This window comes from Acrocarpospora phusangensis, assembly GCF_016862995.1.
Taxonomy (GTDB): Bacteria; Actinomycetota; Actinomycetes; order Streptosporangiales; family Streptosporangiaceae; genus Acrocarpospora; species Acrocarpospora phusangensis.
Window position 1 is genome coordinate 1 of record NZ_BOOA01000022.1, and the last position, 56,960, is coordinate 56,960.

Annotated in this window: 52 protein-coding genes (1 of these 52 running past the window's edge); 24 read left to right on the plus strand and 28 right to left on the minus strand. The window is 69.6% G+C overall.

The features are described 5' to 3' along the window. The 4 genes from Aph01nite_RS15210 to Aph01nite_RS15225 all read right to left on the minus strand — a co-directional run. Positions 1-1,041: AfsR/SARP family transcriptional regulator (locus Aph01nite_RS15210; RefSeq protein ID WP_204041524.1), on the minus strand; the 1,041-nt coding region annotated here is incomplete at its 3' end. A 67-nt stretch (positions 1,042-1,108) separates the two neighbouring features. After that, complete coding sequence (locus Aph01nite_RS15215; protein ID WP_204041525.1) at positions 1,109-2,227, minus strand: FAD-dependent oxidoreductase; 1,119 nt, start codon at positions 2,225-2,227, stop codon at positions 1,109-1,111. Beyond that, complete coding sequence (locus tag Aph01nite_RS15220) at positions 2,224-3,474, minus strand: flavin-containing monooxygenase (protein ID WP_204041526.1); 1,251 nt, start codon at positions 3,472-3,474, stop codon at positions 2,224-2,226. The genes Aph01nite_RS15215 and Aph01nite_RS15220 overlap by 4 nt, the downstream gene beginning before the upstream one ends. Before the next feature lie 161 nt (positions 3,475-3,635). Further along, positions 3,636-4,532: an SDR family oxidoreductase gene (locus tag Aph01nite_RS15225; protein WP_204041527.1), complete on the minus strand. Its 897-nt coding sequence runs from the start codon at positions 4,530-4,532 to the stop codon at positions 3,636-3,638. Positions 4,533-4,761: 229 nt separating this feature from the next. Here Aph01nite_RS15225 and Aph01nite_RS15230 point away from each other — a divergent pair, with 229 nt between their 5' ends. After that, on the plus strand, positions 4,762-5,811 hold the full coding sequence (locus tag Aph01nite_RS15230) for an NAD(P)H-dependent amine dehydrogenase family protein (protein ID WP_204041528.1): 1,050 nt from the start codon (positions 4,762-4,764) through the stop codon (positions 5,809-5,811). Here Aph01nite_RS15230 and Aph01nite_RS15235 read toward each other — a convergent pair. From Aph01nite_RS15235 to Aph01nite_RS15285, 11 genes are all read right to left on the minus strand, one after another. After that, positions 5,808-6,374, minus strand: coding sequence for a flavin reductase family protein (locus Aph01nite_RS15235; protein ID WP_204041529.1), 567 nt, complete (start codon positions 6,372-6,374; stop codon positions 5,808-5,810). The genes Aph01nite_RS15230 and Aph01nite_RS15235 overlap by 4 nt on opposite strands. Further along, positions 6,371-6,883: an NADPH-dependent FMN reductase gene (locus tag Aph01nite_RS15240; RefSeq protein WP_204041530.1), complete on the minus strand. Its 513-nt coding sequence runs from the start codon at positions 6,881-6,883 to the stop codon at positions 6,371-6,373. The genes Aph01nite_RS15235 and Aph01nite_RS15240 overlap by 4 nt, the downstream gene beginning before the upstream one ends. Continuing rightward, a complete protein-coding gene (locus tag Aph01nite_RS15245; RefSeq protein ID WP_275419233.1) occupies positions 6,880-8,205 on the minus strand; it encodes an LLM class flavin-dependent oxidoreductase in 1,326 nt (441 codons plus the stop codon). The genes Aph01nite_RS15240 and Aph01nite_RS15245 overlap by 4 nt, the downstream gene beginning before the upstream one ends. Continuing rightward, on the minus strand, positions 8,202-9,317 hold the full coding sequence (locus Aph01nite_RS15250; RefSeq protein WP_239161713.1) for an ABC transporter permease: 1,116 nt from the start codon (positions 9,315-9,317) through the stop codon (positions 8,202-8,204). Before Aph01nite_RS15250 ends, Aph01nite_RS15245 begins: the two co-directional genes overlap by 4 nt. Further along, positions 9,310-10,107 (minus strand): ABC transporter ATP-binding protein, encoded by a 798-nt coding sequence (locus tag Aph01nite_RS15255; protein WP_204041531.1) that lies wholly within the window; start codon positions 10,105-10,107, stop codon positions 9,310-9,312. The genes Aph01nite_RS15250 and Aph01nite_RS15255 overlap by 8 nt, the downstream gene beginning before the upstream one ends. Next, positions 10,104-11,102, minus strand: coding sequence for an ABC transporter substrate-binding protein (locus Aph01nite_RS15260; RefSeq protein WP_204041532.1), 999 nt, complete (start codon positions 11,100-11,102; stop codon positions 10,104-10,106). The genes Aph01nite_RS15255 and Aph01nite_RS15260 overlap by 4 nt, the downstream gene beginning before the upstream one ends. A gap of 190 nt (positions 11,103-11,292) precedes the next feature. Continuing rightward, positions 11,293-12,540, minus strand: coding sequence for a PP2C family protein-serine/threonine phosphatase (locus Aph01nite_RS15265; protein WP_239161714.1), 1,248 nt, complete (start codon positions 12,538-12,540; stop codon positions 11,293-11,295). A 114-nt stretch (positions 12,541-12,654) separates the two neighbouring features. Beyond that, a complete protein-coding gene (locus tag Aph01nite_RS15270; protein ID WP_204041533.1) occupies positions 12,655-13,842 on the minus strand; it encodes an McrC family protein in 1,188 nt (395 codons plus the stop codon). Next, on the minus strand, positions 13,839-16,022 hold the full coding sequence (locus Aph01nite_RS15275; protein ID WP_204041534.1) for an McrB family protein: 2,184 nt from the start codon (positions 16,020-16,022) through the stop codon (positions 13,839-13,841). The genes Aph01nite_RS15270 and Aph01nite_RS15275 overlap by 4 nt, the downstream gene beginning before the upstream one ends. Positions 16,023-16,216: 194 nt before the next feature. Then, a complete protein-coding gene (locus Aph01nite_RS15280; protein ID WP_204041535.1) occupies positions 16,217-20,161 on the minus strand; it encodes a ThuA domain-containing protein in 3,945 nt (1,314 codons plus the stop codon). A gap of 170 nt (positions 20,162-20,331) precedes the next feature. After that, positions 20,332-21,498 (minus strand): ROK family protein, encoded by a 1,167-nt coding sequence (locus tag Aph01nite_RS15285; RefSeq protein ID WP_204041603.1) that lies wholly within the window; start codon positions 21,496-21,498, stop codon positions 20,332-20,334. 164 nt (positions 21,499-21,662) lie between these two features. Here Aph01nite_RS15285 and Aph01nite_RS15290 point away from each other — a divergent pair, with 164 nt between their 5' ends. The 5 genes from Aph01nite_RS15290 (at position 21,663) to Aph01nite_RS15310 (ending at position 27,725) form a co-directional block, all read left to right on the plus strand. Beyond that, complete coding sequence (locus Aph01nite_RS15290; RefSeq protein ID WP_239161715.1) at positions 21,663-23,147, plus strand: sugar ABC transporter ATP-binding protein; 1,485 nt, start codon at positions 21,663-21,665, stop codon at positions 23,145-23,147. Positions 23,148-23,180: 33 nt separating this feature from the next. After that, positions 23,181-24,233: an ABC transporter permease gene (locus tag Aph01nite_RS15295; protein WP_204041537.1), complete on the plus strand. Its 1,053-nt coding sequence runs from the start codon at positions 23,181-23,183 to the stop codon at positions 24,231-24,233. 114 nt (positions 24,234-24,347) lie between these two features. After that, a complete protein-coding gene (locus Aph01nite_RS15300; RefSeq protein WP_204041538.1) occupies positions 24,348-25,412 on the plus strand; it encodes a substrate-binding domain-containing protein in 1,065 nt (354 codons plus the stop codon). After that, a complete protein-coding gene (locus Aph01nite_RS15305; RefSeq protein ID WP_239161716.1) occupies positions 25,409-26,575 on the plus strand; it encodes a Gfo/Idh/MocA family protein in 1,167 nt (388 codons plus the stop codon). The genes Aph01nite_RS15300 and Aph01nite_RS15305 overlap by 4 nt, the downstream gene beginning before the upstream one ends. 145 nt (positions 26,576-26,720) lie before the next feature. Continuing rightward, complete coding sequence (locus Aph01nite_RS15310) at positions 26,721-27,725, plus strand: sugar phosphate isomerase/epimerase family protein (RefSeq protein WP_204041539.1); 1,005 nt, start codon at positions 26,721-26,723, stop codon at positions 27,723-27,725. A gap of 73 nt (positions 27,726-27,798) precedes the next feature. On the opposite strand, the gene Aph01nite_RS15315 is transcribed toward Aph01nite_RS15310, so the two are convergent. From Aph01nite_RS15315 to Aph01nite_RS15325, 3 genes are read right to left on the minus strand one after another with little or no spacing between them, the layout of a single operon-like run. Continuing rightward, complete coding sequence (locus tag Aph01nite_RS15315; RefSeq protein ID WP_204041540.1) at positions 27,799-28,884, minus strand: Zn-dependent alcohol dehydrogenase; 1,086 nt, start codon at positions 28,882-28,884, stop codon at positions 27,799-27,801. Positions 28,885-28,900: 16 nt separating this feature from the next. After that, entirely contained in the window at positions 28,901-29,095 is a 195-nt protein-coding gene (locus Aph01nite_RS15320) for a ferredoxin (protein ID WP_204041541.1), read from the minus strand. Positions 29,096-29,122: 27 nt separating this feature from the next. Beyond that, positions 29,123-29,575, minus strand: a complete 453-nt coding sequence (locus tag Aph01nite_RS15325; RefSeq protein ID WP_204041542.1) for a pyridoxamine 5'-phosphate oxidase family protein — start codon at positions 29,573-29,575, stop codon at positions 29,123-29,125. 66 nt (positions 29,576-29,641) lie between these two features. On the opposite strand from Aph01nite_RS15325, the gene Aph01nite_RS15330 reads away from it, so the two are divergent. Then, positions 29,642-30,262 carry a class I SAM-dependent methyltransferase gene (locus Aph01nite_RS15330; protein WP_204041605.1) on the plus strand — a complete coding sequence of 207 codons (621 nt, stop codon included), beginning with the start codon at positions 29,642-29,644 and terminating at the stop codon, positions 30,260-30,262. A 7-nt stretch (positions 30,263-30,269) separates the two neighbouring features. On the opposite strand, the gene Aph01nite_RS15335 is transcribed toward Aph01nite_RS15330, so the two are convergent. From Aph01nite_RS15335 to Aph01nite_RS15345, 3 genes are read right to left on the minus strand one after another with little or no spacing between them, the layout of a single operon-like run. Continuing rightward, the gene (locus Aph01nite_RS15335) at positions 30,270-31,331 is read right to left on the minus strand and encodes a prenyltransferase/squalene oxidase repeat-containing protein (protein ID WP_204041543.1); all 1,062 of its coding nucleotides are present in this window, start codon (positions 31,329-31,331) and stop codon (positions 30,270-30,272) included. Then, on the minus strand, positions 31,328-32,041 hold the full coding sequence (locus Aph01nite_RS15340) for a class I SAM-dependent methyltransferase (protein WP_204041544.1): 714 nt from the start codon (positions 32,039-32,041) through the stop codon (positions 31,328-31,330). Before Aph01nite_RS15340 ends, Aph01nite_RS15335 begins: the two co-directional genes overlap by 4 nt. A 36-nt stretch (positions 32,042-32,077) precedes the next feature. Beyond that, entirely contained in the window at positions 32,078-33,307 is a 1,230-nt protein-coding gene (locus Aph01nite_RS15345) for a glycosyltransferase family 4 protein (RefSeq protein ID WP_204041545.1), read from the minus strand. A gap of 271 nt (positions 33,308-33,578) precedes the next feature. Here Aph01nite_RS15345 and gmd point away from each other — a divergent pair, with 271 nt between their 5' ends. After that, on the plus strand, positions 33,579-34,580 hold the full coding sequence (gene gmd, locus Aph01nite_RS15350) for a GDP-mannose 4,6-dehydratase (RefSeq protein WP_204041606.1): 1,002 nt from the start codon (positions 33,579-33,581) through the stop codon (positions 34,578-34,580). Positions 34,581-34,593: 13 nt separating this feature from the next. Here gmd and Aph01nite_RS15355 read toward each other — a convergent pair whose 3' ends face one another. Beyond that, complete coding sequence (locus Aph01nite_RS15355; protein WP_204041546.1) at positions 34,594-35,796, minus strand: cytochrome P450; 1,203 nt, start codon at positions 35,794-35,796, stop codon at positions 34,594-34,596. Positions 35,797-36,012: 216 nt separating this feature from the next. Between Aph01nite_RS15355 and Aph01nite_RS15360 the strand changes: the two genes are divergently transcribed. From Aph01nite_RS15360 to Aph01nite_RS15390, 7 genes are all read left to right on the plus strand, one after another. After that, a complete protein-coding gene (locus tag Aph01nite_RS15360; protein ID WP_204041547.1) occupies positions 36,013-36,864 on the plus strand; it encodes a fumarylacetoacetate hydrolase family protein in 852 nt (283 codons plus the stop codon). Next, a complete protein-coding gene (locus Aph01nite_RS15365; protein ID WP_239161717.1) occupies positions 36,861-38,171 on the plus strand; it encodes an L-fuconate dehydratase in 1,311 nt (436 codons plus the stop codon). Before Aph01nite_RS15360 ends, Aph01nite_RS15365 begins: the two co-directional genes overlap by 4 nt. After that, positions 38,168-38,914, plus strand: a complete 747-nt coding sequence (locus Aph01nite_RS15370; RefSeq protein WP_204041548.1) for an SDR family NAD(P)-dependent oxidoreductase — start codon at positions 38,168-38,170, stop codon at positions 38,912-38,914. The genes Aph01nite_RS15365 and Aph01nite_RS15370 overlap by 4 nt, the downstream gene beginning before the upstream one ends. Before the next feature lie 378 nt (positions 38,915-39,292). Beyond that, positions 39,293-39,598, plus strand: coding sequence for an L-rhamnose mutarotase (locus Aph01nite_RS15375; protein WP_204041549.1), 306 nt, complete (start codon positions 39,293-39,295; stop codon positions 39,596-39,598). A gap of 47 nt (positions 39,599-39,645) precedes the next feature. Then, complete coding sequence (locus tag Aph01nite_RS15380) at positions 39,646-40,563, plus strand: aldo/keto reductase (RefSeq protein WP_239161718.1); 918 nt, start codon at positions 39,646-39,648, stop codon at positions 40,561-40,563. Beyond that, positions 40,556-41,392, plus strand: coding sequence for an amidohydrolase family protein (locus tag Aph01nite_RS15385; protein WP_204041551.1), 837 nt, complete (start codon positions 40,556-40,558; stop codon positions 41,390-41,392). The genes Aph01nite_RS15380 and Aph01nite_RS15385 overlap by 8 nt, the downstream gene beginning before the upstream one ends. Before the next feature lie 1,075 nt (positions 41,393-42,467). Beyond that, positions 42,468-42,950, plus strand: a complete 483-nt coding sequence (locus Aph01nite_RS15390) for a C40 family peptidase (RefSeq protein ID WP_204041552.1) — start codon at positions 42,468-42,470, stop codon at positions 42,948-42,950. 431 nt (positions 42,951-43,381) lie between these two features. Here the strand turns inward: Aph01nite_RS15390 and Aph01nite_RS15395 are convergent, their stop codons facing one another. Beyond that, complete coding sequence (locus Aph01nite_RS15395) at positions 43,382-44,068, minus strand: 4a-hydroxytetrahydrobiopterin dehydratase (protein WP_204041553.1); 687 nt, start codon at positions 44,066-44,068, stop codon at positions 43,382-43,384. A 202-nt stretch (positions 44,069-44,270) separates the two neighbouring features. Here Aph01nite_RS15395 and Aph01nite_RS15400 point away from each other — a divergent pair, with 202 nt between their 5' ends. After that, positions 44,271-45,035, plus strand: a complete 765-nt coding sequence (locus tag Aph01nite_RS15400; RefSeq protein WP_204041554.1) for an SDR family NAD(P)-dependent oxidoreductase — start codon at positions 44,271-44,273, stop codon at positions 45,033-45,035. 418 nt (positions 45,036-45,453) lie between these two features. On the opposite strand, the gene Aph01nite_RS15405 is transcribed toward Aph01nite_RS15400, so the two are convergent. After that, on the minus strand, positions 45,454-45,930 hold the full coding sequence (locus Aph01nite_RS15405) for a MarR family winged helix-turn-helix transcriptional regulator (protein WP_204041555.1): 477 nt from the start codon (positions 45,928-45,930) through the stop codon (positions 45,454-45,456). A 114-nt stretch (positions 45,931-46,044) separates the two neighbouring features. Between Aph01nite_RS15405 and Aph01nite_RS15410 the strand changes: the two genes are divergently transcribed. The 3 genes from Aph01nite_RS15410 to Aph01nite_RS15420 all read left to right on the plus strand — a co-directional run bounded on the left by Aph01nite_RS15410 (position 46,045) and on the right by Aph01nite_RS15420 (position 49,003). Beyond that, entirely contained in the window at positions 46,045-47,109 is a 1,065-nt protein-coding gene (locus Aph01nite_RS15410; RefSeq protein WP_204041556.1) for an LLM class flavin-dependent oxidoreductase, read from the plus strand. Between the two features lie 146 nt (positions 47,110-47,255). Then, on the plus strand, positions 47,256-48,305 hold the full coding sequence (locus tag Aph01nite_RS15415; RefSeq protein WP_204041557.1) for an LLM class flavin-dependent oxidoreductase: 1,050 nt from the start codon (positions 47,256-47,258) through the stop codon (positions 48,303-48,305). 5 nt (positions 48,306-48,310) lie between these two features. After that, positions 48,311-49,003, plus strand: coding sequence for an NADPH-dependent F420 reductase (locus Aph01nite_RS15420; RefSeq protein WP_204041558.1), 693 nt, complete (start codon positions 48,311-48,313; stop codon positions 49,001-49,003). 82 nt (positions 49,004-49,085) lie between these two features. Here the strand turns inward: Aph01nite_RS15420 and Aph01nite_RS15425 are convergent, their stop codons facing one another. From Aph01nite_RS15425 to Aph01nite_RS15440, 4 genes are all read right to left on the minus strand, one after another. After that, positions 49,086-49,757, minus strand: a complete 672-nt coding sequence (locus tag Aph01nite_RS15425) for a FadR/GntR family transcriptional regulator (protein WP_204041559.1) — start codon at positions 49,755-49,757, stop codon at positions 49,086-49,088. 31 nt (positions 49,758-49,788) lie between these two features. Next, positions 49,789-50,823: an MBL fold metallo-hydrolase gene (locus Aph01nite_RS15430; RefSeq protein WP_204041560.1), complete on the minus strand. Its 1,035-nt coding sequence runs from the start codon at positions 50,821-50,823 to the stop codon at positions 49,789-49,791. A 68-nt stretch (positions 50,824-50,891) separates the two neighbouring features. After that, positions 50,892-52,019, minus strand: coding sequence for a steroid 3-ketoacyl-CoA thiolase (locus Aph01nite_RS15435; RefSeq protein WP_204041561.1), 1,128 nt, complete (start codon positions 52,017-52,019; stop codon positions 50,892-50,894). A 60-nt stretch (positions 52,020-52,079) separates the two neighbouring features. Then, positions 52,080-52,715: a TetR family transcriptional regulator gene (locus tag Aph01nite_RS15440; protein ID WP_204041562.1), complete on the minus strand. Its 636-nt coding sequence runs from the start codon at positions 52,713-52,715 to the stop codon at positions 52,080-52,082. A gap of 209 nt (positions 52,716-52,924) precedes the next feature. On the opposite strand from Aph01nite_RS15440, the gene Aph01nite_RS15445 reads away from it, so the two are divergent. The 5 genes in view from Aph01nite_RS15445 to Aph01nite_RS15465 are tightly spaced (at most 25 nt apart) and all read left to right on the plus strand, a layout consistent with a single transcriptional unit that may run on beyond the window. Then, positions 52,925-53,986, plus strand: a complete 1,062-nt coding sequence (locus tag Aph01nite_RS15445) for an acyl-CoA dehydrogenase family protein (RefSeq protein ID WP_204041563.1) — start codon at positions 52,925-52,927, stop codon at positions 53,984-53,986. Next, positions 53,986-55,140, plus strand: coding sequence for an acyl-CoA dehydrogenase family protein (locus tag Aph01nite_RS15450; RefSeq protein WP_204041564.1), 1,155 nt, complete (start codon positions 53,986-53,988; stop codon positions 55,138-55,140). The genes Aph01nite_RS15445 and Aph01nite_RS15450 overlap by 1 nt, the downstream gene beginning before the upstream one ends. Continuing rightward, positions 55,137-56,081, plus strand: a complete 945-nt coding sequence (locus Aph01nite_RS15455; protein ID WP_204041565.1) for a bifunctional MaoC family dehydratase N-terminal/OB-fold nucleic acid binding domain-containing protein — start codon at positions 55,137-55,139, stop codon at positions 56,079-56,081. Before Aph01nite_RS15450 ends, Aph01nite_RS15455 begins: the two co-directional genes overlap by 4 nt. Beyond that, positions 56,068-56,460, plus strand: a complete 393-nt coding sequence (locus Aph01nite_RS15460) for a MaoC/PaaZ C-terminal domain-containing protein (RefSeq protein ID WP_239161719.1) — start codon at positions 56,068-56,070, stop codon at positions 56,458-56,460. Before Aph01nite_RS15455 ends, Aph01nite_RS15460 begins: the two co-directional genes overlap by 14 nt. A gap of 25 nt (positions 56,461-56,485) precedes the next feature. Next, on the plus strand, positions 56,486-56,960 hold the start of the coding sequence (locus Aph01nite_RS15465; protein ID WP_204041566.1) for a lipid-transfer protein. It continues 689 nt past the right edge of the window; the window shows 475 of its 1,164 coding nt (coding positions 1-475); it begins with the start codon at positions 56,486-56,488; its stop codon lies beyond the right edge, outside the window.

Here is a 56,960-nt window from a genome sequence, read left to right on the forward strand (position 1 = left end):
GTCGACGGCCCCACGCAACGACAGCGCCCGGTCCAGCTCCTGCGAGTACCGGTCGTCCAAGCCGTCCAGCAGAGCCGGATGGGCCCGGCACAGATCGGCCAGCGCCTCCAGCACCGGCGCGTACGGCCAGGCCCCCTCGATCGTGGCGGCCGTCCCCGCCCCCGTACGCCATCCGCGTCCCGAAACCTCGCCCCGCGCCCAGCCGATCAGCGCCGTCTTGCCCACCCCGGGCGGCCCGGACAGCAGCACCGTACGCCCCGAGCCCGCCGCGACGTCGTCCAGCGCCAGCAGGACAGCCCGCTGCACGTCCTCCCGGCCGACCAAAGCGGGGCGGCGCGGCCGGACCACCGCAGGCAGTTCGGCCAGCGCCTGATCCCGCAGCGTCACCGCCTCGGGCCCCGGGCCGATGCCCAGCTCGCCGCGGAGGGCGCGGTCCATGCGCTCGAACTGGCGCAGCACCGAGGTCCGGTCCCCGGCGCGCAGGTAGCCGCGCATCAGCGCCAGGTGGGCCTCCTCGTCGGCCGGGTCGGCCTCCAGCAGCTGCTCCCACCGGCCGTCCAGGCGGAGCAGCTGCTGGTGCAGGCCGGTGATCCGGTCGCGGGCGGTCGCCGCCCAGGGCTCGTACAGGTCCTCGGGCAGCAGGGTGCCGCCGTACCGGGCCAGGGCGGTCGCGGCGGTCCCGTCGGCGGCGGGACCGAGGGCCGCGAGGGCGGCGGTCTCGAACTCCTCGACGTCCACGGTCACCGGCACGCCGGGCAGCAACGCGACGGTGTCGCCGCGCAGCACGACCGCGGCCTCCGTGCCGGGCAGGCCGTGGCGGGCGTAGTGGGCCGCCTTGTGCAGCCGGGGCGCGGCCTCCTCCAGGCTGAGGTCCGGCCAGAGCAGGTCCATCAGCCGCTCGCGGTGCATCGTCCGGCGGTGGGTCAGGGCCAGCACCTTGACCAGGGCGGCGGCGTGCCTGCGACGCCACGGCTCGCGCGGGCCCGGCGTGCCGTCCACCAGCACCTCGAAGCGTCCCAGCATCCGGATCTCGACCGTCACGCGCCGACCTCCCGATCGCCGGGCCGGGTACGCCCTGCGAAAGGTATTCGTTCTCCCCGGCCGCGCGTTACTCGGAGGCGAGGAACTCCAGCTCGCGGCTCATCGCGGAGATCAGCCGCCGGACCAGACCCTGGACCCTGTCCGGGTCCCAGTCGTAGGCCGCGATGGCGTCGGTGGCGGAGAAGAGCCCGGCCGAGAGCTCGTCCCTGAGCCGTTCGTAGCGCGGCAGCGCGCCGTCCACCACCGCGTCGGCGAGGAGCTGCGCGTCCCGCAGGGCCTGGGTGATCCCGTGGACGCCGATCGGGTCCTTGTAGTAGCCGGCGTCGCCGACGAGCGCCCAGCCCGGACCGTACGCGGCTCTGCGCCGGCCCGGCACGCCCGGCCAGCCGCGCACCGGGCCGACCCGGGTGGCCGAGCGCAGTTCCCCGGCGACGCAGGCCAGGCCGGCCCGGTCGAACCGGCCGAGCAGCGACTCCCAGCGGTCGCGCCGCGCGGGCACGGTGAACCTGTCCCTGGCCATGCCGCCGAAGACGCACGTGGCGCCGTCGTTGGTCGGGACGAGACCGAACGCCGCTCCGGGCCGGTAGAACCAGCGGTAGCCCTGGTTCGCCAGGCCGGTCACGTAGGTCATCCACAACGCGCCCGCGTGCTCGCCCTCCTCCCGCACGGGCGCCCCCACGGCGTCGGCCACGGTCGAGCGGACGCCGTCCGCGCCGACGACCAGCGGCGCGTACGCCTGCCGGACCCGCCGCCCGTCCACGACGGCCACGCCGTTCACCCGGCCGTGGCCGTCCCGGAGCACCCCGGTGACGGTGACGCCGAAGGCGACCTCGGCCCCGGCCGCCACGGCGGCGTCCACCAGCAGGGCGTCCAGCACGGTACGCCGCGGCGCGTACAGGGCGGACACGCCGGCGGCGGGCCTGATCGTCACGGTCGTGGACTGGCAGCCGTAGTCGAAACTCGTCGTCGTGACGGCAGGCGTCCCGGCGGCCACGACGGCGTCGAGCAACCCCCACTTGGTCAGCTGGAGCACGCCGCCACGCAGCAGCGCGTGGGTGGACAGCGTGTCGCCCCCCGGCTTCGCGCGGTCGGCCAGCAGGACGCGCAGGCCCGCGCGGGCGAGCAGCGTCGCCGTGGCCGCCCCGGCGCACCGCGCGCCGACGACGATGACGTCGTACCTGGTCATGGCACGGTGGCGTACCGGCCGGTCCGTACGCCGGGGGCAGGCGAGGGCGACCTGGCGGTGATCGCGTCCACGATGTCGGCGGCGTCCAGGCGCGCCCCGTCGATCAACCCCGACCGCCGCCGATTCCCGAAGGGCTGCCCGATGACGTAGAGCCCCGGCACGGCGGTGGCCCCCCGGTACTGCGGCAGCCACCCGTGCTGCTCCACCCCGGGCACGTGCAAGTACGAGTAGTCGCCACGGAACCCGGTCGCCCAGATGACCGCGCCGTACCGTTCCCCGCGCAGATCCAGCCGGTCGGGCCGTACGGCGGGCACCGGCACAGGTTCGGGCCGAGGCCCCGGCTCCGGGGGCCACAGGCGGGAGTCGAGACGATCAAGCAGCTGGTGCATGCGGCGGTCCGCGTCGGCGACGGTTCCCGGCAGGTCGTCGGCCAGCCGCACGCCGTCGCCGTCGATGTCCAGGACCCGGCCGGTCAGCCGGACCCCCCGGGCGGCCAGCGCGGCCAGATCGACGGAGCGCCCATGGCCGCTCAGCTGCACGGAGGGCTCCCGCCGGTACGCGTCCCGGTCCCGCACCTGGTCGATCCTGCGATCGAACTGCCCGGCCCGGTCCAGCCACCACGTGATGTCCTGGCCCCGGTAGTGGCGCGGCAGCCGGGTGTGCCGCCCGGCCGCGAGGGTGACCTCACGCCCGGCGGCGGCCAGTTCGTCGGCGATCTGCACGCCCGACGCGGAGGCGCCGACCACCAGCACGCGGCCCGGCGCGACATCCTCGGGCCGTCGGTACCCCAGCGGGCTCAACGCCTGGACCCGGCGGGGCAGTCTCCAGGCGAAGGCCGGCAACGCGGGGCGGGTGGCGTGGCCGCTGGCGATCACGACATGCCGGGCGTACCAGGCGCCGCCGTCGCAGCCGACCAGCCAGCCGTCCCCGTGGCGGCGTACCGACAGCACGGTCAGGTTCTCCGCCACGGGGGCGGCGGTCCAGGCGGCGTACCTGGTCAGATAGGCCGCGACCTCGCCGGCCGGGAGGAAGGTGTCCTGGTCGGCCCCGTCGTACGAGTAGCCGGGAAGGCGGCTCAACCAGGCGGGCGTGAGCAGCCGCAGCGAATCCCACCGCTGCGTACGCCACGACTGCGCGACTCTGCCCCGCTCGATGACGACGTGGTCACGCCCGGCCTCGGTCAGCAGCGCGCTGACGGCGAGACCCGCGTGCCCCGCGCCGACCACCACGGTGTCGGTCCATCTCATCGGGGTGCGGGGGTGGTGGCGGGGCTCATGACGGCGTCTCCTCAGGAGGGTGGGGGGACCGCCGGCCGGATCTCCGTCGGCGGTGCCCACACGTTAGGAAGCCGCCCTTCCCCGAACCTTCCCGCCGGCGGCCCCCCGTCCTTCCCCGGGAGACCCGGAGGTCAGAGCATCGCCGTCATCGAGGCGGTGGCCTGCTTGCCGAGCGTCGTCGGCTGCAGGTACGGCTGCTCGGTCATGATGGCGTCCCAGTTGTCGCGGATGGACTCCATCGTGAGGTCGTCGGTACGCCAGCCGGGCCCCTCGGCGACGAAGACGCGGGCGACGCGGCCGCCGCCGACGGTGAAGACCTCACCGGAGGCCTCGCAGGACTCGTGGGCGAGGAACGCCACGAGCGGGCTGATGGACTCGACGGTGAACTTGGCCTCGAACTCGGCGGGCAGCAGCGCCTCGGTCATCCGGGTCCAGGCGATGGGGGCGATGGCGTTGGCCCTGATGTTGGCGCGGGCGCCCTCGATGCCGAGGGTCTTGGTCAGGCCGACCAGGCCCATCTTGGCCGTCGAGTAGTTGGCCTGGCCGAAGTTGCCGAACAGCCCGGCGGGGGAGGAGGTGTTGACGATCCGGCCGTACGCCTGCTCCTTCATGTGCGGGAACGCGGCCCGGCTCACCAGGAACGACCCCCGCACGTGGACGGCGAGCACGTTGTCGAACTCCTCCACCGACATCTTGCCGAACGACTTGTCGCGCAGGATGCCCGCGTTGTTGATCACCACGTCCACCCGCCCGAACGCGTCGAGCGCGGTCCTGATGATCGCCTCCGCGCCCTCGGGGGTGGCCACGTTGTCGGCGTTGGCGACGGCGGAGCCGCCGTTCTTGGTGATCAACTCGACGACCTCGGCCGCGGGGCCCGCCGACGCGCCGGAGCCGTCCAGCGCGCCGCCCAGGTCGTTGACGACCACCGAGGCGCCGCGCTCGGCCAGCAGCAGCGCGTGCGCCCGCCCGAGCCCGTGCCCGGAACCGGTGACGACCGCGACTTTCCCGTCGAACCTGAGATCGGACATGCGCCCTGCCTCCCTGAAGAGAACAACATTCTAGTCAGGACGCACCCTATCAAGCGGGATGGGACCCACAAATGGGTCGTTGCGGATAGTGATCGGACGAGTAAATTCCTGCTATAGTTTCGGCTTCGCCCGGGCGTGGGGTCACCGGCGACACCCCTCCCTAGCATCATGGCCGCGGCCACGCCGCGTCGCGCCGGCGGCGCGGCCATGAACCAGTTGGAGGGTCCGCATGCCCCGTCTGCGCGTGGTCCAATGGGCCACCGGAGCAGTGGGCGGCTATGCCCTGCGCAGCGTCATCACCCGCCCCGAGTTCGAGCTCGCGGGCGTGCTGGTGTACGACCCGGACAAGGTCGGCCTCGACGCCGGCGCGCTGGTCGGCCTGGACCCGACAGGAGTCGTCTGCACCGACGACGTCGACTACATCCTCTCGCTGGACGCCGACTGCGTCCTGCACATGCCGCTGCCGGCCTCCTACTTCGGCGGCGACCACGCCACCGACGTCGAGACCATCTGCGCCCTGCTCTCCTCCGGCAAGAACGTCATCACCACCACCGGCTTCGTTTACCCGGCGGCGTACGGGCCGGGCGTGGTCGAACGCCTCACCGCCGCCTGCGCGGAGGGCGGCACCACCCTGCACGGCACGGGCATCAACCCCGGCTTCGTCAGCGACCTGCTGCCGCTCGCCCTCACCGGGCTCTCCTCCCGGCTGGACCACATCTACGTGCGCGAGTCCTCCGACTACCGGGGGCATCCGTCCCGCCAGATCGTCACCGACCTGATCGGGTTCACCCGGTCCGCCAAGGACTACGCCGCCGCGGTGCGCCCGTTCCGGGCCTTCCAGCGCGCCCTGTTCGCGGAGAGTGTGCAGCTCGTGACCACCGCCCTGGACGTGCGGCTGGACGAGATCGAGGAGAGCGACGAGTTCGAACTGGCCACCGAGGAGTTCCAGATCGCCGCCGGGACCGTGCTGCCCGACACCGTCTGCGCCTCCCGCTGGACCTTCAGCGGCCTGATCCGCGGCCGTCCCTTCATGACCGTGGAGTGCGTCTACAAGGCCGACGCCGGCAGGGTCCGCCGCTGGGCCGACCCCGGCTTCGCCATCCACATCGAGGGCCGCCCCACCATCGCCCTCACCATCGACGAGGTCAGCCACGGCCTGGCCGGCGCCGCAGCCCACGCGGTCAACTCGATCGCGTCCGTCTGCGACGCCGCCCCCGGCATCCGCACCATGCTCGACCTCCCCCTCGCCATCGGCCGCGGCACAGCCCGCCTCCGCTAGCGCGGGTGGAAGTTGCCGAATTTGCCCTGGTGATAGAGGAGGGGGTGGGTGTCGGGTCTGGCGGTGGTGGCGATGACCAGGCCGACGACGAGGATGTGGTCGCCGATTTCTGCGGTTTTGTGGGCTCGGCAGATGAGGTGGCCGGAGACGTCGGCCAGCAGGGGGACGTCGGCGGGGCCGTGGGTCCACCGGGTGGGCGCGGCGAAGCGGTCCACGCCCTTGCGGGCGAAGCGGGAGGCCACCTCGTGCTGGTCGCCGGCGAGCACGTTGACCGCGAAGTGGTCGGCGCGGCTGAGGGCGGGCCAGGTGGTCGAGGACTGGTCCACGTAGAAGGAGACCAGCGGGGGTTCCAGGCTGACCGAGGTGAAGGAGGTCGCGGTCAGCCCGACGGGCTCGCCGTCCGGCAGCGCGGTGACCACCACGACCCCGGCCGCGTGCGCGCCGAGAGCCCGCCGGAACTCCACCGCCCCGACCGCCCCGACCGGTTCGCGGTCGTCTCGGGGCGGCACCAGCCGGAGCCGGGGCGGCACGGGCGGCGGCTGTTCGTCGGCGGTGGCGGTCATGCGGACACTCGCGTACGTCCGGGGAGTTGCGGGACCACCCGATCGGCCCAGCCGGCGAGAAGCTCGTCCAGCTCGGGGATGCGCGACTCCAGAACCGCCAGCCCGGGGGTGGGGACGTTCGCTCCCAGCTCCACCAGCAGGGGCCGCAGGTGGACCTCGACCGCGAGTGTGTGCTTGGGATCGCCCAGCACCAGCAGCGGCAGCGCGGCCTTCCCGGCGAGCGCCTGGTTGGGAAGCTTGTCGAGGAACGCCTTGAGCAGCCCGGTATAGGTCCCCTTGTACGTGGGACTCGCCACCACCAGGATCGACGCGTCCAGCAGCAACTCCAGGGCGACCTCGACGCCCGGCGACGGCTCCGGCGAGAACAGCGCCGGCGCCAGCCCGGACAGATCCACCACATCCCCGGCCTCGACCCCGAGCCGGTCCGCGACGGCCTCGGCCGCCCGGGTGGCGACGGTGAGCGTACGGGACCCGCTGCGCGGATTGCCCACCACGGTCACGATGCTCATCGGACGACCGCCAGTTCCGCGTAACGGCTGCCCGGCCGGGCCAGCCCGTAGTTCTCCCGCAAGGTCCGGCCCTCGTACTCCAGCCGGAACAGCCCGCGCTCCTGGAGCACGGGGACCACGTGGTCCACGAAGTCGCTCAGGCCGCTGGGCAGCACCGGCGGCATGATGTTGAACCCGTCGGCGGCGCCCTGCTCGAACCACTCCTGGAGGTGGTCGGCGATCACCTCGGGGGTGCCGGCCAGCACGCGGTGGCCCCGCCCGCCCGCCAGCCGGGCGATCAGCTGCCGCAGGGTGAGGTGCTCCCGCGTGGCCAGGTCGAGCACGAGCTTGACGCGGCTCTGCTGGCCCTCGGTCTCGGGTGAAATGTCGGGCAGAGTCTCGTCGAGAGGGTGGCCGGAGAGGTCGACCCCGAGGATGGTGGACAGTTGCGCGACGCCGTACGCGGGGATGATGAGGTCTTCGAGTTCGCGTTCCAGGCGGAGCGCCTCCCGTTCGGTGCTGCCGATGATGGGGGAGATGCCGGGGAGGATCACCACGTCGGCGGGGTCGCGTCCGGCGGCGGCCGCGCGGCGTTTGATGTCGGCGTAGAACTCCTGGCCCTCCGCCAGGGTCTGCTGGGCGGTGAAGACGGCCTCGGCGTGGCGGGCGGCGAAGTCCCGGCCGTCGGGCGAGGAGCCCGCCTGGACGAGGAGCGGATGGCCCTGCGGCGGGCGCTGGGTGTTGAGGGGACCCTTGACGGCGAAGTGCGGACCGGAGTGCTCGACCGCGTGGATCTTGTCGGTGTCGGCGTAGACGCCGGCCTCCCGGTCGCCGAGGACGGCGTCGTCCTCCCAGCTGTCCCAGAGTTTGGTGACCACGTCGAGGAACTCGTCGGCGCGGGCGTACCGGTCGCGGTGGGCGGGGCGTTCGACGCCGAAGTTGTGGGCTTCGGCCTCGCTGGCGGAGGTGACGATGTTCCAGCCGGCCCGGCCGCCGCTGATGTGGTCCAGCGAGGCGAACTTGCGGGCCAGGTGGAAGGGCTCGTTGTAGGTGGTGGAGGCGGTCGCGATCAGCCCGATGTGCTCGGTGACGGCCGCGATGGCCGACAGCAGCGTCAGCGGCTCGAGACCGCCGAGCGCGTTGTGCCGGACATTCCCCCACAGGGCGACGCCGTCGGCCAGGAAGACCGAGTCGAGCTTGCCGCGTTCGGCGATCCGGGCCAGGTTCTGGAAGTGCTTGGCGTCGGTGACCAGGGCGGGTTCGGTGCGGGGGTGCCGCCAGGCCGCCTCGTGGTGACCCACCCCCATCAGGAACGCGTTGAGATGAAGTCGGCGGGGGCTCACGTGGTCCTCCAGGTCGAGAAGCGCCGCTCCAACGTGACGAGCAGCTGGTTGAACAGCAGTCCGAGTAGGGAGATGGTGATGATTCCGGCGTACATGTCGGGGATGCGGAAGTTGAACTGGGCAGCGTTGATCAGGTAGCCGAGGCCCGCCTTCGCGCCGACCATCTCGGCGAAGAGCAGCACCAGAATCGAGTACGCCCCTGCCAGCCGGACCCCCGTGAAGATCGTCGGTACGGCCGCGGGCAGGATGACCTTCTGGAACAGCCGTACCGGCCCCAGGCCCATCGAGCGGGCCGACTTGATCAGCAGCGGGTCCACGGTCTTCACGCCGCTGATGGTGTTGAGCAGGATCGGCCAGGCGCAGGCGTACAGGACGAATGTGATCTTCGCGGTCTCGCCGAGGCCGAGGATCAGGGTGAACACCGGCAGCAGCGCGACGGCGCTGGTGTTGCGGAAGAGTTCGAGCAGCGGGGTGAGGAAGCCGGCCAGCGGCCGGTACCAGCCGATCAGCAGGCCGAGCGGGATCACCATGACGATGGCCAGCAGGAATCCGGCCAGTGAGCGGCCCAGCGAGGCGCCGACGTGCTCGCCGAGTTCGCCGCGCAGGGCGAGGCCGGACCAGGCGCCGACGACCTCGGAGAGCGGCGGCAGGAACACCCGGTCGACGACGCCCAGCCGGGGCAGGGCCTCCCAGGCGGCCAGCAGCAGCGCGACCGCGGCGGACCGCCCGAACAGCGATCCGGCCTTCCTGGTGAGTCGCCGGAGACGGGTGTCGCGGGCGACCGGCCTGCCTTTGGCGCGACCGCCGGCATGGTTGGCGGAGTGGTCGGCGGCATTGTCGATGTCGCGGGCGGCCGGTCCGTCCGCGGTGGGGTTGGTGGCATGGTCGATGTCGCGGGCGACCGGGCCGTCCTCGGCGTGGCCGGTGTCACGGTCGGGCGGGGAACCGGGGGTCGTGCTGCTCCCGACGAAGCCCGGCTGATCCTGCGGCTCCGCCTCCGCTGGATCGGCGTCGTCGTCGGGAAGGTCATACCAGTACACATCCCCGGGGAATTGCTCGGATTTTTCGTGACTCGTAGGTGTTTCGAGGGCGCTGCCCGGAGTGTCAGCCAACGGAGAGCACCTCGTCCCGGCGGGCCGCGGCGACCTCGTCGCGCAGCAGGGTCCAGATGTGGTGGCGGTATTCGCCGAAACGTGGATCGGCGCGCAGATCCCCCGCCCGGGAGTCGAACGCCACGTCGATGATCTGTTTGATCCGGCCGGGCCGCGACGTCATGATCGCCACCCGCTGTCCCAGGTAGACGGCCTCGTCGATGCCGTGCGTGATGAAGACGACGGTCTTGCCCGTCTTCTCCCAGATGCTCAGCAGTTCTTCCTGGAGCGACTCCCGCGTCTGCGCGTCGAGCGCCGCGAACGGCTCGTCCATCAGCAGCACCTCCGGATCGAAGGCCAGGCTGCGCGCGATCGCCACCCGCTGCCGCATGCCGCCGGACAGCTCGTGCGGATACCGGTCCGCGAACCCGCTCAGCCCGACCAGCTCCAGGAACTCCCGCGCCCGCTCCGCCCGCTCCCTCGCCGGTACGGCTTTCGCCTCCAGCCCGAACTCGATGTTGGCCAGCGCGGTACGCCACGGGAACAGCGCGTACTGCTGGAAGACCACGCCGCGGTCGAGGCCGGGACCGTCGATCGGGCGGCCGTCCAGGCGCAGCGTGCCGGTGGTCGGCGTGGTCAGGCCGGCGATCAGGTCCAGCAGGGTGGACTTGCCGCAGCCGCTCGGCCCGACCAGGGTCAGGAACTCCCCGGCCCGGACGTCCAGGTCGATCCCGGCGAGCGCGGTGAACGGCTCGCCCCCGCCGCGCACCTGGAAGGTCTTCCCGACCCCCCGGATCGTGATCTTGTTCACTTGACGCTCCCGGTCGCGTACGGATTGAACTGGTTGGTGTACACGTCGCCGACCTTGACCTGACCGGGCTGGAGTTCGCCTTCCCGTTCCAGCCAGTCGATCCAGGTCTGGAACTCCCGGTCCGCGATCAGGCCGCCCTTGGAGGAGACCCCGAAGCTCTTCCAGTACTGGATGGCCGAGGCGTCCTCGTTCCGCCCCCGCTTAGCCACGATTTCCTGAAATTTCGCGATCACTTCGTCGCGGCTGTGCGCGCGGGTCCACTCGATCGCCTTCGCCACGCCCTCGCCGAACTTCTTGGCGGCGGCCGGGTTCCGCGCGATGAAGTCCTCGCGCAGCACGTACGTGCCCGCGTTGAAGGGCCCCAGCAGTTCGGTGTCGCTGAACAGCAGCCGGATGCCGCCCCGCTCCAGCGCCTTGTCCCGCAGCACCCCGGTGAGCGCGCCGACGTCGATCTGCCCGCCGCGCAGTCCCTGTTCGGTGTTGACCGGCGGCACCACCACCAGCTCGACCTGCCTGACCTCCTCCGGCGTGAGCCCGCCGCGCTTCAGGTACTCCTTGATCACCGCTTCGGCGTGCGCGCCCAGCGTGTTGACGCCGATCTTCTTCCCGATCAGGTCCCGGGGGCCCTTGATCGGGCTCTCCTCGGTCACCCAGAACCCGCTGAAGGTGTCCTGATCGCTGCCGTAGTAACTGACGACCGCCTTGATCGGCGCGCCGCTGGCCCGGAGCTTGACGACGGCCCCGTTGAACGCGCCGCCGAAATCCGTCTGTCCTGTCGCCGCGGACTGGATGTCCTGCGGCCCGCTGATGGTGTTCCCGATCCACTTGAGTCTGACGGGCGCGAGATAGCCGAGCTCCTCGGCCAGCTCGGGCAGGGTCACGGCCCCGGCGTTGCCCTGGTAGCGCAGCTCGGTGACCTCTCCGCCGGATTCGGCCCCGCATCCCGCGAGACCTAAGAGCACTCCGGCGACCAGCACGTTCCTGAAGATGTTCATGGCGTTCCTGTACGCGCGAAAGAGAAAGGGGGGACTCGGCTCAATCGCGGCGGCGACACTGCGCGCTGGACACGTGGCCATGATCCACGTGTGCGCGCCGGGTCAGGTTCAGGTCCTTGCTCATGCCAGGAACGCTAATCACGAGCCGGTCATAAGTCAATATTTCCTACCTGATATACAGGAAATCCATTCATTCGGGCGAGACGAGCGGTCCGGCCCCGGGTCCGTGCCACTCCGCGAGCAGCACCGTGGCGTCATCGCCCAGATGGCCGTCGTGGTAGTCGAGAATGCTCCGGATCAGGCGGCGCAGGGTCTCCGGCACCGGCAGGGCGGCGCTGGTGTGCTTGATGATGAAGTCCACGAAACGGGTCAGCCCGAACTCCCGGCCCTGCGCGGCGCCCGCCTCGACGATGCCGTCGGTGTAGAAGAGCAGCCGGTCGCCCGGTTCCAGCTGCTCCTGGCAGACCGTGACCGGCAGGCCCAGATCAAGGCCCAGCGGATGCGCCGGCGGGCACTCCAGCGTGGTGCTCCACCGCCCGCTGCGGATCAGCACGGGCGGCGGATGACCGCGGTTGATCCAGGTCAGCTGTCCGGTGCGCACGTTCAGCTCAGCCATGACGGCGGTGACGAAACGGGTGGCAGGGCCGAACTCGCCGATCAGGGTACGTTCGATGGCCTGACTGTTGACGATCAGATCCATGCCCTGGTGGCGGTGGTTGCGGCAGGCCGCCATGGCCAGGTTCGCGGTCAGCCCGGCCGAGGCGTCGTGGCCCATCGCGTCGAACAGCGCCAGATGCAGCGTGTCCCCGGCCAGGGCGTAGTCGAAGACGTCCCCGCCCACCTCGTACGCGGGCTCGATCATCCCGCCGACCGTCATCTCCGGCGTGGCGTACGTGAGCGGCGGGATCAGCCGCCACTGCATCTCGGCGGCCACGTTCATCGGCCGGGTGCGCACCACCTGGGAGTAGGCGTCGCTGTGCGTACGCTGGCTGACCAGCATCAACGCCACCAGCGCGGCCAGATGCCCGGCCGCCTCCGGCAGGTCGGGACCCTCGGCGGCCACCCGCAGCACGCCCAGCCGCTCCGTGCCGTCCAGCAACGGCACCCACCAGAGGTGCTCCCCGTCGCCGCCGTTCTGCGACAGGGCCCTGACCTCCTGGAAGGCGCGCCCCGCCAACGTGGTGTCGATCCTCAGCTCGGCGATCTCCCCCTCCTCCCCGGCGGCCCAGCCGGGCGGCAGCGCCCGCAGGACCGTCTGCTGCAGGTCAGCCAGATAGACCAGCACGTCGCCGAGGCCCGCCTCCGCGCCGAACGCGGCCACCCGCTCGGGCAGGCGCTCCAGCGTGAGCAGGTGGCTGGCGTCCAGCAAGCCCGTCAGCATGCGTTCCAGCCCACTCAGCCCAGCTATCGTCCCCACCCCCCGCCACACGTCCGTCATCTTCATCCTTCCCAGTCGGAGGACGTTCGGTCAGGCATGCGGTGCCACACCCGCTGGGTTGGCGATCATGGCGATCATGGTTCTCGGGTCACAGTGACTCGGGTTGCGGGCGAATCAGAACAAGGCGAGCCGCTCAGCCAACGCGGCAACAACGCTCGCAAGTTCGCCGGGGTCTTGGTTGAGGTCCAGAACGTGCGCATACAAGGTGACCTCCGAGTGGTTGATCTGGTACGGCTGCGCTCGCGGCCTTCCAGAGGCATACATGAGGTGACCATGGGTGATGCCGAGCGCGGTGCAGTAAGAAATCAGTTGGAACAGGTGATTCGTGGGAGGAGGACCGTCCAGAGTGCGGTACTTCGCATCGATGACCACGCATGGGCGCCCGCCGTGGTGAACGAGGATGTCGGGCTTGAAGCGCACCAGTCCTCGGCTGTCGAGCTGGTATTCCTGCTGCGCGGTGCATCGCAAGCCGTACGGTAGAAGCGCCGTGGTCAGCTGCCTGGTGAGGAAACGTTCGAAGATCTGGGCCATGTTGAGGATGAACCCATCGATCTGTACGGCCCGCGGACCCTCCTGCTGAAGGGATGATCCGGACAGCAGCAGCTCAGCCAGCCGGAGCGCGGGAAGATAGCGCTCGTTGAGCCGGGTGAGCCGCCACGGCGGGAGCGGCGCGCCCGGACGGACGGGGACCACGCCAACCAGGCGCGCGCTCAAATGGCGCAACAGCGCGATCGTGGTGGTCGCGACATCCGGCAGGGTGGCTGCGACATCGATGGCACCGAGCAGGATCTGGTTTTCGGGGATGTCGGCCAGGTAGTCGTCATAAGCGACCTCGATCGCCGTGGGCAACCCCATCCGGCGGCTCAGTTGGGCGCTGGTGCGGATCCGGCCGCGCATGACGGTGAGCGCGTCCTCGCGGTGAACGAAACCGTGCAGGATCCCGCCGCGGTGCACCCTCTCGGCGGCTCTGGCGAAGACAGTGGCCAGAGCGGGGACGAGCAGGTCGTCGGCCGCGGCGGAGATTTCTCGGTGCCGCCAGACGCTGTCGCCGGAGTCGAGCAGACCGAGCAGACGGCGGACGGGTAGCTTCGGTCGCACGCGGAGTTCGACGGCGCCGTCACCGTGGCCCAGCCGTACAGTTCCGACCCGTTGCCGCCCGGACAATCGCCATCGCCCACCTCCGACCGGGGTGATGGCGATCAGGTCGGGAACGGTGGCCAGCGTGGCGATCTGCGCGGGCGTCAACGCCAGCGTGCATGGCTGGCTCGCGCTTGCCTCGGCAAGAGTGAGGCGGAGCGTCACGACGGGGTTAGGCCGAGTGCGGTGAGCAGGACGGGCAGGCCGTACTCAGCTTCGATGTCGTCGACCTTGCCATAAAGCTGATCTTCCAGCAGCGGCAGGATCTCGGCTGCCCAGATGAGCTCCAGACCGTGCTGGGTGGCGACGCGGGACGTCATCAGATAAGAGGGGCCGACGGCACGGTCGGGGTCGTTCAGCCGGCGGTTGACTTCCTCCAGCAGCAGCGCGGGCACGGCGTGGAGTCGTTCGCGGGTCAGCCAGCGGCGCAGGAGCCCGTCGACCGGAGCTCGGTCCGGTGCCAGGGCGCGGAAGACGAACCGGCGGCGCATCGCCGCGTCGACGAGTGCCACCGAGCGGTCGACGGTGTTCATCGTGCCGATGACGAACACGTTCTTGGGCATCTTGAACGGCTCTTCCGGCGAGTACTGCAGGGTGATCTCATGGTTGCGGTACTCCAACAGGAAGTACAGTTCGCCGAACACCTTGGCCAGGTTGGCGCGGTTGATCTCATCGATGACCAGGACGTACGGCCGGTCAGGTTCCTTCTCGGCGGCCTCGACGGCGTTCTTGAACGGGCCGGGCACCAGGTCGAAGCCGATCGTGCCACCCTCGCCCATGCGCGGGCGGAAGCCTTCGACGAAGTCTTCGTAGCCGTAGGAGGGGTGAAACTGGACCAGGCTGGTGCGATCGAGACCGGCCAGCGCCTCGCCGAGTTTTGTGGCCAGGTAGGTCTTGCCTGTCCCGGGCGGGCCGTAAAGGATCATCTGTCGTTTGGCGGTGAGCAGGTCCGCGGTCTCTTGTAGCCAGTCGAGTGGCATGAGCAGTTCGTCGGCGAACGTCTGCGTGAGCGTCGGGACGATCAGGCTGCGGGTTTCGTCTTGAGCCAGGACTTCGTCGGTTACCTGTTCGCCCAGGCCGGCATCGGTGGCCAGCGCCGCTATCACGCTGGTCAGCTCGCCGATGGTCATTGTGGTCTTGAGCTTGGCCTTGGCTTCTTCCGGGAGAGCTTTGCGGTTGAGCGAATCTGGATGCCACTCGACCGAGCGACGGCGAGCTAGACCAAGTCCGGCGGAGTCGTCATAGAAGGCGTCGCTGGTGATGGTGCCGACATAGACGGAGTCGCCGTCCACCGTGGCGATGAGATCACCGGGCTGGAAGCCGCTGAGGAAGCGCCACAGCTGCCCTGCCGCGACGTCTCTCTTGCCTTGTCTGGCGTCCGGGAAGGCGCTGGAGACGGCGTCTTTGACCTGCTGACGGGAGACACCGGCTGGTAGTTCCTCGACATCCGAGAAGGAGACTGAGCAGAAGCCGTCAGCCAGCCACCGGGGGATCGCATTGAACCCGTCGACGTTGGCCCCGCGCACCAGCCAGCCCTTCTGCGACCGTGGTGCCGGTGGCGGCTCCCAGCGGGAGCGCCAGGGCTCGTCATAGAAGCTGAACTGGCCGCCGTGCTCCGCTTCGATCTGCAGACGGATGGCGTAGATATCGCGGTCGAGATCCCCGGTCGGCTCGGCAAGCCGGTCGGCGAAGGCGTCCCGGATGAGCTGCTTGTTGCGCTCGACGGAGACCGGTGCGAAAACATCGGGGAACAGCAAGAACAGCAGCACGTGGTATTGGGCGCGACCCCGCGCCTTGCCATCATGATCGGCGAGCACCGATTCGGCCAGCTCACGGAAGCGCCACGGGTCCCGCAAGGCTGCTTCGCGCTCGTTGAGGGACAGCTTCACCAGCAGTCGGGCAAGGCGGATAAGGAAGGCGAACTGGGCCCAGCGGTAGTTCAGGAACGCTTGGCCACCTTTCATGTACCCGGGCGAAGCTGCCGCAGCCAGGTCGTCGGGCACCTTGGCTTCGACGGAAGCCCACGACAGGACACTGCTGAGGATCTCGAACTTACGGTCGGCGCCGATGGTCGCGGGGCTGAGCGGCATCACGTTCAGGTAGAGCAGTTCAGCCGCGAGCACGATCGTCTGATCCTCGCCCTCGGCGATCTGTCGCTTGAGCTTGACCAGGAACTCGTCGGAAGACCCGTCGAAGTTCTCCACGAACCGTTGGAACAGCTCATCCGCGGCTTCTGGCGTCCACGTGCGCAACCCCGGGACGAACGACGACTCCCCGGTCAGAACGCCCCGATCCACCATCTGGCGCGCCGCGCGGCACACCACGACACCCTGCTCCCAATCCATCAAGCATCCCTTCCGTATGCCCCACCCCCATTCATCTCCAAGAGTATGGAAACTATTACTGTATGTGGTCGCGAGCTTTGCCCTGTCAACCGGTGCTCGCCGCCGGATAGTCGCGGGAGGCGCGTCGGCCCCATGACCCGGGGGGAGGTCATGGGGCCGACTTCTCGGTGGTGCTTAGGGGTGCCTAGGGGTGTCTAGCTGCCGTACACCTCGAATTCCCAGAGGGAGTAGCCCCAGGCGGTGCCGCGGGTGGTGCCGTTGATTCGGACGTATCTGGTCGAATTGTTAAGGCCGGTATGGTCGTCGACGCCGCCGTTCTCGCCGGTCACCGACTTGATGGTGGTCCAGGTGGTTCCGTTGGGTGAGGTCTGGATCTGGTACGCCGACCCGTACGCGGCCTCCCAGCTCAGCCTGACCCTGCTGATGGTGTAGGTCTGGCCCAGGTCCACCTGGATCCACTGGGGGTCGGCGAAGGCGCTGCCCCAGCGGGTGGTGGCGGAGCCGTCGACCGCGTTGGCGGCCGTGTAGGCGGCTTCCATGCTGGAGGCCACGGCGGGTTTGTTGAGGGCCACGTTGGTCGCGGCGGGCGGGCCGCCGGAGCCGTACACCTCGAACTCCCAGAGGGAGTAGCCCCAGGCGGTGCCGCGGGCGGTGCCGAGGATGCGGACGTAGCGCGCCGTTCCGGTCAGGCCGGTGTGGTCGTCGATGCCGCCGTTCTCGCCGGTCACCGTCTTGATGGTGGTGAAGTCGGTGCCGTTGGCGGAGGTCTGGATCTGGTAGGCCGAGCCGTAGGCGGCCTCCCAGTTCAGGCGCACGCGGTTGATCGAGTACGACTGCCCCAGATCCACGGTGATCGACTGGGGGTCGGAGAACGCGCTCGACCAGCGGGTGGTGGTCGAGCCGTCCACGGCGCCCGCGCCCGTGTACGCGCCTTCGACGCTGGTGACCGTGACTGTCTTGTTCAGCGCCAGGTTGGTGCCCGTCGGGGGAGACGGGGACGGCGACGGGCTGGGCGAGGGCGACGGTGAGGGGGACACGACGGGGCCGCCGTTGAAGGTGAACTCGTCGATGTCGTAGAGCGCGCCGGTGCCCTTGAAGACCAGGAACAGCTCCTGGGTGCCCGCCGGTGGTGTGATCGCCCCGGTGACGTTGGCGAAGGTCGCGTACCCGCCGGTCGCCGGGACCGTCGCCGAGCCGACCAGCTGGCCGGTCGGCGAGCCGACGCGGAACTCCAGCGTGTTGCCGCCCGCCACCGCGCCGACCCGCGCGGTGAACGAGGTCACCCCGGTCAGGTTGTACGGCTTGAACGAGATCCAGTCGTTGTTGTCGATGAACCCGATCGCCCGGCCGCCGTTCGCGCTGCCCGGCGAGACGATCTGGATGCCGCTGCTGTTGCCGAAGTGCTCCGCCTGGCGGACTCTCGGCTGCAGGATGACCTGGGCGTGCGTGGTGAGCGCGCCCTGGCCGCCGCCGCCGTTGTCGGTGTACTCGGCGTCGATCACCCCGAAGATGTTGGCCGCCGAGTCGTGCTCGCCGTCGACCGTGGTCTGCAGGGTGCCGGTGCAGCCGTTGGCGCTGGTCAGCAGGTGCCCGTGCGAGTCGTGGCCGAGCACGTAGCTGACCTTCACCCGGGCGCAGTTGATCGTGCCGTCCTGCGGGTCGGTCACGGTCACCTGGAACGGGATCGCGTCACCGAAGGAGAACGTGCGGCCGTCCAGCGGCGCCTGGATGGTCACCGTGGGCGCGGTGTTGCCGACCGTGATCACCACGCTGGCCGTGCCGGTCTTGCCGGTCGTGTCGCGTACGGTGAGGGTCGCGCTGTAGGTGCCGTTCGTGTTGTACGTGAAGGACGGATTGGCCGCCGTCGAATCGGTGGATCCGTTGCCGTCGAAGTCCCACGCGTACGTGATCGGGTCGCCGTCGGGGTCGATCGTGCCGGCCGAGGAGAACGTCACCGCGAGCGGCGCCAGGCCGGAGGTGCGGTTGGCCGACACGACCGGTGCGGGCGCGTGGCCGTTGCGGGCGTACTCGATGCGGTAGAGGCCGGAGTTCTCGTCGCCGTTGAACCAGCCGGTGCCGTAGTCGAGCACGTAGAGCGCGCCGTTCTTGCCGAACTCCATGTCCATGATCTGCGTGCCGGTCCACGGGAACGGGTTGATCGCGAGCGGCGCGCCGGTGCTGTCCTGCACGACGTTCCTGATCCAGCGGCGGCCGAACTCGCCGGCGAAGAACGTGCCGTCGTAGTAGCGCGGGAACGCGATCGCCGAGGTGGAGGCGGGGTCGAACCGGTAGACGGGGCCGGCCATCGGGGAGAGGCCGCCACCGGGGAACTCCGGCGGGGTGGAGCCGGTGTAGGGGATCCAGCCGCGCTGCGACGGCGGCAGCTGGGTGATTCCGGTGTTGTTGGGCGAGTTGTTCACCGGGCCGCCGGCGCAGTTGTACTTCGGCAGGGACGGGCCGGACGGGAACGTGTACTCGTTGTAGGCGTCGTTGAAGCTGGAGCAGTACGGCCAGCCGTAGAACCCCGGCTGGGTGATCCGCGCGAACTCCACCTGCCCGGCCGGGCCGCGGTTCGGGTCGGCGGTGCCCGCGTCGGGCCCGTAGTCGCCCAGGTAGACGATGCCGGTGGCCTTGTCCACGCTCATCCGGAACGGGTTCCGGAAGCCCATCGCGTACACCTCGGGACGGGTGTTGGCGGTCCCGGGCGCGAACATGTTGCCCGGCGGGATCGTGTACGCGGGCGTCCCGGACGCGGTCGGCTTGATGCGCAGCACCTTGCCGCGCAGGTCGTTGCTGTTGGCCGCGGTGCGCTGCGCGTCGAAGGCCGGGTTGCGGTTGGCCCGCTCGTCGATCGGCGAGAAGCCGGCCGACTCGAACGGGTTGGTGTCGTCACCGGTGGACAGGTAGAGGTTGCCCGCCGAGTCGAAGTCGATGTCGCCGCCCACGTGGCAGCACATGCCGCGGCTGGTGGGCACGTCCAGGACCGTGCGCTCGCTGGCCGGGTCGATGGTGTTGTCGGCGCGTACGGTGAACCGGGACAGGCGGTTGACCCCGTTCCACGGCGCGAAGTCGGCCGCGGTCCCGGTGGCCGGAGCGCCTCCGCCCGGCGTGTTGAGGGGCGGCGCGTAGAACAGGTAGATCCACCGGTTGGTGGCGTAGCCGGGGTCGGCCGCGATGCCCTGCAGGCCCTCCTCGTCGCCGCTGTAGACGGCGAGGTTGCCGGCGACCTTGGTGTTGCCGGCGAAGTCGGTGTAGCGGATCGTGCCGTTGCGGGCGGTGTGGAAGACCGCGCCGTCGGGCAGCACGGTGAGGCTCATCGGCTCGCCGACCTCGCCGACGCCCTTCGCGAGCGCGACCTGCTGGAAGTTGGAGGTGACGGTGCCGCCGCACTCGCCCTGCACGAAGCCGGCCGCGGTACGGATGCCGCCGAGCAGGTGCTGGCGGAAGTTGGCCTCGGCGAAGGACTCGTCGGTGTGGCCGCCGCCGGTGTACCAGGAGCGCCCGCCGTCGTAGTTCTGGCACCAGGCGATGGGGTGGTCGAAGCCGTTGCCGCCGCCGGTGTAGGTGGTCTCGTCCAGGGTGGCCAGCACGTGCACCTTGCCGCGCGGGTTGACCGCGTAGTTGTACCACTCGTCGAAGCGGCTCCACCGGTGCGGCAGGTGCGCGGTGGACGGGTGGACCCGGTCCGCGACCTTCACCGTGGCCTGCTGGGGGGCGGGGTGGCCGGAGAAGTACGCGCCGACGAGCTGGCCGTACCAGGGCCAGTCGTACTCGGTGTCGGCGGCGGCGTGCACGCCCACGTAGCCGCCGCCGGCCTCGATGTAGCGCTCGAAGGCGGCCTGCTGGGTGGCGTTGAGCACGTCACCGGTGGTGGAGAGCCAGATGACGGCCCTGAACCTGGCCAGGTTGGCGTCGGTGAACTGGGCGGCGTCCTCGGTGGTCTCGACCGCGAAGTTGTTGGCGGTGCCGAGCTGCTGGATGGCGGTGATGCCGGGGCCGATGGAGCCGTGCCGGAAGCCGGCGGTCTTGGAGAAGACCAGGACGGTGAAGTCGGGGGCGGCGAAGGCGGGTGCCGAGGTCACGGTCAGGCCGGTGACCACGAGCAGCAGCGACAGGAGTAATCGGGATAACAGGCGCACAAACGATCCTTTCGGAACGAAGGTCGCGTGCGCCGAACGCGGCCGGTGAGGGAGCGCTCTCTTTCCCTCGGCGCGCGTGCCAGGCTGCCGAGTGTGAGGCGATCGCCCACATTGTTGCCAGGATGTTGCGGATCAGTCAAGAGCTTGTGACAAGACCTAAAGAAAGTGCCTCAGCTGCTGACTGTGAGATCCACGGCCTCGGGCGCCAGCACGGCCTCGATCACCATGACCGCCGCGCCGATCACGCCCGCGCGGTCGCCCAGCTCGGTCGCCCGGATGCTCAGATGCTGGGTGGCCAGCGGCAGCGAGCGGCTGTAGATCACCTCACGGACCCCGGCCAGCACGTGCTCGCCCGCCTCCGCGATGTCGCCGCCGATCACTATCACCGACGGGTTGAAGAAGTTCACGATGGAGGCCAGCACGTCGCCGATCTCCCGGCCGGCCTGCCGGATGAACTGCACGGCCTGGGTGTTCCCGGCCCGCACCAGGCCCACCACGTCCCGGCTGTTCTCGGCCTGGATCCCGGCCTTGCGCAGCTGCGAGGCGATCGAGGCCCCGCCCGCGACGGCCTCCAGGCAGCCGATGTTGCCGCAGCGGCAGATCACGTCGGCGGAGGTCACCCGGATGTGGCCGATGTCGCCCGCCGCGCCCTGGGCGCCCCGGTGCAGCCGCCGCTCCGAGATGATCCCGCAGCCGATGCCGGTGCCGATCTTGACGAAGACCAGGTGCTCCACCTCGGGCCTGGCGGCCCAGTGCTCACCGAGCGCCATGATGTTGACATCGTTGTCCACCAGAACCGGGGCGCCCAGTCGCGACCCCAGCCACTCCGGTACGGGGAACCCGTCCCAGCCAGGCATTATCGGTGGATTGACCGGCCTGCCGCTGATGTGCTCGACCGGCCCCGGCAGGCCCACGCCGACCCCGCACAGCAGCCCGCCGGTCTCCGCCAGCAGGTCCCTGAGCGTGTCCACCAGCCACCCGAGCGTGACCTCGGGGCCACGGTCTATCGGCAGGTCGGCGGTCCGCTCGACGAGCACGTTCGAGGCGAGGTCGGTCACCGCGACGCGGGCGTGGGTGGCCCCCAGATCTGCCGCCGCCACCACCCGGGCCCCCTGGTTGAAGGCGAAGGCGGTCGCGGGACGCCCCCCGGAGGAGATCGCGTCCGTCGCGGGCACGATCCACTGGTGCGTCAGCAGCGCGTCGAGGCGCTGCGAGACCGTGGACCGGGCCAGTCCTGTCAGCTGCACGAGCTCGGCCCTGGTCCGGGCCTGGCCGTCCCGAAGGATCGAGAGCAGTGCTCCCGCGCCGGTGACAGAACCGGTCGGCTCGCTCAGCATCCCCTGTGTCAACCTCGCCTCCTTTCGCCTAGTCGATGATTCCAGATCTCATTATGACATCATGCCATCGACTTTTGCTTGACCGTCAGCATAAGTCGTCTCTAGCATCCGGAAATATGGAAGACATAAGCCGGGAACAGTCGGATAACCCCTCGCTGCTACAGATGCGAGGGATCGTCAAGCAGTTCCCCGGAGTGCGCGCGCTGGACGGCGTCGACCTCGACGTCCGGGCCGGCGAAGTGCACTGCCTGCTCGGCCAGAACGGCGCGGGCAAGTCGACCCTCATCAAGGTGCTGGCCGGCGCGCACCAGCCGGACAGCGGTGAGGTCCTCCTCAACGGCGAAGCGGTCCGCCTGGCCAACCCCACCGCCGCCATGCGGCAGGGCATCGCCACCATCTACCAGGAACTCGACCTGGTCGACGGCCTCAGCGTCGCGGAGAACATCTTCCTCGGCCACGAACAGGCGGTGTGGGGCTTCACCAAGCGCGGCGAGATGTTCGCCGCCACCCGTAAGCTGCTCGCCCGGCTCGGCCACGGCGAGATCCGTCCCCAGACCGAGGTGGGCCGCCTGTCGCCCGCCGGCAAGCAGGTCGTCAGCATGGCGCGCGCCCTCTCCCACGAGGCGCGCCTGATCGTCATGGACGAACCGTCGGCGGCGCTGGCCCACGACGAGGTGAGCAACCTGTTCCGGATCATCCGGGAGCTGACCAGCCAGGGTGTCGCGGTGGTCTACATCTCGCACCGGCTGGAGGAGATCCGGGAGATCGGCGACCGGGTCACCGTGCTCAAGGACGGCAGGACCGTGGCGGTCGGCCTGCCCGCCCGTACCACGCCGACCGCCACCGTGGTCTCCCTGATGACCGGCCGCAACGTGGAGTACGTCTTCCCGCCCCGCCCCACCGGCGAGTTCGGCGAGGAGGTGCTCCGGGTCGAGAACCTCACCGTGCCCGGCGTGGTGTCCGGCGTCTCGTTCACCGTACGGGCCGGGGAGATCGTCGGCCTGGCCGGCCTGGTCGGCTCCGGCCGCTCCGAGATCATGGAAGCCGTGTACGGCGCCCGCCGGGCCTCCGGCAAGGTGACCCTCAACGGGAAGCCGGTCAAACTGGGAAACACCGCCAACTCGGTCCGCATCGGCATGGGCCTGGCCCCCGAAGAGCGCAAAGCTCAGGGCCTGCTCCTGGACCAGAGCGTGGCGCGCAACATCACACTGGCCACCCTCGGCCGCTACTCGCGGTTCGGCTGGCTCAACCGGAAGCAGGAGAGCGCCGAGGCCGACCGCCTGGTCAAGGCCCTGGACATCCGGCCGCCCGACCCCACCCGCCCGATCAAGACGCTCTCCGGCGGCAACCAGCAGAAGGCGGTGATCGGCCGCTGGCTGGTCGAGGGCCGCAGGCTGCTGCTGCTGGACGAGCCCACCCGAGGCGTCGACGTGGGCGCCCGCGCCGAGCTGTACGCGCTGGTCAGACGCCAGGCCGACGAAGGTGTCGCGGTCCTGCTCGTCTCCAGCGAAGTGCCCGAGGTGCTCGGCCTGGCCGACCGCGTGCTGGTCGTCCGGGACGGCCGGGTGGTGCACGAGGCACCCGCCACCGAACTCGACGAGCACCACGTGCTCGACCTCGTCATGGACGCCACCCCGTCCCATGGCTGATATCGCGTTGACCCGAACTCAGGAGTTCGTCTGATGACCGAGGTGAATCCGCAGAAAGTCTCCGCGCCGGAGGCCGATGAACAGGCGCGGGTGGAGGCGGCCGCCGTCGCGCCTTCAGGATCAGGGGGCGGAGGGCTGCGGCTGGGCCGGATGGGCGAGGCCCGCCACCTGGGCCTGGTGATCGCGCTCGCCCTGCTGGCCGTCGTCGGCCTGATCACCACCCCGGACACCTTCGCCACCACGTCCAACATGGTCAGCCTGCTGGCCCTGGCCGCCACCATCGGCGTCATCACCGTCGGCATGACCTTCGTCATCATCGGCGGCGGCATCGACCTGTCGGTGGGCGCGATCATGGCGCTGGCCTCGGTCTGGGCGACCACGCTGGCCACCCAGGCGTACGGGCCGGTGGTGATGGCCGTCTGCGCCATCCTGGTCGGCACCGGAGCCGGCCTCCTGAACGGCTTCCTCATCTCGTACGGCCGGATGGTGCCCTTCATCGCCACCCTGGCCATGCTGGTGGCCGCCCGCGGTCTGGCCCAGCGCATGTCCGAGCGCAAGACCCAGCTGGTCAGCCAGGACAACGGCGCCCTGATCGAGCTGTCCACCACCCGGGTGCTCGGCCTGCCGCTGCTGGTCTACATCTTCGCCGTGGTCGTCGCCGTCGGCTGGCTCATCCTCAACCGCACCACCTTCGGCCGCAGGACGTACGCGGTGGGCGGCAACCCGGAGGCGGCCCGCCTGGCCGGCATCGACGTCCGCCGCCACACGATGCTCCTGTACGGCCTGTCCGGCCTGTGCTGCGGCATCGCGGCCGTGATCATCATGGCCCGCACCACCACCGGCTCCTCCACCCACGGCGACCTCTACGAGCTGGACGCCATCGCCGCCGTCATCATCGGCGGCACCCTCCTCACCGGCGGCCGGGGCACGATCATCGGCTCCATCCTCGGCCTGCTCATCTTCACCGTGATCACGAACCTGTTCATCCTGAACGGGCTCAACACCAGCGACCAGCTGATCGCCAAGGGCCTGATCATCGTCGTCGCCGTGCTCCTGCAGCGACGCAGCCTGCAAACAGCCACATAGCTTCCACCCCCAGCCCTCACCTCGCTCTACAGCACCCGCCTTCAACGGGCCTCGGGATTCCCTCCCCGCGGCCCCGGTTCCTTACTGCCTGATAAATCACAAAGGGAGAACACCATGGCCCAGAACCCGGGTCGCCGCGGTTTCCTCGTCGGCGGAGCGGTCCTCGGAGTCGGCGCCCTAGCGGCGGCGTGCACCAGCAACGAGCCGGCCCCGGCCCCCAGCGCGGCGGCCCCCGCCGCGCCGGCCCCGGCCGCCACCGGCGGCAACGACGCCCCCGGCACCAAGGTCGTCATCGGCTTCTCGGCCCCCGCCGCCGACCACGGCTGGATCGCGGCCATCGCCAAGAACGCCGAGGCCGCCGCCAAGCAGTACAGCGATGTCGAGTTCAAGCCGGTCGAGCCGACCAACGACATCAACGTGCAGATCTCCGCGGTCGAGTCGCTGATCGCGCAGAAGGTCAACGTCATCGTCATGCTGCCGAACGACGGCCAGCAGCTCAACCAGGTCGCCCGCCAGGCCACCGACGCCGGCATCCCGGTCGTCAACCTGGACCGCATCTTCCCGGACAAGCTGTCGTACCGGACCTGGATCGGCGGCGACAACTACGGCATGGGCGTCGCGGCCGGCCACTACATCGGCAAGAAGCTCAAGGACAAGGGTGTGAGCAACCCGGTCATCCTGGAGATTCAAGGCATCGCCACGCTGCCCCTCACCCAGGACCGCAGCAAGGGCTTCGAGGACGCGCTCAAGAACTACGGCTTCAGCGTGACCGCCAAGCAGGACGCCCAGTTCACGGTGGAGTCCGGCACCGAGGTCGCCAGCAACCTGCTCCAGGCGCACTCCAAGATCGACGCCATCTGGAACCACGACGACGACCAGGGCATCGGCGTCCTGGCCGCCATCAAGGAAGCCAACCGGAACGAGTTCTTCATGGTCGGTGGCGCCGGTTCGGCCAACGCCATGCGGGACATCCAGGCCGGCTCCAGCGTCCTTGAGGCGACGGTCACCTACAGCCCGACGATGGCCTCCTCGGCCATCAAGCTGGCTCGCCTGATCGCGCAGGGCAAGGGCATGAGCGACCTGCTGGAGCACCAGGTTCCGCAGTCGATCACCCTGGCCTCCGAGACCATCACCAAGGACAACGTCGCCGAGTACCTGCCGTTGGGCTTCGAGTCGTGAAGCAGCCAATCGGGGTCGGCATGGTGGGGTACGCGTTCATGGGACGCGTGCACTCCCAGGCCTGGCGCAGTGTCGGAGCCTTCTTCGACCTGCCCCTCACGCCGTCCATGGCGGTGCTGTCCGGCCGGTCCGCCGGCCGGACGGCCGAGGCTGCCGAGTCACTCGGCTGGTCTGCCATTGAGACGGACTGGAAGGAGCTGGTCAAGCGCGACGACGTGCAGCTGGTCGACATCTGCACGCCGGGCGACTCGCACGCCGAGATCGCCATCGCCGCGCTCCAGGCCGGTAAGCACGTGATCTGCGAGAAACCCCTCGCCAACACCGTCGAGGAAGCCGAGGCCATGGCGGCCGCGGCCCGGGCCGCCGCGGCCCAGGGCGTGCGCAGCATGGTCGCCTTCAACTACCGCCGGGTCCCGGCCGTCGCGCTGGCCCGCCAGCTCGTGGCCGAGGGCCGGCTCGGCCAGATCCGGCACGTCCGGGCCCAGTACCTGCAGGACTGGATCATCGATCCGGAGTTCCCGCTGGTCTGGCGTCTGCAGAAGGACAAGGCCGGATCCGGCGCGCTCGGTGACATCGGCGCGCACATCGTGGACACCGCCCAGTTCATCCTGGGCGACCTGCTGACCGGCGTCTCGGCCATCACGGAGACGTTCATCAAGGAGCGCCCGCTGGCCGACGACTCGGCCGGGCTCTCCGCCGCGGGCAGCGGGGTCGCCACCGGGCTGGTCACGGTCGACGACGCCGCGCTGTTCATCGGCAGGTTCGCGGGTGGGGCGCTGGCCTCGTTCGAGGCCACGCGGTTCGCCACGGGCCGCAAGAACGCGCTGCGGATCGAGATCAACGGCTCGCTCGGCAGCGTCGCGTTCGACTTCGAGGAGATGAACGAGCTGTGGTTCCACGACCACACGCTCGTTCCGGAGGAGGGCGGCTTCCGCCGGATTCTGGTGACCGAGGGCGGGCACCCTTACGCGGGGGCCTACTGGCCGCCCGGCCACGGCCTCGGCTACGAGAACACCTTCACCAACGAGATCAAGGACTTCCTCGAGGCGATCGCGGGCGGTTACGACCCCTCGCCTTCGTTCGAGGACGGCCTCCAGGTGCAGCGCGTGCTCGCGGCGGTCGAGCGCAGCGCCGGGGACGAAAGCAGATGGACCGCCATATGAGCTCGGGGGCCCGCCCGCCTGCCGCCCGGAACGCGTCCTGGTCAGGGCGCCCGGTTCCACGCTGCGCCGAAGCGCGGAACCGGGCGGGTGCCACCCGACCGGACCGGGCGGCAGGCCCAACCCCGTACGGAAGAGGAGAAGTGGGATGACGCGACCGATCACTCTGTTCACCGGCCAATGGGCCGACCTGCCCTTCGAAGAGGTGTGCCGCCTGGCCGCCGAGTGGGGGTACGACGGCCTGGAGATCGCCTGCTGGGGCGACCACTTCGAGGTGGACCGGGCGCTCGCCGAGCCCGACTACGTCACCCGCAAGCTGGAGACCCTGGACAAGCACAACCTCAAGGTCTGGACCATCTCCAACCACCTCGTCGGCCAGGCCGTCTGCGACAGCCCGATCGACGAGCGGCACAAGGGCATCCTGCCCGCGCGCCTGTGGTCGGACGACGCGGAGACGGTCCGCCGCAACGCCGCCGAGGAGATCAAGAACACGGCGCGCGCGGCGGCCAAGCTGGGCGTCGACACCGTGGTCGGTTTCACCGGCTCGTCGATCTGGCACACCGTCGCGATGTTCCCCCCGGCCTCGCCGGCGATGATCGAGGCGGGCTACCAGGACTTCGCGGATCGCTTCAACCCGATCCTGGACGTGTTCGAGGCCGAAGGCGTGCGGTTCGCCCACGAGGTGCACCCGAGTGAGATCGCCTACGACTACTACACGACCGTGAAGACCCTGGAGGCCATCGGCCACCGGCCGTCCTTCGGTCTCAACTGGGACCCCTCGCACATGGTGTGGCAGGGCCTGGACCCGGCGAACTTCATCCTGGACTTCGCCGACCGGATCTACCACGTCGACTGCAAGGACGCCAAGGTCCGCACGCCCGACGGCCGCCGCGGCCGGATGGGGTCCCACCTGCCCTGGGCGGACCTGCGCCGCGGCTGGGACTTCGTCTCTACCGGCCACGGCGACGTGCCGTGGGAGGACTGCTTCCGCGCCCTCAACGCCATCGGCTACGACGGCCCCATCTCCATCGAGTGGGAGGACGCGGGCATGGACCGCCTCGACGGCGGCCCCGAGGCCCTCGGCTTCATCACCCGCCTCAACCGGATCACCCCGCCGACGGCGTCGTTTGACGCGGCGTTCTCTTCGGAATGATCCTGTAGACGGGTACGGCCTGCGCCTCAGGTCAGGGACGCAGGCCGTACCTCTCTTTATCTCTCTGCCAGCTTCAGTTGAGGACGACGATCTGGCGGAGGACCTCGCCGCTCTTGAGGTTGGCCACCGCGTCGTTGAGGTCGGTCAGCCGGATCCTGGAGCTGATCATGCTGTCCAGGTCGAGCTTGCCCGCCTTGTAGAGGTTCGCGAAGAACGGGAAGTCGCGGCGGACGTCGGAGCCGCCGTACAGCGAGCTGAGCAGGTTCTTGCCTTCGAAGAGGAGGCTGAAGGCGGTCAGCGGGACCGTGTCGTCCATCGCGCCCGCGCCGACCACGATCACGTCGCCGCCGCGGCGGGTGGCCTGCCAGGCCGTCATGATGGCCTGCGACTTGCCGACCACCTCGAAGCCGTAGTCGAAGCCCTGGCCTCCGGTGAGAGTGCCGACCGCGTCCATCAGCTGGTCGGGGGTGCAGGCGTGGGTGGCGCCCACCTTCTTGGCCAGCTCGTGCTTGGACTCCAGCGGGTCGATGGCCAGGATCGTGGTCGCGCCGGAGACCCGGGCGCCCTGGATCACCGACAGGCCGACGCCGCCGCAGCCGACCACGGCCACCGTCGAACCGGCCTTCACCTTCGCCGTGTTCAGCACCGCGCCGACGCCGGTGGTGATGCCGCACCCGATCAGCGCCGCCGCCTCGTACGGAACGTCCGAGTCGACCTTGATCGCGCCCTGCCAGGGCACCACGACCTCCTCCGCCCAGGTGCCGCAGCCGGCCATGCCGAACGCCGGCTTGTCCCCGTCGAACCGGAAGCCCGCGTGGCTGTAGCTGCGCAGCACGTACGTCATGCACAGGAACGGCTGGCCGCGTACGCAACTCGGGCAGGTGCCGCAGGCGGGGGTCCAGTTGATGATGACGTGGTCGCCCGGCTGCACGGTCGTGACGTGGTCGCCGACCTCCAGCACCTCGCCCGCGCCCTCGTGGCCGGGGATCAGCGGCACCGGCATCGGGAGCACGCCGGACATCGCCGACAGGTCGGAGTGGCAGACGCCGGTCGCCCGGATCCGCACCCGCACGTCGGTCGGCCCGACGGGGGTGAGCGTGAGATCGTCGCGGATCTCCAGCTTGTCGTCACCGATCGCGTGCACCATCGCACCGCGCATGGAACCTCCTGGTGGATTAATCCTCTTCGAGGGAGAGGGCTGCCTTCGGGCACGAACGCACCGCGTGCCGGACCCGGTCCAGGACCTCCGCCGGCGGGTTGGGCAGCAGGATGTGCAGGTTGTCGTCGTCGTCCACGTCGAAGACCTCGGGGGCCAGACCGGCGCAGACCGCGTTCGCCTCGCACACGTCGTAGTCCGCGATTACCTTCACGTCGTCTCCTTCAAACCGTCGTCTCCTTCAAGCCAGTTTCCGGTGATCCCAGGAGACTACGCGGGTCGGCTCGACGACGAACGCCACCCGTTTGCGGCCGGTGTGCTCGACGTATCCGCGGAGCTGTTCGGCGTCGTCGAGGCCGGTCATGCGTTTGGCGACCTCCATGCCGACGGCCAGGACGCCGGGAGGGTCGGCGATGAGCTGGGCTTTGCCGTACACGAGGGCGCCTCTGAGCTCGAAGTAGTCCTCGCCCGTCTCGATCAGGCAGGTGACCCGCGGGTCGCGTTCGATGTTCCGCGTCTTCTGGGCCTTGTGGTAGGTCCAGAAGGTCAGGCGTCCGTCCGAGAGGCCGTAGAACATCGTGACGAGGTGCGGAGTCCCGTCCGGGTTGATCGTGGCGAGCTGGAGCTTGCGGGAGTCCCGCAGCAGCGCCGCGACCTCGTCCTCGCTCATCGCGATCCGAGCACGCTGGTTCACGCAGCAAAGTAGAACACGTTACAGATCGTCCGACAAGAGGTCCGGTACTGTTCCCCGGTGACCGCTATGCCGCCAGAACTGCGTTATACGGCCGAACGCGCGAAAGGCTTCATGCCGTCCGCCGAAGGCCTGGCCCTCTTCGAAACCGCCTGCCGTTACGGGCCCCTGGGGCCGCTCTGCGAGATCGGCAGCTACTGCGGCAAGTCCGCCATCTACCTGGGCGCGGCGGCCCGGCTGAGCGGCTCCGTGCTCTTCACCGTCGACCACCACCGGGGCTCGGAGGAGATCCAGCCCGGCTGGGCTCACCACGACCCCACCCTGATGGACCCCCGCTTCGGCAAGATGGACTCGCTCCCCTTCTTCCGCGCCGCCATCGCCGCCGCCGGCCTCGAAGAGGAGGTCATCGCCATCGTCGGCCCCTCCGCCACGGTCTCCCGCCACTGGAACACCCCCCTCGCGCTCCTGTTCATCGACGGCGGTCACTCCGAAGTCCCGGTCACGGCCGACTACGAGGGCTGGTCCCCGCACATCATGATCGGCGGCGCCCTCGTCTTCCACGACATCTACCCCGACCCCGCCGACGGCGGCCAAGCCCCGTACCGGATCTACCAGCGCGCCCTCGCCACCGGCTCCTTCGAAGAGGTGGCCGTCGAGGGCTCCCTCCGCACACTCGAGAGAATCCGCTGACAGAAGCTCAGATGCTGGCGACGCGCTGGCAGCCGCAGCCGGTGGGGGCGCGGTCGGCGGCGTGTTTGCCGGCGTCGCGGAAGATGGCGGAGCCGCCGGTGGTGTCGGAGAGGGCGTCGGCGGCCAGGATGACGGCGGCGGCCGTGTAGGCGGAGCGTTCGTGCGGGAAGTGCTTCTCGTTGACGAACTGCCAGCCCGTCCAGTACGAGCCGTCCTCGTGGCGTAAGTGCTGCATGTCGGTGTAGAGCTTCAACGCCTTCTCGCGCTCACCGGTCGCGTCCAGGGCCAGCACGAGTTCGCAGGACTCGGCCCCGGTGACCCACGGCTGGTCGGAGACGCACCGGATGCCCAGGCCGGGCACCACGAAGACGTCCCATTCGTCCTCGATCCGCTGATGAGCCTGAGACCCGCGGACCGCGCCGCCGAGCACCGGGTAGTACCAGTCCATGGAGAACCGGCTCTTGTCGGCGAACGCCTCGGGATGCTCCCGCAGCACGTGCCCGAGATGATCGGCGGCCAGCTCCCACTCGGGCCGCGGATCCTCCAGCCGCTCCGCCAGCGCCACCCCGCAGCGCAGGCCCTGGTACACCGAGGAACACCCGGTCAGCAGCGCGTACGATGCCGGGTCGCCGTGGATGTCGCGTTCCCAGACGATCTCTCCGCGCCGGGTCTGCAGGCCGACCACGAAATCCAGCGCCCCGGCGACCATCGGCCACATCGCCCGCGCGAACGCCTCGTCCCCGGTCACCAGCAGGTCGTGCCACACCCCGACCGCGGCGTACGCGGCGTGGTTGGACTCGCCGCCCGCCTCCACCGCGACGCCGTCCCGGAGCTTCATCGGCCACGAGCCGTCCGTGCGCTGGTGCCGTACCAGCCAGTCGAAGCCTTTCCTGGCGGGTTCCCGCAGACCGGCCGCGGTGAGCGCCATCAGGCACTCGATGTGGTTCCAGGCGTCCACATGGCCCTCCGGCCACGGGATGCCGCCGTCGTCGTCCTGGACGGCCGCGATGCTCTCCGCCGTCCGCCGCACCTCATCGGCGCTGATCACGCCCGGCACGGCCGGGATCATGCGGGCTTCCGGCCGTAGACCACCACACTCTTGCCGATCAGCGGATTGAGCACCGCCTCCGCGATCCGGGTGGCCGCCGGCCGCTTCATGATGTCCCACACCAGCAGTTCGTGGTACGCCTTCGCCAGCGGATTGCCGTCGTTGTGCACCCCCACCGCGCACTTGATCCACCAGTACGGCGTGTGCAACCCGTGCGCGTGATGATGCCCCCCGACCTCGATCCCGGACGACTTCAACTTCGCCCGCAGCTCAGCCAAGGTATAAATCCGGATATGTCCGCCAGGGGCGGTGTGGTAGTCCTCCGACAGCGCCCAGCACACCCGCTCCGGCAGGAAACTCGGCACGGTCACCGCCAGCTGCCCGCCCGGCTTCAGCACCCGGACGATCTCCCGCATCGCCGCCAGGTCATCCGGAATGTGCTCCAGCACCTCGGACGCGATCACCCGGTCGAAGTACGCGTCCGGGAACGGCATGGCCAGCGCGTCCCCCACCACGGTCTCGGCCCGCGCCCCCGCCGGGACCTCGCCCTCCTTGTCCATGGCGGCGAACATCGCGGCCACGTTCTCCATCTCCGCCGCGTCCATGTCGAAGGCCACCACGTCGGCCCCCCGGCGCAGCACCTCGAAGGCGTGCCTGCCGCCGCCCGCGCCCAGGTCCAGGACACGATCTCCCGGACCCACCGGCAGCTTGTCGAAGTCGACGGTCAGCACGTGCTTCCTCCGTTATTGAGCATTTTCAGGGGGATCTCAACGGGCGGCGATGGCCTCGCGGTAGGCCTCCACGGTGCGCTGCGCCACGACGGGCCAGGCGTACCGTTCCATCACCCGGTCGTAGCCGCGCTCGCCGACGGCCGCCCGCTCCTCGGGGGAGTCGTGCAGCCGCCGCAGCACCGCCGCCAGTTCTTCCGCGTCCCCCGGCGCGACCTGGACGGCGGCGTCGCCCACCACCTCGGGCAGCGCGCCGGTCCGCGAGGCCACCAGCGGCGTGCCGCAGGCCATGTGCTCCACGGCGGGCAGCGAGAAGCCCTCGTACAGGGAGGGCACGACCGAGATCTCGGAGGTCGCGATCAGTTCGGCCAGCTCCTCGTCGGAGATGCCGTGCACGAAGCGCACCCGGTCCTGCAGGGACAGCTCGGCGACCAGCTTCTCGGTGGGCCCGCCGGGCGTGGGGCGGCTCACCACGGTGAGGTTCACGTCCCGCTCGGTGGCCAGCTTGGCGACCGCGCGCAGCAGCGTGGCCACTCCCTTCATGGGGGAGTCCGCGCTGGCCACGGCCACGATCGAGCCGCGCCGCTTGGGCAGCTGCGGACGCGGGTGGAAGTAGCGGGTGTCCACGCCGAGCGGGATCAGGCGCATGTTGGACTGCGGGACGTGGAAGTCGCGGTGGATGTCGGCCAGGGACGACTCGCTCACCGTGAGGATCGGGCTCAGCCGGGGCGCCACGTGGGCCTGCATGCGGACGAAGCCGTACCAGCGGCGCATGGAGAGCTTCTTCCAGCGTTTGGCCGCCTGGAGCTCGATCCTGCGGTCCACGCTGATCGGGTGGTGGATCGTGCCGACCACCGGGAAGAGCTTCTGGATGCCCAGCACGCCGTAGCCGAGGGTCTGGTTGTCCTGGACGACGTCGAAGTCGCCGACCCGCTTCTTGAGCTCGCGGTGGGCGCGCAGGCTGAAGGTGAGCGGCTCGGGGAACCCGGCCGTCCACATGGTGGCCACCTCCAGGACGTCGATCCAGTCGCGGAACTCCCTCAGCGGAGGGGTGCGGAAGGGATCGTCGTCGTTGTAGAGGTCCAGGCTGGGGATCTTGTTGAGGATCACGCCCTCGTCCAGCTCCGGGTAGGGCTGGCCGGAGAAGACCTCGACGTGGTGGCCGAGGGCGACCAGTTCGCGGCTGATGTGCCGGAGATACACTCCCTGGCCGCCACAGGTGGGCTTGCTGCGATACGACAGCAGCGCGACGCGCAGCCTCTCCGCCAAGGGAGCACCCCTTTCCCGGCCCCGACGGGGCGCCACAAAGATGACCTTAGCCTGCAAACCCTCCCATTTGCGGCGGAGGGTGCCAGGTAAGGAGACCTTGTCTCTCGTGTCACATTTTGCGCTGTCGCGACTGGTATCAGCCTAGCCGAACATGGTTCGGTGAAACATGTTCTAGCAGGGATGGCGCTCGGATAGGGGCAGAGCGGTACATTCGGTGCGCGGGCTGTAGGCATCCGCAGGCATCGACGAGCACCAGCAGACGGAGGACGTGTTGGCCAAGCGTGCGCTCATCACGGGCATCACCGGTCAGGACGGCTCCTATCTCGCCGAACACCTGCTGTCCGAGGGGTACGAGGTCTGGGGCCTCGTCCGCGGGCAGGCCAACCCCCGCGTCTCCCGCTTACGCCGCCTCCTCGGCGACGTGCGCCTGGTCCGCGGCGACCTGCTCGACCAGGGCTCGCTGATCTCCGCGGTCGAACGGGTCCGCCCCGACGAGGTCTACAACCTGGGCGCGATCTCCTTCGTGCCCATGTCCTGGGAGCAGGCCGAACTCACCGCCGAGGTCACCGGCATGGGCGTGCTCCGCATGCTGGAGGCCATCCGGGTGATCAGCGGCGCCGGGTCCATCCGCTTCTACCAGGCCTCCTCCTCGGAGATGTTCGGCCAGGTCCGCGAGACCCCGCAGACCGAGATCACCCCGTTCCACCCCCGCTCGCCGTACGGCGTCGCCAAGGCGTACGGCCATTTCCTCACCCAGAACTACCGCGAGTCGTACGGCATGTTCGCCGTCTCCGGCATCCTGTTCAACCACGAGTCCCCCCGCAGGGGCGCCGAGTTCGTCACCCGCAAGGTCACGCTCGGGGTCGCCCGCATCAAGCTGGGCCTGGCCGGCGAACTCCGCCTGGGCAACCTGGAGGCCCGCCGCGACTGGGGCTTCGCCGGCGACTACGTGCGCGCCATGCACCTGATGCTCACCGCCGACAAGCCCGAGGACTACGTCATCGGCACCGGCCGCACCCAGTCCGTACGGGAGCTCATCGAGGCCGCCTTCACCGCCGCCGGCCTCACCTGGCAGGACTACGTCGTCGTCGACCAGGCCCTGCACCGCCCCGCCGAGGTGGACCTGCTCTGCGCCGACCCCAAGAAGGCCCGCGCCCAGCTCGGCTGGGAACCCACGGTGCCCTTCGAGGACCTGATCGCCATGATGGTGGAGTCCGACCTGCGCCTCCTCTCCGACGGCGGCGACCCCGACCAGGACAGCTCCTGGCCGTAGGGCCGCGGGCCGGTCAGAGGCTGACCGGCAGGGTCTTGATGCCGTTGATGAAGTGGCTGCGCAGGCGGGAGGCCGGGCCGGACTGCTGGATGCCGGGCGTGCGCTCGGCGAGCACCTCGAACAGGACGCGCAGTTCCATCTTGGCCAGGTGGTTGCCGAGGCAGAAGTGCGCGCCGCCGCCGCCGAAGCCGATCTGGGGGTTGGGATCGCGGGTGATGTCGAAGGTCTCCGGGTCGGCGAACACCTCGGGGTCGCGGTTGGCGGCCGAGTAGAAGACGACGACCTTGTCGTTCTCGGCGATGCGCTGGCCGCGGATCTCGGTCTCGGTGGTGGCCGTACGGCGGAAGAGGTTGACGGGGGAGATCCACCGCACGATCTCGTCGGAGGCCGGGCGGGCCAGCGCCGGGTTCTCGACGAGCATGCGCCACTGGTCCGGGTGCTCGAAGAAGGTGAGCATGCCGCCGGAGGCCGCGTTGCGGGTGGTCTCGTTGCCGGCCACGACGAGCAGCAGGACGAAGAGGTCGAACTCGTCCACGGCCAGGACCTCGCCGTCCTCGGCGGGCTGGAGGAGCTTGGTGACGATGTCGTCCTTGGGGTCGTCCCGCCGCGCGGCGGCCAGCTCGTTCGCGTACGCGTAGAGCTCGAGGGCGGCGGCGCTGCCCTCCTCCGGGCTGTCGGAGTAGTCGGGGTCCTCCGAGCCGATCATCCGGTTGGACCACTCGAAGATCTTGTCGCGGTCCTCCACGGGGGCGCCCAGCAGCTCGCAGATCACGTACAGCGGCAGCTGCGCCGAGATGTCGCGGACGAAGTCCACGTCGGGCCTGGACTGCGACTCGTCGATGAGCTGGTGGCAGATCTCCCTGATGCGCTCCTCCAGTTTGGCGATGGCGCGCGGGGTGAAGCCGCGGTTGACCAGGGAGCGGCGGCGGGTGTGCTCCGGCGGGTCCTGGTTGAGCATCATCATGCGCTGGAGGTCCAGCACCTCGTCCGGCACCTCGTTGAAGAGCGCCAGCCGGCGGGCGGAGGAGAACAGGTTGCTGTTGCGGGATACGTGCACGACGTCGGCGTGTTTGGTGAGGGCCCAGAACCCGGGCCAGCCGCGCTCCGCGTCGCCCTCGTGCCAGTAGACGGGGGCGTTCTCCCGCAACCAGCGCATCTGGTCGTGGGGGACGCCGTCCTGGGCGTACTGGTCCTGATTGACGAGGTCGATGTGCATGCGAACCACCCGAGTGTGCCGACGAGGACCGGATAGATCAAGCGCGGGTTCTGACGTTTACTGAAACGTGTTCTATTACGAGCCGTCTGCGACGTCAAGGCGCGCCAGCATACCCCCCAAACGGTCATCGGATGTCTTATGTTGGGACCGTATTGACACATTGCACCGAGTCCCGGCACTCTTTCTCGTGAAAACATCGGATGTATAGGGGGCGTCGTGAGGCTGCTTCGAGTCGGAGACCGAGGCGGGGAGAAACCCGCCGTGCTGGCGGACGATGGACGCCTGCTCGACCTGGGAGATCTTCTCGGTGGAGGAGACTTCGACAGCGCCTTCTTCGCCTCCGACGGGATCAGTCGAATCCGGACGGCAGTGGCCGAAGGTGGCCTTCCGGTGCTCGACGAGACCGGTCTGCGGATCGGGGCGCCGATCGCCCGGCCGGGAAAGGTCGTGTGTATCGGCCTCAACTATCAGGACCACGCCGAGGAGTCCGGCGCCGACACGCCCGCCGAGCCTGTGGTCTTCATGAAGGCCAGCAATACAGTCGTCGGACCTTTTGACGAGGTCCTTATTCCCCGCAACAGCACCAAGACCGACTGGGAAGTCGAGCTGGCCGTCGTCATCGGCAGGACCGCGCGCTATTTGGAATCGCACGAGGCCGCGCTCGACTGCGTCGCCGGCTACGCGATCTCCAACGACGTCTCCGAGCGCGAGTTCCAGCTGGAACGCGGCGGCCAGTGGGACAAGGGCAAGTCCTGCGAGACCTTCAACCCGCTCGGGCCCTGGCTGGTGACCGCCGACGAGGTCGCCGACCCGCAGCGGCTCGGCCTGCGCCTGTGGGTCAACGGCGAGTCCCGGCAGGACGGCGACACCAAGAACATGATCTTCGACGTGGCCGAGATCGTGCGCTACCTGAGCTGGTTCATGGTGCTCGAACCCGGCGATCTGATCAACACGGGCACCCCGGCGGGCGTCGCGCTCGGCGGGCGCCCCTATCTGCGTGAGGGCGATGTCATGGAGCTGGAGATCGACGGCCTCGGCCGGCAGCGGCAGACGGTGGGTCAGGCGTGATCCAGCCCGCACCGCTCCTGCCGTCCACCCTGACCATCCAGACCTTCGAAACCCACGACATCCGCTTCCCCACCTCGCTGGAGCTCGACGGCTCCGACGCGATGAACCCCGACCCCGACTACTCCGCCGCGTACGTGATCCTCGGCGACGGCGAACACGAGGGCCACGGGTTCGCCTTCACCATCGGGCGCGGCAACGACATCCAGACCGCCGCGATCCGGGCGCTCGAGCCGTACGTGCTGGGCCGGGACGTGAGCGACCTCGGCGCGATCTACCGCGAGATGGCGCACGACTCCCAGCTGCGCTGGCTCGGCCCGGAGAAGGGCGTCATGCACATGGCGATCTCCGCGGTCGTCAACGCGCTCTGGGACCTGCGCGCCAAGCGCGAGGGCAAGCCCGTCTGGCGGCTGCTGGCCGAGATGACGCCCGAGGAGATCGTCGACCTCGTCGACTTCCGCTACCTCACCGACGAGCTCACCCCGGAGGAGGCGCTGGAGATCCTGCGCCGGGCCGAACCCGGACGCGAGGAGCGCATCGCCTACCTGCTCGAGCACGGGTACCCCGCCTACACGACGTCGCCCGGCTGGCTCGGGTACGACGACGAGAAGCTGCGGCGGCTCTGCCGGCAGGCCATCCAGGACGGGTTCTCCCAGATCAAGCTGAAGGTCGGGGCCGACCTCGACGACGACATCCGGCGTATGCGCATCGCCAGGGAGGTCTGCGGCGACGGGTTCCCGATCGCCATCGACGCCAACCAGCGGTGGGACACCGGGACGGCCGTGAAGTGGGTGGACGCGCTCGCGCCGTACCAGCCGTGGTGGGTGGAGGAGCCGACCAGCCCCGACGACGTGCTCGGGCACGCCACCATCGCGCGGGCCATCGCCCCCATCCCCGTCGCCACCGGCGAGCACGTGCAGAACCGCGTGGTCTTCAAGCAGCTGCTCCAGGCGCGCGCCATCTCCTACCTGCAGCTGGACGCGGCCCGCGTGGCCGGCGTGAACGAGAACATCGCGATCCTGCTGCTGGCCGCCAAGTTCGGCATCCCCGTCTGCCCGCACGCCGGCGGCGTCGGCCTGTGCGAGCTGGTGCAGCACCTGTCGTTCTTCGACTTCGTCGCGGTCAGCGGGACCATGCAGGGACGCGTCATCGAATACGTCGACCACCTGCACGAGCACTTCGCCGACCCGGTCGTCATCGAGAGGGGCGCCTACCGCGCGCCCACCACGCCCGGCTTCAGCGCCACGATGCATCCGGAGTCGATCGCGGCCTACTCCTACCCCGACGGGCCGGTCTGGAGGACCTCATGAGTGAGTTCGACGGCCTGAAAGCCCTGGTCACCGGCGGCGGCTCCGGTATCGGCCTGGCCACCGCGACGGTCCTGGCCGCCCGCGGCGCCCAGGTCGCCTGCCTGGACGTCAACCCGCCCGGCGAGCCGTTCTTCGGCGTCAAGGCCGACGTCACCGACGATCTCTCGGTCCGTACGGCTGTCGCCGCGGCCGCCGAGCATCTCGGCGGCCTGGACATCGTTGTCAACAACGCCGGGATCGGGGCGGCGGGCACGGTGGCCGACAACTCCGACGAGGAGTGGCTGCGGGTTCTGGACGTCAACGTGGTCGGCATGGTCCGGGTGGCCCGGGCCGCGCTGCCCTACCTGCGCGAGTCCTCGCACGCGGCGATCGTCAACACCTGCTCGATCGCGGCCACCGCCGGACTGCCCCAGCGCGCGCTCTACAGCGCCACCAAGGGCGCCGTGCAGTCGCTCACCCTGGCGATGGCCGCCGACCACGTCCACGAGGGCATCCGCGTGAACTGCGTCAACCCAGGCACGGCGGACACACCCTGGGTCGGCCGCCTCCTCGGCGCCGCCGACGACCCCGACGCCGAACGCGCCGCCCTCAACGCCCGCCAGCCCATGGGCCGCCTGGTCAGCGCCGACGAGGTCGCCCACGCGATCGCCTACCTGGCCAGCCCCCTGTCCTCCTCGACCACAGGCACGGCCCTCGCCGTAGACGGCGGCATGCAGGGCCTCCGCCTACGACCTAAAGCCTGAAGCTCCGACAGAACGGACCGACCTCGTTACGGGTCCGGCGAACCGGACTGACCTCGTTACGGGTCCGGCGAACCGGACCGACCTCGTTACGGGTCTGGCGAACCGGACCGACCAACCGCACCCGGCGCCGGTGCGGCGACCGAACGGCGAGCCGAGCTTTCGTGCCGGGTGAGGGGATGGGACAGATGCTTCTAACCTCGGAGCGGGATGGGCTGGCTGCATTGGTGCCGGTGCGGGATGGGCCGACTGCATTTGGCGCCGGTGCGGCGAGTAGCGTCACCTGCGTTAACGGCGCCGGATAACGGCGACGACCTGGCGACAGATCCATTCGGACCTCGGCTTTACGACTAGCTTTTGTTGCGATGGAAGGGGTGAAAGGTGCAGCGGATCGCGTTGCGGACCCGGCTCAGGGCCGGATGCGAGGAGATCTACGACCGGGAGCATGCGAGCATCCCCGCCGAGCTCGAAGCCGAGATGCGCGCGTTCGGCGTGCACTGCTGGCGGATCTGGCGGGACGGCCGTGATCTTTTCCATTACGTCGAGGTGGACGATTACGCCATACTCCAGGCGAAGCTCCGCGACAGCACGGTCAATCAGGCATGGCAGGCCCAGATGAACCGGCTCCTGGACGGCGACTTCAACCCCGACGGCGGCGGCCTCCGCAAAGTCTGGGAGATGTCGTGACCGCCGAGGACGTCCGCGGACCTGACCACCGACGGATAGGGATTGACGTGACGCGCTTAGGGTACGGATGCGCTCCGCTGGGCAACTTGTTCACCGCGCTGACCGACGAGGACGCGAGCGCGGCCGTGGCCGCGGCCTGGGAAAACGGAATCCGCCTCTTCGACACCGCCCCCCACTACGGCCTGGGTCTGTCCGAACGCCGCATCGGCGAGGCGCTCCGCCACCGCCCCCGGGCGGAGTTCACCCTGTCCACCAAGGTGGGCCGCCTGCTCGTGCCCTCCGACGGCGGCGGCCGAGACGACCAGGGCTTCGACGTCCCCGCGACGCACACCCGCGTCTGGGACTTCTCCCGCGACGGCGTACGGCGCTCCCTGACCGAGTCGCTCGCCCGCCTCGGCCTGGACTCCATCGACGTCGCATTGATCCACGACCCCGACCATCACTGGAAGGAAGCCGTCGCGGAGGCGTTCCCGGCGCTGGCCGAACTCCGCGCCGAGGGCGTGATCAAGTCGATCGGCGTCGGCATGAACCAGTGGCCGATGCTGGCCGACTTCGTCCGGGAAACCGACGTGGACACGATCATGCTGGCTGGGCGGTACACGCTGCTCGACCAGTCGGCGGCGGCCGAGTTGCTGCCGCTCTGCGCGGAGCGTGGCGTCTCCGTGGTGGCCGCGGGCGTGTTCAACAGCGGCATCCTGGCCACGCACGACCCGAAGGGCACCTACAACTACGTTCCCGCGCCGCCCGAGTTGCTCGATCGGGCGCGGCGGATGGCGTCCATCTGCGAGGCGCACGGCGTGACGCTGCCGCAGGCGGCGCTGGCGTTCCCGTTGCGGCATCCGGCGGTCTCCTCGATCGTCGTCGGCATGCGGTCGGCGGAAGAGGTACGGCAGAACACGGCCCTGATGGCTTCGCCCATTCCTGAGGCGCTCTGGGACGACTTGGCGGTAGTTGAGCATGATTGACAGTCATCACCATCTCTGGGATCCGGCTCGCCGGACGTACGGCTGGATGGCGGGGGAGGCGCTGGCGCCGTTGCGCCGGCCGTACGGGGTGGATGATCTTCGGCGGGAGACGTCGCAGGCGGGGATCACGGGGACCGTCCTGGTCCAGACGGTCGGCGACATCACCGAGACCGAGGAGTTCCTGGCTCTCGCCGCTGACTCCGGTGGTCTCATCCGTGGTGTCGTGGGCTGGGTGGATCTGACCGCCCCAGATGTGTCCGAGCAGCTTGCCCGCCTTCGTACGCTGCCTGGTGGGGATCTGCTGGTCGGTATCCGCCACCAGGTTCAGGACGAGGCCGATCCGGAGTGGCTTGCCCGCCCCGACGTACGCCGTGGACTGCTCGCGGTGGCTGCCGCCGGTCTCGTCTACGACCTCCTCATCCTGGTGCCCCAGCTTCCGGTCGCCCGCGAGGTCGTCGCAAGCCTGCCCGACCTCCGCTTCGTCCTCGACCATGCCGCCAAACCTCCCATCGCGAGCGGCGAACTGACGCCCTGGTCGGAGTCCGTCGCCGCCCTGGCCGAACTCCCGAACGTCTCCTGCAAGCTCTCCGGCCTGGTCACCGAAGCCTCCTGGACCGACTGGAAACCCACCGACCTGGCCCCCTACGCGGACCACGTCCTCAACTCCTTCGGCGCCTCCCGCGTGATGTTCGGCTCCGACTGGCCGGTCTGCGAACTCGCCGCCACCTATTCCCAGGTCACCGCGCTGGCCAAATCCCTCACCCCCACCGACCACACCCAAATCTTCAATTCCACCGCCGAATCCGTGTACGCCCTGCCGCCCATATAACCACCGCTGCGAGCACCCACATCACCTCCTGTGGATAACCGCGTTCCCATGCCTGCGCATGGCGCATTGCGAGGGCTGATATATCGGACTGTGGCCGGGCTGACCATCGTGGTTTGGGACCCCCTTGTGGACAGCTCTTTAGTCGCCCAACCTTGTGACGGCCTCGTGAGCTGGCGTTCCCGTCATCATCAGATGATTGCCCGAATTCCCCTCCCGGGTGTTTATCCACAGAACCTCGCTCGGCCGCATTCGAGCCCCACGCTCCGCTCCACCCTTGGCCTCGATTTCCATTCGAGCCCAGGAGGAGCCCGTGCTACCAGCCCTTCTCGCCACACTCGCCGGCATCACCTTCACGGCCCCGGCGCCGGCCGACACCCATCGCGGCTCATGCGCATCCGACCGTCCCTACCCGGACCGTTCGTGGATCGCACCAGCCCTGTTCACGAACGAACAGGCCCAGCCCGACGACTGGCTCTACACGTGGGAAGAACAGTGGGACGCCTGGACAGAACAACAGGCATATTGGTGGAATACCCTCACCACCCGATTTCTCCACCACGCCAACCCCCAAGATATCCCACCCCCATCCTCCGTATTCGGCAACAAACGCTCATGCTCCAAACCCACAAATATCCGAGAGTCCCCGAACGACTGGGAACCTGTGGAAAACGCAAACCCTGCGGAATTCTCTGAATTCCCGTATGGCCCCGGGCCCGCGACGAACCCGGAGCTCACGGAATGGTCAGGTCGCGCGAAATGGCCAGAACTCGGGCGAAGCCCGGAACCCATGCAGCGCCCAGGGCTCACGAACCGTCCAAGAATCGGGCGAGGCCCGGAACCAGCGCGGTGGCCAGGGTTCGCAAATCGGCCAAGGGTCGGGCGAGGCCCGGAACCAGCGCGGTGGCCAGGGTTCGCAAATCGGCCAAGGGTCGGGCGGGGTCCGGAACCGGCGTTGTGGCCAGGACTGGCGAACTGGCCAGGGCTCGGCAAAGCTCTGAAACCCGGGAAGCGGCCAGGGCTGGGGGAGGGTTCGAAGCCGGTCGAGCGGTCAGGGCGTGGGAAGGTTCCGAAGCCTGTGCCGAGGACGGAAGCCGCACCCAAGGCGGAATCCATCGGCAGACGCGAGCCGGAAGCCGGCAACCCTGGGGAGATAGCCGTCGCGGCGGCGAAGAGCTGGTTGGGTACGCCCTACACCTGGGGTGGCGGCAACGGCAAAGGACCGAGCCGGGGCGTCGGCAGGGGAGCCGGTCGAATCGGCTTCGACTGCTCCGGGCTGATGATGGCCGCCTGGGCCAAGGCCGGAGTGAACCTGGCTCACTACACCGGCACCCAGATCCGCCAGGGCCGCCCCGTCGCGATCAAGGACCTACGCCCGGGCGACCTCATGTTCTTCGGCGGCACCCGAGCACACCCCGCCCACGTCGGCATGTACATCGGCGCAGGCACCATGATCCACGCCCCCAAGACCGGCGACGTCGTCCGCAAAGTCAACGTCCTCAACTCAAAGCACTACATGTCCATCTTCCGAGGCGCGACCCGCCCCTCATCCACGAACTAACAGAACGACCCAAGACGCCGGCTTCTCACCGCTATTTGGCACCGTTTGCGCCGGTGACGTTGCCTGCCATGCGCACAGGTGACATTGCTCGCGACCCGCGAAGGTGACGTTGGTCGCTACCTGAGTGGGGTGATGTTGCTTGCCACGCGCACAGGTGCCATAAGCGTGACGGGGGCCACGCGCGCGCAAGCGGCTTAGGTGTGCATGCTCGCTACCCGCGCAGGTGGTGTTGTTCGCTACCTGCGCGGGTGATGTTGCTTGCCACGCGCACAGGTGCCATAAGCGTGACGGGGGCCACGCGCGCGCAAGCGGCTTAGGTGTGCATGCTCGCTACCCGCGCAGGTGATGTTGTTCGCTACCTGCGCGGGTGACGTTGCCTGCCACACCGAGGCCCAGAGCAGCCTGTCAGGAGCTTGATCCGAAAACGGGTCTCATTTGGCGGGTTCGATCCAGCCGGCTGCGCCGACGCAGGCTTCGTTGCCCTCGGGGTCGGCCAGCACCCAGTGGGATGGCGCGTACGTGTCGGACACCAGGCGGCCACCGGCGGCGATCGCCGCCGCAATCCGGGCCTCGGCTTGGTCGTACGGCACCCAGACGTCGACGTGGACCCGGTTGCGCTGCGGGCGCGGAGCGTCCATCTGCTGGAAGTAGAACGGCGCGCCACGGCGTTGCGGGTCGATCAGGTCTTCGGGGCTGTTCGCGCGGTCCTCGTAGCCGAGCAGGGCACGCCAGAACGGCACCACGTCCGCCCCGGCAAGGGCGTCGATGGTGACCTGGACGGTCTGCACGGCGGACGGGTCGGCGGGGATGCCCAGCCTGCGGGCCAATTCCGATATCTCCCGCGCCATGTCGGCGTCGCGCCCGCTCAACCCGTAGAAGTCCGCGATAGTGATCAGCCGCACGGTCACGCCGTCATCGCGCAGATCAACATCGGGACGACCGCTCCCCACCCCGGGCAACTCGCTGATCGCCTGCACGAACTTCGCCCCAGCCGCGAACGACCCGGTACGGAAGTACGCGCACGCCCCCTCACCCAGTACCCGCCAGTCCTCCAACCCACCGATCTCATGGAACTGCTGCGGCCTGATTCGTGCGTTCTTGTCCCTGGAATCCGTCATCCGGTCAGCGTAGTCAGACCCGGCAGGCTCCGTCTCACCATCCCAGGACCCTGGCGAGTGCCGCACCGGCCCTGCTGTTCCCGTAGGCACATTTTACTTGCTTCGCGAAGCAAGTACTTGTAGGTTCCTTGACGCAGCAAGGACCCACCTCGTGATCGGCGTATTTACGCCAATCGACAGAACACGGACCAGGAGGAACTTCATGGGATCGCTTGACGGCAAGGTTGTGCTGATCACCGGTACCGCGGGCGGTCAGGGCCGCGTCGCGTCGCAGGTCTTCGCGCGAGAAGGCGCGAAGGTCGTCGGGTGCGACATCCAGGTCGAAGCCAACAAGGAGACGGTCGAACTCGTCCGTAGCGCCGGCGGCGAGATGACGGGCATCGCACCGATCGACCTCACCGACCCGGAACAGGCACGCCAGGTCGTCGATGAAGCCGCAGCGGCCTACGACGGACTCGACGTGATCTACAACAACGCCGCTCTGCCCCGCTTCGGCCCGATGCCCGATTTCTCGATCGAGGACTGGCGGGCGACCATCACCGGCGAACTCGACATGCCCTTCTTCGTATCGAAGTACGCGTGGCCACACCTGGTCCGGCGCGGTGGCGGCGTCATCATCAACGTCGCCTCCATGGCCGGCATGATCGCCGGTGAGGTCCCCCCGATGATCGCGCACAGCGCGGCGAACGCCGGCATCATCGGCATGACCCGCCAACTCGCACTCGAAGGCGCGCGCCACGGGATCCGCGCGGTGACGATCAGCCCAGGGCCCGTCCTGACCCCCGCCAGCGACCGCGACCTCGGCGACAACCAGGCGGCCAGGGACGCGATCACCAGGAAGACGATCCTCAAGCGCTTCGCCCGCCCCGAGGAGATCGTCGAACTGGCGGCCTTCCTCGCCTCCGACCGGGCGGCCTACATCACCGGCGCCAACTACGCGGTCGACGGCGGCGCGACCGCCTGGTAGCGCCCCGCGGCCCAAGCCAACTCCGTCCGGGCCTAGCGATGTTCACCTAACTGGTGCGTAACCGCCTGATAACACCATCCGCAGTCCAAGCCGTGGTGGTGTTCGCGTAACCGGTGGCGTAACCGCCTGGTGACACCATCCGGCTGCCCAAGCCGTGGTGGTGTTCACGTGACCGGTGGCGTAACCGCCTGGTGACACCATCCGGCTGCCCAAGCCGTGGTGGTGTCGCGTAACCGGTGGCGTAACCGCCTGGTGACACCATCCCGCAGTCCAAGCCCTGGCGGTGTCCGCGTGACCGGTGGCGCAACCGCCTAGTAACACCATCCCGCAGTCCAAGCCCTGGTGGTGTTCGCGTAACTGGTGGTGCGACCCGCCTGGTAACGCCATCCCGTGGCTCCAAGCCAGCTCCGTCCAAGCCCTAGCGTTGTGCGCGTAACTGGTCGAGGTGGTTCCGCAGGGTGGCGGCGAGGTCGCCGGCGGCGGTGATCTGGTCGGGGGAGAGCGCGTCGACGAAGAATTCGCGGATGGCGCGCAGGTGCGGGATGGAGGTCCGGCGGAAGGCGTCGGCGCCCTCGGTCGTGAGGAGGATCTCCGCTCCGCGGTTGTCGGTGGTGCAGTTCTCGCGCCGTACCAGCCCGCGGCGTTCCATGCGGCCGAGGTGGTGGGAGAGGCGGCTGCGCTCCCAGCCGATGGACGCGGCGAGTTCGGACGAGCGCAGCCGGCGTCCCTCGGCCTCGCTGAGGGCGAGCATGACGGCGTAGTCGCCCGGCGACATGGACGACTCGCTCTGGAGGCGCGAGGCGAGTTCGGCGCGCAGCGCTTCGGTGGTCTCGATGAAGTCGCGCCAGACCCGCAGCTCCTCTCTCGTCGGCAACTGGTTCCTGCGCTGCGTCACGGCCGTCTCCTCCCGTCCGAAGTAATTGACATGTCAAGTACATGCGGAACATAATTGACATGTCAATCATTTCTCATCGTGTAGCACGAGGCAACACCTGGGTCAGGAGGAATCGTGACCGTCGGCAGGATCGAACACCCCCGCTTCGAGCTGGGACTCAACTCGTTCGGGGAGGTCGCGACGGACGGCGGACGGGTGCTCGGCGACGCGGAGACCGTACGGCTGATCGTCGAGGAGGCCCGGCTGGCCGAGGCGGCGGGGCTGGACGTGTTCAGCGTGGGCGAGCACTACCGCGAGGGTCACAACGACTCCGCCACCCCGGTGCTGCTCGCCGCGATCGCCACGGCCACCGAACGCATCGGGCTGGGCACGTCGGTGACCGTCCTGAGCACGAACGACCCGGTACGGCTCTACCACGAGTTCTCCACCCTCGACGCGGTGTCCGACGGCCGGGCCAGGATCGTGCTGGGCCGGGCCTCCGCGACCGAGTCGTTCCCCCTGTACGGCTACGACCTCGCCGACTACGAGCGGCTCTTCGAGGAGAAACTCGACCTGTTCGTACGCCTCCAGCGCGAGGAGGAGGTGACCTGGTCGGGAACGGTCAGGACACCCCTGACCCGGCAGCGGCTGCACCCGCGCATGCGCCCGGGCGGCATTCCCACCTGGATCGGCGTGGGCGGCAGCCCCAACTCGGTCATCCGCGCCGCCCGCTACGGCCTGCCGCTCATGATGGCCATCATCGGCGGACGCCCCCAGCGGTTCGCGGGCAACGTCGCGCTGTACCTGAAAGCACTCGAACGCTTCGGCCACCCCGAACTCCCGATCGGCCAGCATTCCCTCGGCCTGGTCGCGGACACCGACGAGGAGGCCGTCGAGACCTGGTGGCGGTACTGGCAGCCCGTCGTCGCGGCGCTCGCGGCCGAACGCGGCTTCTACGCCCCCACCCGCGACCGGTACGAGGCCGAGATCGACCACGGCGCGCTCTACGTCGGCTCACCCGAGACGGTCGCCCGCAAGATCGCCAGCACGGCCCGTGACCTGCACCTGACCCGCTTCGACCTCAAGTACGACGTGATGCGCCTGCCGCGCGACGCCCGGGCCCGCACGATCGAGCTGCTCGGCCGCGAGGTCGCCCCGCGCGTACGCGAACTGCTCGCCGCCGAACCCGTCCAAGCCTGACATCCGACACCGCCCTCAAGAGCACCGCCCTCAAGAGCACCGCCCCCGAGCACACCGCCCCAACGAAGAGTTCCACCGCGACCCGCGACGACTACCTCGTCAAACTGTCGGCTGACATCCGGCACCACCCTAAAGAAGAGACTCCCATGACCGACATCGCCTTCGGGCTGGACACCTTCGGCGACCTGCCGGAGGACGACTCCGGAGCCCCTGTCTCCCACGCCGCCGCGATCCGCCAGGTCCTCGACGAGGCCGTGCTCGCCGACGAGCTCGGCGTGGACGTGATCGCCCTGGGCGAGCACCACCGCCCCGAGTACTCGATCTCCACCCCGGAGACCGTGCTCGCCGGCATCGCCACGCGTACGTCCCGGATCCGCCTCGCCTCCGGCGTGACCGTGCTGAGCTCCGACGACCCGGTGCGGGTGTTCCAGCGCTTCGCGACCGTGGACGCGCTGTCGCACGGCCGGGCCGAGGTGATCCTCGGACGCGGCTCCTTCACGGAGTCGTTCCCGCTGTTCGGCTACGACCTCGCGGACTACGACAAGCTCTTCGAGGAGAAGATCGAGCTGTTCGTCAAGCTGCTCGACGAGCAGCCGGTCACCTGGAGCGGCAGCGTACGCGCCCCTCTTGAGGACGCCGACGTCTTCCCCAAGACCGAGTCGGGCCGCCTCACCACGTGGGTCGGCGTCGGCGGCTCGCCCCAGTCGGTCGTCCGCACGGCGCACTACGACCTGCCGCTCATGCTGGCGATCATCGGGGGCGCCCCCGACCGGTTCGTCCCGTACGTCGACCTCTACCGGCGGGCCGCGGACCAGTTCGGCACGACGGCGCACCCCGTCGGCATGCACTCGCCCGGCCATGTGGCCGACACCGACGAGGAGGCCACGGAGCAGTTCTGGCCGGGCTACAAGCTCATGCGCGACAGGATGGGCGCGCTGCGCGGCTGGCCGCCGCTGCGCCGCGCCGAGTTCGAGGCCGAGATCGCGCACGGCTCGCTCTACATCGGCTCGCCCGAGACGGTCGCCCGCAAGATCGCGGGAGCCGCCCGCCGCCTCGGCGTCGGCCGGTTCGACCTCATCTACGGTGTGGGCCCGCAGGCCGTCGGCGCCCGGTTGAAGGCCGTCGAACTGTACGGCGCCAAGGTCATCCCGATGGTCCGCGACATGCTGGCCGACGACTCCTTCGACGGCCGGTGACGCGCATGGGCCCGCAAAGCACCATCGGCATCCTCGGCGCCGGCAAGGTCGGCACCGTCCTGGCCCGCCTGGCTCTCGCGGCCGGCTACCGCGTGCTCGTCGCGGGCTCCGGCGACCCCGCGCGTATCTCCCTCATCGTCGAGGTCGTCACACCCGGCGCGATCCCCGTGACCGCGGCGGAGGCCGCGTCCCAGGCGGACGTGACCGTGCTGGCCCTCCCGCTCGGCAAGCACCGCACCGTGCCGGCGGAGGCGCTGCGGGGCAAGCTGGTGATCGACGCCATGAACTACTGGTGGGAGGTCGACGGCGTACGCGACGACCTCACCGACCCGCGGACGTCCTCCAGCGAGATCGTCCAGGAGTTCCTGTCCGGGGCCCGGGTCGTCAAGGCGTTCAACCACATGGGCTATCACGATCTTGAGGACGGAGCCCGTCCCGCGGGCTCGCCCGGCCGCCGCGCGATCGCCGTCGCCGGTGACGACCCGGACGACGTGGCGGTGGTCGCCTCGATCGTGGACGCGTTCGGCTTCGACCCGGTGACCGCTGGCCCGCTCGCCGAGGGCGTGCGTATGGAGCCGGGGACGGAGCCGTTCGGCGCGAACGTCGAGGCCGCCGAACTGCGCGCCATGCTCGCCCGCTTCCCCGAGTCGGAGCGCGGCCGCGCGGTGCTCCGGGCGCGCGGAGGCGCCCTTCGGTGAGTGACCGTCGCGGGATCCCGGTGACGCGGTCAGACGGTCCGGCGGGGCCATTTCTTCGACGCTCGCGAGGTGCATGGTGGCGTCAGAGGGCCTGGCGGAGCCACTCCTCGACGCCCGCGATGTGCACGGTGGCCCAGGCCTGGGCCACCTCGGGCTGGCGCGCCGCGATGGCCTCGTAGATGGCGTAGTGCTGGTCGAGGGTCTTGCTCGGAGCGTTCTCCTGGGTGAGGCCGCGCCAGACCCGGGCACGGGTGGTGGGCCCGGAGAGGCTCTCGATGAGGGAGCAGAGGACGGCGTTGCCGGAGCCCTCGGCGATGCGCTGGTGGAACTCCAGGTCGTTGGCGACCAGTTGCTCGATGCTGGGGTTGGCGGGCAGCGCGTCCAGGATCTTGCGGAGTTCCGCGATGTCGGCGTCGGACATCGTGGTGGCGGCCATGGCCGTGGCGGCGGGTTCGAGGATGCGGCGGACCTGGAAGAACTGCAGGACGGTGTCGTCGCGGTGGAAGTCCACGACGAAGGAGAGCGCGTCCAGCAGGAGCCGGGGTTCCAGGCTGGTGACGTAGGTGCCGTCGCCCTGCCGTACGTCGAGGACGTTGATGAGGGCGAGGGCGCGGACGGCCTCGCGGAGGGAGTTGCGGGACAGGCCCAGCCGCTCGGCCAGGTCGGCCTCCTTGGGGAGCCGGTCTCCGGGAGCCAGCTCACCCGTGATGATCATGTCCTTGATTCTGTCGATCGCCGCGTCGGTAACCGCCACGCTACGCACCCCACCCTTAGACATCCGATGTCTAGGAGTGTATGACGAACCGGACCGGCTCATCCGCCGTGCGACGGATCAGTTCGCTAACTTCCAGGGCGCGCAGGTGCGCGGCGGCCTCACCGGCGGCCATGCCGCGCAGCATCGGGGCCAGCTGGTCCCAGGGCCGGTTCCAGGTCATCAGGGAGGCGATCTCCCAGATGGTGCGGGGTCCGGGGCTCTCGGCCATGAGCGCGCGCAGGTCGCGCAGCTTCTCCTGGTGGTGCGCGTGGATCTCCGCGGCACGGGCGGCGACGTCGGCGAATCGGATTTCGTGGGCGGGCAGCGCCTCGATCGCGCCGAGTTCCATCACCCGCCGCAGCGACGCCATGAAATCGCCGAGCGGATCGATGTCGTCCCGGTCGTACGGATAGATGCCGATGTGTGGAGTGATGTCGGGCAGCACGTGGTCGCCGGTGAACAGCCGGTCGGCGTCCTCCAGGTGCAGGCAGATGTGCCCGGGAGAGTGCCCGGGGGTCCAGATCGTGCGCAGCCGCCGGCCGGGCAGGTCGATCAGGTCGCCGTCGGTGAGGGCCAGATCGGGGAGCGCGGGCGGCTCCGGGCGGAAGGTGACGGCGGCGTCCACCTCGTGGCTGCCGGCCCCGGCGCGGCGCAGCTGGTCGGCCTGGAAGTCCCGGTGGGTGCCGTCGCCGACCACGTCGCGGAAGAGCTTCACGAGCGCGATGTCGGCTTCGTGCATGGCGATCCAGGCGCCGGAGTTCTCCCGTACCTGGCCGGCGAGACCGGAGTGGTCCGGGTGGTAGTGCGTCACCACCACGCCGCGTACGTCGGCCACGTCGATGCCCACACCGGCGAGCCCGTCCCGCAGGGCCTGCCAGGCGTCCGGATGGTTCCAGCCCGCGTCGACGAGCACCGGCCCGCCGGGCGACTCGATCGCGTAGACCAAGGTGTATCCCAGCGGATTCCCGGGAATCGGCACGGGCACGCTCCACACGCCCCCGCCGATGTCCGCGGCCCGCTGGTCGCTGTAGGCCCGCCGCCGCGACTTGGCGCGGTCTCCTGCCACGTGTGCCCCCGAATCTCCGGCCCTCAAGGGGGCCAAGCCTAATGAGCGTTTCGCCGGATCGCTGATGATTAAAGGCGTTCCAGGATGGTCGCCGTGGACAGGGCGCCGCCCGCGCACATGGTGATCAGCGCGGTGCTGGCGTCGGAGCGTTCGAGCTCGTGCAGGGCCGTGGTGACGAGCCGGGCGCCGGTCGCGCCGACGGGGTGGCCCAGGGCGATGGCGCCACCGTTGGGGTTGACCCGGGCCAGATCCGGGCGGTGCACGGCCGCCCAGGACAGCACGACCGAGGCGAACGCCTCGTTGATCTCGATGAGATCCAGATCCGGTACGGCCATGCCGGTCTGGGCCAGCACCTTGGCAGTCGCGTCCACGGGACCGTCCAGGTGGTAGTACGGCTCGGAGCCGACCAGCGCCTGGGAGAGGATGCGCGCCCGGGGCCGCAGCGACTGCCGCGCGGCCGCCTCCTCGCTCATCAGCAGCACGGCGGCGGCGCCGTCGGAGATCTGGGAAGAGGTGCCCGCGGTGTGCAGGGCGTCCTCACCCAGCACGGGCTTGAGGCGGGCCAGCCCGTCGACGGTCGTCTCGCGCAGGCCCTGGTCCCGGGTGACCACGCCGTCGGCGGTGGTGATCGGCAGGATCTCGCGTTCGAACCGCCCGTCGGCCCAGGCCTTGGCGGCCAGCTGCTGGGAGCGCGCGCCGAAGGCGTCCAGGCGGTCGCGGGTGATGCCGCGGCGCCGGGCGATGCGTTCCGCGGCGGTGAACTGGTCCGGCAGGTCGATCCGCCAGTCGTCGGGGCGGGGGTTGGCGGGCAGCACGTTGCTGCCGAGCGGCTGCCGGCTCATCACCTCGACGCCGCAGGCGACGCCGACGTCGATCACTCCGGCCTGGATGAGGGCGGCGACCAGGTGCACGGCCTGCTGCGACGACCCGCACTGCGCGTCGACGGTCGTCACCCCCGTCTGGTACGGCAAGCCCGCGTACAGCCACGCGTGCCTGCCGAGATGCCCGCCCTGTTCGCCCGCCTGGGTCACGCAGCCGGCGAACACCTGCCCGACCGACAGCGGATCGACCCCGGACTTCTCGATCAGCCCGTTGAGCGTCGCCCCGAGCAGCGCCTGCGGCTTCACCCCCGCCAGCCAGCCGTTCCTCTTGCCGATCGGTGTCCGGACCGCGTCGACGATCACCGGCGTGCCCATACAGACCTCCAGAACATCGCTCCGGAAGGAATGTAACGCGTTCTACTTTGGACCGGAAGTCTAGAAGTCCGCCAGCAGCCGGTTCGCCGCGATCTCGATCCGCCGCTGGACCTGCTCGTACGTCCTGCGCCCGCGCAGCATCTCCAGCAGCTCGTGCACCCAGACGCTGGACAGCGACCCCGCGAGCGCGAACTGCTCCTCGGTGGCGGCCTCGGGGGTCAGCCCGTCGGCGGCCACGCGAAGCAGCAGCCCGGCCATGCGGTCGCCGAAGGGCGTGTCCACCTCGGCCATGATCAGCGACCGGATGAGCGCGTCGGCCAGTTCGGGCTCGCGCATCAGGCCCCGGGTGGCCCGCATCAGCACGTCGCCCGCCCGCCCGGCGGGCGTGGCCGCCTGCGGGGGCCGCCGGTCGATGCTGGACTCCAGCAGATCGATCTCCTCGCCGACGACGGCGACCACGAGATCCATCTTGGACGGGAAGTAGCGGTACAGCGTGCCGAGCGCGACGCCCGCGCGTTCGGCGACCGTGCGCATCTGCATCGCCTCGACCCCGCCGCGGGACGCCAGGGCCGCGGCGGCCTGCACGATGCGCTTGCGCCGCTGGTGCTGGCTGCGGGTGCGCACGCCGGGAGCGGAGGCCTGATTGGGCACGAGATCAACGTCCGGCAGTTCCGTGGCCACCCGCGATGAGCGCATGAGAACACGTTATCTGATTCCGATTCTTCCCGGATGGTTACTCATCAGTCACAACGCACCGCATACACGCATGTCTTTCATGTTTCGGCCACATGTCGGACCGGGCGGAATCGGCCCGGCTCTGGACACTGATTAGAATCTGTTCTAATTTGCCTCTCGGTTGGCCTGAATGGGAGCGAGCACAACAGCGAGCACAACCTGGAGCGCCGGTGGACTTCAATCTGGACGAAACACAGACCGAGATCCGCACCCTCGCGGCCGACCTGCTCGCCCGGGAGGCCACCCCCGACCGCCTGGAGGCGCGGGAGAAGAGCGGCCGTCCCTACGACGCCGACCTGTGGCAGGCGCTGGCCAAGGCGGGACTGCTCGGCATCTGCCTGCCGGAGTCGGCGGGCGGCGCGGGCTACGGCCCGGTCGAGCTGACGGTGATCCTGCGCGAGGCGGGAGCCCGGGTCGCGCCGGTGCCGCTGGCCGCCAGCCTGGTGGCCGGCCTGACCATCGCCCAGCACGGCACGGAGGAGCAGCGGACGGCTCTCGCCCCCCTGGCCGACGGCGAGACCGCCCTCACCTACGCGCTCCGGGAACCGGGCCGCGACCTGCGGGAACCCCCGGAAACCACGGCCACCGGCGACCGCCTCACCGGCCGCAAGACCCTCGTCTCGTACGCCCGCGAGTCCGCCGGCGTCCTGGTCTCCGCCACCGACGGCACGCAGACCCGCCTCTACCTCGTGGACCCGGCGGACGCGGAGATCACGGACATGCCGCTGGCCACCGGCGAGCCCGGCGCGGTGATCACCCTCGACGGCGCCCCCGGTCAGCCGGTGGGAGGTGCGGAAGCGTGCGACGCGCTCCGGCGCAACGCCCTCGTCGCGATCACCGCCACCGCCTCCGGGGTGCTCTCCGGCGCGCTCAAGCTGACCACCGAGTACATCAAGACCCGCCGCCAGTTCGACCGCGCCCTCGCCGAGTTCCAGGCGGTGACGGTGCAGATCGCCGACGTCTACATCGCCGGGCGCGCGCTCGACGTGGCCGTCTGGTCGGGCGCCTGGCGGCTCGCGCAGGGGCTGCCCGCCGACGAGGACCTGGCCATCGCGGCCCTGCACACCACCGACTCCGCGCTGCGCGCCCTCTACACCTGCCAGCACCTGCACGGCGGCATCGGCCTCGATGTCAGCTACCCGCTGCACCGCTACTTCGCCTGGGGCAAACACGCCGCCCACCAGCTCGGCGGCGTGGAGGCCCAGCTGGACCTGATCGGAGCCCTGGTCTGATGTTCATCGAACTCACCGCCCAGCAGCAGGCCCTGCGCGACGAACTCCGCGAATACTTCAGGACCTGCCTCACCGCCGAGGACCGCGCCGAGATCGCCAAGGATCCGTTCGGCGCGGCGTACATGGCGCACTGCCGCCGCCTCGGCCGGGACGGCATGCTCGGCATGGGCTGGCCCACCGAGTACGGCGGACGCGGCTACGGCCCCCTGGAGCAGCAGATCTTCGCCAACGAGATCGCCCGCGCCGAGGTGCCGTACCCGATCATCACGCTGCAGACGGTCGGCCCGACCCTGATGCAGTACGGCACGCCCGAGCAGAAGGACTTCTTCCTGCCGCGCATCCTCGCCGGAGAGTGCCATTTCGCCATCGGCTACAGCGAACCGGGCGCGGGCACCGACCTGGCGTCCCTGCGCACCACCGCGGTCAGGGACGGCGACCACTACGTCGTCAACGGGCAGAAGATCTTCACCTCGGGCGCACACTACGCGCAGTACATCTGGCTGGCCGTACGGACGGATCCGGGGGCGAAGAAGCACCGGGGCATCACGATGATGATCGCCTCCACCGACGACCCCGGGTACTCGTGGACGCCGATCGTCACCATGGACGGCCGCCACCACACCAACTCGACCTACTACTCCGACGTACGGGTGCCGGCGGGCATGGTGGTCGGGGAGGAGAACAAGGGCTGGGACCTGATCGTGAACCAGCTCAACCACGAACGGGTGACGCTGGGTCCCGCGGGCAACATCGCGCACACGTACCTGAGGTTCGAGCGGTGGGCGCGGAACTCGGGGGCGATCGAACAGCCGGCCGTACGCCGGGCGCTGGCCCAGATCTACGCATATTTCAGGACCAATGAGCTGCTGAACTGGCAGGTCGCGGCCAACATGGACCTCGGCTGGCTGGGCGCCCCCGACGCCTCCGCCACCAAGATCTACGGTTCGGAGCGCATGCAGGACGTGGGCCGGATCGTCGGCGAGACGCTCGCCCGGTTCGGCGACCCGGCCGACGAGGAGACCCGCGAGCTGATCGACCGCGTCGACCGCGGCGTCAAGGGCGGCATCGTGCTCACCTTCGGCGGCGGCGTCAACGAGGTCCAGCGCGAGCTGATCGCCATGCTCGGCCTGGGACTCCCGAGGCCGCCCCGATGACGGGCACGCAGGAGGCCGAGGGCCACGAGCGGGCCCTGCGCGAGCTGGCGGACAAGATCATCGCGCAGGGTGAAGGGCCGAGACTGCTCACGCCCAGCCCGGTCGACCGTACGATGATCAAGCACTGGGCCGAGGCGATGGGGGACGCCAACCCGCGTTACCAGGGGCCCGACGCGATCGCGCCGCCCGCCATGATCCAGGTCTGGAGCATGGACGGGCTGAAGCGCGGGGACCGCCCCCGCCTCCCCCTGGACGACATGTTCGAGGCGCTCGACGAGCGGGGTTTCACCGGCGTGGTCGCCACCAACTGCGAGCACACCTACCACCGCCACCTCGTCCCCGGCGAGCACCTCACCTCCACCACGAGGATGAGCGATCTGTCCGGCCTGAAGAAGACTGCGCTCGGTGACGGATATTTCGTGACCTGGAATGTCACGTGGTACGCACAGGACAAACCGGTCGCCGAAATGATCTTCAGGTTGCTTAAGTTCCGCCCCCGGGAGGAAAGATGCCCCTCCGAGGAGCGGAAGCCGTACCCCCTGAGACCCGCGGTGAACAGGGACACGGCCTTCTTCTGGGAGGGTGCCAGGAGCGGTGAGCTCCGGATCCAGAAGTGCGGCGACTGCGGCGAACTGCGGCATCCGCCGGGACCGGTCTGCCCGTCGTGCCGCTCCACCGAGCGCACGTACGCGGTGGCGGCCGGCACCGGCACGGTCTACAGCTACGTCGTGCACCACCACCCGCCCGTTCCGGGCCGCGAGACACCTTTCGCCGTCGCTGTTGTGGAACTTCCGGAAGGGGTACGGATCGTGGGGAACGTGGTCGACCGCGCGCCAGCGGAGGTGGAGATCGGCATGCCCGTCCGGGTGGTGTTCCAGGCGATGGACGACGAGCTGATCCTGCCCATGTGGACACCGGGGAGTCCTGATGCGAACGCTTGAGATGGCCGTCGGCACCACGCTTCCCGAGCTGGTCATCCCGCTCACCCCGACCATGATCATCTCGACCGCGCTGGCCACCCGCGACTTCACCCCGGTCCACCACGACACCGAGATCGCCCGCGCCCAGGGCTCGCAGGACATCTTCCTCAACATCCTGACGACGATGGGCCTGGTGGAGCGCTTCGTCACCGACTGGGCGGGGCCGGAGGCGCTGATCCGGGGCATCAACGTCAAACTCGGCGTCCCGGCGTACGCGGGGGACACCCTGACCTTCAGCGGCGCCGTCGCCGAGCGGGACGGCGACACCTGCGTGGTCGACGTGCGCGGCATGGTCTCCCTGGGCCCGCACGCGACCGGGACGGTCCGCTTCACCCTGTAGTTCGGTAGCCACTGAGAGGGTTTCCATGGCTGGCACGGCACTCGTCGGCATCGGCGCGACCGAGTTCTCCAAGAACTCCGGCAGGTCCGAGCTGCAACTGGCCGCCGAGGCGGTCTTCGCCGCCCTGGACGACGCCGGGCTCGCCCCCGCCGACGTGGACGGCCTGGTCACCTACACCCAGGACGCCAACCAGGAGATCGCGCTCGCCCGCGAGGTCGGCATCGGCGACCTGACCTACTTCTCCCGGGTGCACTACGGCGGCGGCGCGGCCTGCGGCACGGTCGCGCACGCCGCGATGGCCGTGGCCACCGGCGCGGCCGAGGTGGTCGTCTGCTACCGGGCCTTCAACGAACGCTCCGGCCAGCGGTTCGGGCAGCCGAACGCCGGGCTCGGCGGGGAGCCGTCCTCGCAGGGCCTGGAGATGAGCTGGCACGTGCCGTACGGGCTGATGACGCCGGCGGCGTGGGTGGCCATGTTCGCGCAGCGCTACATGCACCGGT

Excerpts from the sequence above, each read along its gene's own strand:
- Aph01nite_RS15215 (WP_204041525.1), bottom strand. The coding sequence starts at position 2,227 with ATGACCAGGTACGACGTCATCGTCGTCGGCGCGCGGTGCGCCGGGGCG.
- Aph01nite_RS15220 (WP_204041526.1), bottom strand. The coding sequence starts at position 3,474 with ATGAGATGGACCGACACCGTGGTGGTCGGCGCGGGGCACGCGGGTCTC.
- Aph01nite_RS15225 (WP_204041527.1), bottom strand. The coding sequence starts at position 4,532 with ATGTCCGATCTCAGGTTCGACGGGAAAGTCGCGGTCGTCACCGGTTCC.
- Aph01nite_RS15230 (WP_204041528.1), top strand. The coding sequence starts at position 4,762 with ATGCCCCGTCTGCGCGTGGTCCAATGGGCCACCGGAGCAGTGGGCGGC.
- Aph01nite_RS15235 (WP_204041529.1), bottom strand. The coding sequence starts at position 6,374 with ATGACCGCCACCGCCGACGAACAGCCGCCGCCCGTGCCGCCCCGGCTC.
- Aph01nite_RS15240 (WP_204041530.1), bottom strand. The coding sequence starts at position 6,883 with ATGAGCATCGTGACCGTGGTGGGCAATCCGCGCAGCGGGTCCCGTACG.
- Aph01nite_RS15260 (WP_204041532.1), bottom strand. The coding sequence starts at position 11,102 with ATGAACATCTTCAGGAACGTGCTGGTCGCCGGAGTGCTCTTAGGTCTC.
- Aph01nite_RS15265 (WP_239161714.1), bottom strand. The coding sequence starts at position 12,540 with ATGACGGACGTGTGGCGGGGGGTGGGGACGATAGCTGGGCTGAGTGGG.
- Aph01nite_RS15275 (WP_204041534.1), bottom strand. The coding sequence starts at position 16,022 with ATGGATTGGGAGCAGGGTGTCGTGGTGTGCCGCGCGGCGCGCCAGATG.
- Aph01nite_RS15285 (WP_204041603.1), bottom strand. The coding sequence starts at position 21,498 with ATGCTGAGCGAGCCGACCGGTTCTGTCACCGGCGCGGGAGCACTGCTC.
- Aph01nite_RS15290 (WP_239161715.1), top strand. The coding sequence starts at position 21,663 with ATGCGAGGGATCGTCAAGCAGTTCCCCGGAGTGCGCGCGCTGGACGGC.
- Aph01nite_RS15295 (WP_204041537.1), top strand. The coding sequence starts at position 23,181 with ATGACCGAGGTGAATCCGCAGAAAGTCTCCGCGCCGGAGGCCGATGAA.
- Aph01nite_RS15300 (WP_204041538.1), top strand. The coding sequence starts at position 24,348 with ATGGCCCAGAACCCGGGTCGCCGCGGTTTCCTCGTCGGCGGAGCGGTC.
- Aph01nite_RS15310 (WP_204041539.1), top strand. The coding sequence starts at position 26,721 with ATGACGCGACCGATCACTCTGTTCACCGGCCAATGGGCCGACCTGCCC.
- Aph01nite_RS15315 (WP_204041540.1), bottom strand. The coding sequence starts at position 28,884 with ATGCGCGGTGCGATGGTGCACGCGATCGGTGACGACAAGCTGGAGATC.
- Aph01nite_RS15330 (WP_204041605.1), top strand. The coding sequence starts at position 29,642 with ATGCCGCCAGAACTGCGTTATACGGCCGAACGCGCGAAAGGCTTCATG.
- Aph01nite_RS15335 (WP_204041543.1), bottom strand. The coding sequence starts at position 31,331 with ATGATCCCGGCCGTGCCGGGCGTGATCAGCGCCGATGAGGTGCGGCGG.
- Aph01nite_RS15355 (WP_204041546.1), bottom strand. The coding sequence starts at position 35,796 with ATGCACATCGACCTCGTCAATCAGGACCAGTACGCCCAGGACGGCGTC.
- Aph01nite_RS15370 (WP_204041548.1), top strand. The coding sequence starts at position 38,168 with ATGAGTGAGTTCGACGGCCTGAAAGCCCTGGTCACCGGCGGCGGCTCC.
- Aph01nite_RS15385 (WP_204041551.1), top strand. The coding sequence starts at position 40,556 with ATGATTGACAGTCATCACCATCTCTGGGATCCGGCTCGCCGGACGTAC.
- Aph01nite_RS15395 (WP_204041553.1), bottom strand. The coding sequence starts at position 44,068 with ATGACGGATTCCAGGGACAAGAACGCACGAATCAGGCCGCAGCAGTTC.
- Aph01nite_RS15400 (WP_204041554.1), top strand. The coding sequence starts at position 44,271 with ATGGGATCGCTTGACGGCAAGGTTGTGCTGATCACCGGTACCGCGGGC.
- Aph01nite_RS15415 (WP_204041557.1), top strand. The coding sequence starts at position 47,256 with ATGACCGACATCGCCTTCGGGCTGGACACCTTCGGCGACCTGCCGGAG.
- Aph01nite_RS15420 (WP_204041558.1), top strand. The coding sequence starts at position 48,311 with ATGGGCCCGCAAAGCACCATCGGCATCCTCGGCGCCGGCAAGGTCGGC.
- Aph01nite_RS15435 (WP_204041561.1), bottom strand. The coding sequence starts at position 52,019 with ATGGGCACGCCGGTGATCGTCGACGCGGTCCGGACACCGATCGGCAAG.
- Aph01nite_RS15440 (WP_204041562.1), bottom strand. The coding sequence starts at position 52,715 with ATGCGCTCATCGCGGGTGGCCACGGAACTGCCGGACGTTGATCTCGTG.
- Aph01nite_RS15450 (WP_204041564.1), top strand. The coding sequence starts at position 53,986 with ATGTTCATCGAACTCACCGCCCAGCAGCAGGCCCTGCGCGACGAACTC.
- Aph01nite_RS15455 (WP_204041565.1), top strand. The coding sequence starts at position 55,137 with ATGACGGGCACGCAGGAGGCCGAGGGCCACGAGCGGGCCCTGCGCGAG.
- Aph01nite_RS15460 (WP_239161719.1), top strand. The coding sequence starts at position 56,068 with ATGCGAACGCTTGAGATGGCCGTCGGCACCACGCTTCCCGAGCTGGTC.